Genomic DNA, 57671 nt, shown 5'->3' with positions numbered 1-57671 from the left:
ACAAGGCCGCCCAGGCCCATGCCGAGCACCTGGCCCGCCACCGCCGCGCCACCCACGCCCAGCAGCGCGAGGAGCAAGGCTTCCTGGGCAGCATGCCCTGGGACCGTGCCCGTGCCCACGGCTACGGCCTGGGCCAGGCCGGCGTGGTGGCCGAGGCCTTCGTCGTCGGCATCGCCGATGTGGACGCGGCCCTGATGCAATTGCTCTCCGGGCCCTACCACCGGCACATCCTGCTGTCGGCCCGCGCGGCCGATCTGGGCATCGGCCTGTCCGATCAGCCGGGCCTGGTGATGGAATTCGGCGCTGCCCGCGCCGCGCCCCAAGGCGCGCCGGACTGGCTGCTCTGGCCCAGCCCGGCGCAGGAGAACGTCCCGGCGCTTGCCTGCTGCGAGCGGCCGCGCCCGGCCGGGCTGGACCGGTTCGGGATGCCGGTCTCCGTCTACGCCCCCCCCGGTCGCGTCCTCAAGGTGCTGCGCTTCGAGCTCTTCGAGGAGCCCAGCGGCCGCGCCGTGGAGGCCCTGCTGCTGAATGCCGAAATCGACCCCTACCTGAAGCTGCACCGAAACCTGGCCTATCTGGTGCCGCGCCTGCCCCTGCTGGCCGGCGGTCGTTACCGCGTCGAGTTCGAGGGCGAGGCCGGGGCCCTGAAGCTCCAGCGCAGCTGGACTTTTGACACGGCGGCCGAGCCGACGCGGCCATGAGCGAGGCGCGCAACAGCCACTGCCCCAACTGCGGGCACCGCTTCGGCGTGCTCGATCGCTTCTGCGCCCAGTGCGGTCAGACAGCGGTCCTGCACCAGCCCCGCTTCTGGGAGTTCGTGCACGAGTGGGTGGGGCATTACGTGGCCCTGGAGGGGGCCCTGTGGCACTCCCTCAAGCAGCTGGTGCTGCGGCCGGGTCAGCTCACCCTGGACTATCTGGAGGGGCGCCGGGCGCGGCAGGTCTTGCCGCTGCGCCTGTTCCTGAGCTGCAGCCTGCTGTTCTTCGTCGTGCTGGGCGTGCTGGGCACGGCCAGCCCCTTCGATCAGGTACGCGCCAAGGACCCCGCCGCCGCGGCGTTCGATGCCGCTGCGCTGGCCTGGGCGCCCAAAGCGTTGCTGCTGGCCCTGCCCTTGTACGCGGGGCTGCTGGCCGGCGTGTTTCGTGACCGCCGCAGGGCCTACGGGGAACACTTCGTGTTTGCCCTGCATTTGCACGCGTTCTGGTTGCTTGCGGCCACGCTGGCGCTCGCGCTGAACAAGCTGCCGGGAATCTGGAACTGGATCGAAGTGCTGCCCTGGCTGGCAATCTTGGTGTACCAACCCATCGCCCTGCACCGCCTGCATAGCTGCTCGTGGTGGGTGGCCGCGAGCCGCAGCGTCTTGCTCAGTCTGCTGCATGGGCTGGTCGTCTTGATCGGGGTGGTGATTCCAGTCGCCATCCAGCAACTGCCAAGTCGGCACTGAGGTGGACATGAGCGAAGCCAATACCTCCTGTGCCAACTGCGGCCACCGCCTGCACCCCTGGGACAAGTTCTGCTCGCAGTGTGGGCAAGACACGCTCGACCACCCACCCTCGCTGTGGGAGTTCGTGCACGAGTTCCTGCTGCACTACGTGGCCTTCGAGGGCAAGCTGTGGAAGTCGCTCTGGGCGCTGCTGGCCAAGCCGGGCTTTCTGACGGCCGAGTACCTGGCGGGGCGCAAGCAGCGCTATGTGCTGCCGCTGCGGCTGATCCTGACCCTGGGTCTGGTGTTCTTCCTGGTGCTCAAGATCGAACCCTCAGACGACCTGCTGGTGCTGGACGGGGACAGGCCGGCCACGGCAGCCTCGGAACCGGCCGCCGACAACGACGCCGAAGCCACCGGGCGTGGTCCTGAGTCTCTCGACCCCGTTGCCAAGGCAAAGGCTGAATACGCACGGCAGCGGGCGAGCGATGCGAAGGCGAACGAGAGTCAGGGGGGCAATGGGAAGGGCGACGACGCCTCCCTCTCTGAACTCACCAAGGCGATGCCAGGCCCGGTCGCACGAGCGATGGAGCGTTCCCAGGCGCGCTTCAAGGCCGATCCCAAGGCGGAGTCCCGCCGCCTCGGCGCCCGCATGCTGGCCCTGGCGCCCTATGCGGTGCTGTGCAGCCTGCCCTTCTACGCCGGCCTGCTGGCGCTGCTGTACCGAAATCGGCGCCAGCCCTTTGGCGCGCACTTCGTGTTCGCGATGCATTTGCACGCCGCCTGGTATGGCGTGCTGCTGCTGGCCCAGTTGCCGCACTGGACGGCGGTGACCTTCGCGGTGCTGTGGGGCAACGCCTATCCGGTGCTGGCGCTCAAGCGCGTGTACGACGGGGCGTGGTGGAAGACCTTGTTGCGCGCGACCTTGCTCTGCTTCCTGCACCTGCTCTTGTTGATGCTGGGCTTCGTGCTGCTGGCGCTGGTGGGGGCGCTGACCTGATGGTGCCTGCGTCCGCCGCCTTGCTGGAAGCGCTTGGCGACCCGGCCCTGGCGCGCCGCTGGACGGCGGCGGTGCTGGAGCGCGGCACGGCCCTGCTGGCCCATGTGTGCGATTTCGAATGCGCTCAACAAGGGGCCGTCAGCGCCGCGCAGGGGCGCGTGCAAGGGTGGGCGCTGTACCGCGTCAGCCTGACCCATAGCCCGGGCGGCGCCTTGCGTGGCGATTGCGACTGCCCGCATGCCGCAGGTGGCCAAGCCTGCAAGCACCAGGCGGCGCTGGCCTTGGCTTGGCGCCGGCATCTGGGCGGCGAGGCGCTGGCGGGGGCCATGAGCGGACCGGAACCCGCCACCGAACCCTCGGTCAAGCCGGCCGCCGAGCCCGATTGGGCCCGTTTCGTGCGCCAGCAGCCCGCCGCCGAGCTGGCGGAGCGCCTGCTGCGTTGGGCTGCGCGCCTGCCCGAGCTGCGTAAGGAGCTGCAGCTCTGGCAGCAGGCCGCCACGCCGGTCGAAGACCTGGCTCAGGCCAAAAAGGTCGTCACCACCGTGCTGGCCGCGCCGCGCGAGCTGTGGGATTGGCGCCAGGTCAGCGCCTATGTGCGCAAGGCGGAAAGCGTGCTCGGCCTGCTGGCCGGCTGGACGGCGCGCGACGCCGCGCTCGGCCTCGGGGCGGCCGAGCACGCCTGGCTCAAGTTGTGGAAGCTGCTGGATGCGGCCGACGACTCGAATGGCGAGATTCAGCAGCTGATCGTGCAGGTGGGCGAGCTCTGGGTGGCTGCGCTGCAGGCCGCTGGGCCGCCACCGGCTGCGTACGCCGAGCGCTATCTGAAGCTGCTCGATGCCGATGACTGCGGTTACCTGCCCGTCAACGCCGCCCTGGTGGCGCTGGGCCCCACCGCGCGCGAACGCCTGCTGCGCCTGCTGCGCGAGCGCTGGGAGGTGGATCCAGACGCCACCGCTACGCCGGCGCGTCGCCACTACCTGCGGCACTTGCGCGCCGTGCAGGATTGGGAGGAAGCGCTGCGCGTGCTGCGCGCCCGGCTGCAGGCCTGGACCGACCATCGTGAGCTGATCGAGACCCTGCAGGCCGCCGGCCGCGCGCGCGAGGCCCTGCAGGCCGCCGAAGCTGCGCACCGCGCGCACCCGCAGGCGGCCGAACTGACCGAGCTGCTGATCGGCTTCTACCGCCGCGACGGCTGGGACGAGCAGGTGCTGCAGCTCTACCGCGAGCTGTTCGATCGCCAGCCCGACAGCGCGCGCTACCAGGCCCTGCTGCAGGCCGCCGAAGCTGCCGGCCAGCCCCGTGCGGCCGAGCGCGAGCGGGTCTGGCGCGAGCTGGAGCAGCGCCTGGCCGGCGCCACCGGCTGGCGCGAAAGCGAGGTGGCGAACCTGATGCTGACGCTCTGGACCGACGAAGGCGACTGGGCCAGCGCCCTGCGCTGGCTGCAGACGCCGCGAGCGGTGGGCGAGACGGCGCTGCTGCGCCTGGCGCAGTTGCTGCCGACCGAGCACCGCGACGCGGCGGCGCAGATCTTCAAGGAGTTGCTGACCCGCTCCATGCGCGCCACCAAATCCCCCTACGCCCAGCCGCTGCGCCTGGTGCGTCAGGCGCTGCAGGTGCTGGAACCCGAAGCCGCCCGGCTCTGGCTGGCCTGGCTGCGGGTGGAGTACCGCGCCAAGCGGCACTTCATCGAAGGCCTGCCGATGCTCTGAGCGCCGCGGCGACAATCCCGCGCCATGAATGCCCTGCTCAGCTCCTCTCTGCACTCCCTGCCCTTGCTTGCCCGTGGCAAGGTGCGCGACAACTACGCGGTCGGTGAAGACCGCATCCTGATGGTCGCCAGTGACCGCCTGTCGGCCTTCGACGTCGTGATGGGCGAGCCCATCCCCGGCAAGGGCGAGCTGCTGACGCAGATGGCGCTGTTCTGGTTCGACAAGCTCAAGGACGTGGTGCCGAACCACCTAACGGGCGAGGACCCGCTTTCGGTGGTGGCGGCCGACGAGGTCGAGCAGGTGCGCGGCCGCAGCATGCTGGTCAAGCGCCTCAAGCCCCTGCCCATCGAGGCCGTGGTGCGCGGCTACCTGGCCGGTTCGGGCTGGAAGGAGTACCAGGCCACGCAGAGCGTGTGCGGGGTGGCGCTGCCGGCCGGTCTGCAGAACGCCTCCAAGCTGCCCGAGCCCATCTTCACGCCGGCCACCAAGGCCGATGTGGGCGAGCACGACGAGAACATCGACTTCGAGCGCTGCGTCGGGCTGATCGGCCGCGAGCTGGCCGAGAAGGTGCGTGCCACCGCCATTGCGCTGTACCAGCAGGCGGCCGAGTACGCGCTGACGCGCGGCATCATCATTGCCGACACCAAGTTCGAGTTCGGCCTGGACGCCAACGGCACGCTGACCCTGATGGATGAGGTGCTGACGCCCGACTCTTCGCGCTACTGGCCGGTTGAGGGCTACGCCGTGGGCGCCAACCCGCCCAGCTACGACAAGCAGTTCGTGCGCGACTGGCTGGAGGCCCAGCCCTGGAACAAGACCGCGCCCGCGCCGGCGCTGCCGGCGGCCGTGATCGAGCAGACCGCCGCCACCTATCGCAAGGCGCTGGAACGCTTGACCGGCTGATGTCGGCCGGCGCCTTCCACTCGCGCCTGCTGCGCCAGGTCGAGCAGGAGATCGAGCAGGCCCAGCTGGCCGGACGCCAGCTGCAGGCGCAGACCCTGCGCGCGCGCCGCTGCGGTCTGCTGGTGCGCCACGGCCAGCTGGATCTGGCGCGGGGCGAGCTGACGGCGCTCTACCAGGCCCTGTTCGCCAGCCCGCAGCCCGAGCTGGCGGCGTGGCTGCACCTAGCCGAGGGCCTGCTGGGCTTCTACGGCGGCTACGACAGCCACAGCGCGCGCGAGCGCCTGCTGCACGCGGACGCGGTGGCCGCCGAGGCCGGCTGCCTGGAAGTGCAGGTGGAGGCGCAGGCCTTTCTGGCGCACCTGGCCTTTGTGGATCACCAGCCCGAGCAGCTGGTGACGCATGCCCTGGCCGCGCGGGCCCTGGCCCAGCCCGAGCAGGGCGCCGCGCTGGCGCGTTGGCACTTGGTGCTGGCGCTGGCCCACCATTTGACCGACAGCCAGGAGACCGCCCAGCCCTGGTACCAGCGCGCCCGTGCGCTGGCTGCCGGCTGTGGAGACGATGCGCTGGTCTCGGCCTTGCTCTACAACATGGCGGTGATCCGCGTGGCGCGCCTGCGCGAGGCCGAGCTGGCCGACGGCGCGGCGCGCGGCCCGGTGCCGATGGCGGCGGTCGACTCGATCACCCATTTCGATGGGGCCATGGGCGTGGCCGCGCTGGATCCGCTCACGCCGCTGCTGCGGGCCCAGGTGCTGGTGGCGGCCGGCCAGTTCGAGCAGGCCCTGCCGCTCTACCAGGACAGCCTGCCCGAGACCGTGGGCCTGGGCCTGAGCCGTCTGGGCTCCAGCCTGATGGCCGATCTGGCCTGGTGCCGCGCCCGTCTGGGTCAGGCTGACACCGCGCTGGCCCAGGCGCGTCAGGCCGAGCTGGAGATCGAGCCGGCCTGCCACCCGGACGACCTGGGCATCACCCACTCGCGCCTGGCCCAGGTGTACGACTACCTTGGCCAAGCCGAGGCCGCCGAGCGGCATCGCACCCTGGCAGCGCAGGCCTGGATGGCCTGGCGCGGCTTGCAGGCGCGCTGGCGCGCGGCGCTGGCTGCGGCGGGATTGCAACAGCCGAGCTGAGCGCCGGCGCCCCGCGCGGGCGTGTGAGGGCCTGGTTTCCCAGGACGGCCGGCTGCCAAGGAGCGGCCAGGGTTTGTCTGGGCAGGGATAGATGGGATTCGCCTTTCCGGTGCCTGGCCGCACGCTGACGGGCTTCACCGCGCGGTGTTTCCGTCGTAGGCCCCGGTATTGGGGGCGCACCAAGAGGGTGAGCTTGTTTCCGATTTTCCTCAGGAGACCTCCATGCCCCTTTCCCTGCCCGGCGCGCTGCGCCGCCTGCTGCCCACCCTGGCCCTGCTCGGCCTTGCCAGCCAGGTGGGCGCCAGCACCCTGAACCAGAACGTGTCCTGGACGATTGACCGCTCTGGCACCAGCACCAAGTACCGCGTGGTGGCCTATGGCGACTCGATCTACGCGGGCTACAACGGCTCGACGCTGAACGCGGCGAAGTATTCGGCTCCCACCGTGGATGCCGAGTACCTGTCGGCGCAGTGGAACGCCGACATCGAGAGCGTGCGCCGGGCCAAATCCGGCGCGGTGGCCAAGGACGTGTACGACAACAAGATCGTCGCCGAGCGCTCCTACATGCAGAGCAGCAACACCCGCGTCGTCACCTTCGAGATGTGCGGCAACGACGGCCTGCAGGCCCGCTCCGCGCTGAAGAGCCAGACCGGGACCTGCAACTACTCCGGCCTCGCCGCGGCCGAGGCCAACTGCAAGCTCTACGTGGCCAAGGCGATGGACTACATCAACGCCAACGCCTACCCGGGCACCAAGCTCAAGGTCATCGGCAATCTGTACTACCCCGGCTACGCGGCCGACAACGTGCAGAGCAGCTGCAAGGATTCCAGCACCGGCGCCACCATCAATCTGCAGCAGAAGTTCCTGCCGGCGCTGGCGCGCATGAACTACTGGATGTGCGAGTACGCGCGCCAGAAGGGCTTTGTCTGCGCCGACAACTTTGCCGAGTACATGGGCGCGGACTACGACCGCAATGGCGACGGCATCGTGGACACCGACGGCCTGCGCTATGTGGCGGGGGAGAGTGAGTCCAACTACGTCACCCGCATCACCTCCACGCTGCGCGCCACCATCCGCGACGCCAACACCCACTTCGTTTCAAGCAGCAGCAGCTACGACTACATCCAGTCCGACGACGTGCACCCGACCTACAGCGGTGGCACGGTGAGCGCCGGCCTGTTCGGTGGCACCACGGGTTCGGGCGCGCCGCGCTACACCAGCTTCAGCGGGGGCAAGAGCCCGCTGTGGAACCAGTACGGGCACGAGCGCATGGGCTGGCGCTTGTCCACCTCCAACCCGGTGGCGCCCTGAGGCCTAGGGCCTGAGGCAGGCGGCAGGGCAGACGGGCCATGGCGGCGGGCGCTCCGCAATCGGGCGGTTGGCAGCCGGCCGTGGCCTACCTGTTGCTGGCCCTGGGCCTGGTGCTGGTGGCGGTTTGGCTGCTGTGGCCGCAGCCCGAGCCCGAAGCGGCGCCTGCGGCTGAACCGGCCGCACCGGCCGCGTCCGTGCTCGCAGCGCGGCCCCCGGTGCCGGGTTCCGCGGCCTCCCCGGTTCTGAACCCGGTGCACACGCACCCGGGCGAGCCGGCCGCCAGTGAACCCCCCTCGGACGATCTGGCCGCCCATGTGCCGCCCGGCCAGGCCCCCAGCATGAAAGAAGTGATCGAGCGCCTGCACCAGGCCGGTGTGCACACCGGCCTGGGCGCCTTCAACCCCCCCGGCACGCGCCCACCCCTGGTGGGTCTGGCGGTGCCCGAAGATTTCGTGCTGCCGCCGGGCTATGTGCGCCACCACCAGGCCACCGATGACGGCCAGCGCATCGAGGCGGTGCTGATGTTCGACCCCGAGCACCCGCCGCCCGCTGCTGCCGGTCGTTCGCTGGCCACGGCGCAAGACCGCCTGGTGCCGCCCGAGTTGGCACCGCCCGGCCTGCCGCCGCGGCGCATCGTCATCCCACCGCCCATCGAGCCGGGGAGGGCGGTGCCCTGAACCCGATCTGGCGCGGCCGGCTGGGACTGCTGCTGCTCGGTGCCCTGCTGCTGGCCCTGTACGTGCGCGGAGCCTGGGTGCTGGGCTTCGTGGCCCTGCTGCCCTGGCTGCGCCTGCTGGACGGCTGCCGCAGCGCGCGCCAGGCCCTGCTGGCCGGCTGGGTGCTGAGCCTGGCCTTCACGGCAGCCGCTTTTTCTTGGTTCGGTGTGGCCATTGGCCGCTTCACCGACTGGGGCCCGCTGCTGGGCAGCGCCGTGTTGCTGCTGGGCGCGCCGCTGTTCCAGCCGCAGCTGCTGGCTTTCGTGCTGGTGCGGCAGCTTGCACGCGCACGCCACGGCCCGCTGCTGGGCGCGCTGGCGGGGGCATCGGCCTGGGTGGGGGCGGAGTGGCTGCTGCCCAAGCTCCTGGGTGACACGCTCGGCCATGGGCTCTACCCGGCCGAGCTGCTGCGCCAGGGCGCCGCGCTGGGGGGCGCGGCGGGCCTGAGCCTCTTGCTGCTGCTGGCCAACGAAGCCCTGGCCGCCGCCTGGGCGCAGCGTCGCCAGGGCTGGGGGGCCCTGCGCGGGCCGCTGCTGGGTGCCGCCGCGCCGCCCCTGCTGCTGCTTGCCATGGGCCTGAGCCAGCCGCCGGCACCCCAGCAGGGGCCGCAGCTGCGGGTCGGGCTGGTGCAGGCCAACATCACCGACATCGAGGCGCGCCGCCGCGCCCAGGGCAGCCACGCCGTGGTGCGCGAGCTGCTCGACACCCATTTCGCCATGAGCTACGACGCCGTCGAGCGCCAGGGCGCCGACGCCGTGCTCTGGTCCGAGACCATCTACCCCACCACCTTTGCGCAGCCCAAGAGCGCGGCCGGCGCCGAGTTCGACCAGGAGATCGCCGCCATCGTCAACGCGGCCGGCGTGCCCTTCGTGTTCGGCACCTATGACCGCGATGCCGCCGGCGAATACAACGCCGCCGCCTTCGTGGAGCCCGGGCGCGGTTTGCTGGGCTTCTACCGCAAGACCCGGCTGTTCCCCTTCACCGAGTACCTGCCCGCCGGCCTGAAGTGGCTGCAGCCAGCCTGGGCCGGCCACTGGCAGCCCGGCAGCGGCGCGCGCGTGCTGCCCCTGCGATTGCGCGACGGCCGCGAGCTGCCGGTGCAGGCGCTGATCTGCCGCGACGACGTGGACCCGATGCTCGCCATCGCCGCCGCCCGCCAGGGGGCGCAGGCGCTGCTGACGATGTCCAACGACAGCTGGTTCAGCACGCAGGAACTGGGCGCGCGCCTGCACCTACAGGTGGCGGCCTTTCGCAGCATCGAGACGCGGCTGCCGCAGTTCCGCGTCACCACCAATGGCTTCAGCACTGTCATCGATGCGCGCGGCACGGTGCGCGCCAGCAGTGCCATGAACGAGCGCGCACTGGTGATCGATGCCCTGCCGGTCCCCGTGCCCGAACCGACGCTGCTGGTGCGCTGGGGCGACTGGGTGGGCGCGGCCGGCCTGGCCTTCCTGGCACTGCTGGCGCTGAGCCCGCTCTGGCGCTGGCTGGCCCGCCAGCCACGCACTGCCGCGCCGCCAATGGCGTGGCGCGTCTGGCTGCTGCCCCGCCCGGCACGCCTGGCGGCGGCGGCCTTGCGCGTGCTCGCGCGGCTCAGCCTGCTGGTGCTGGCCCTGGCGCTGCTGCTGGACGAGGAGCTGCGCAGCCAGACCCTCAAGCAGCTGCGCCTGGTGGCCGCCCTGGTGCTGCTGCCGGAAGCGGCCGCCGCCTGCCTGCTGGCGGCCTTTGCCGCCACGGCACGCCTTGAACCCGAAGGGCTGGCGCTCACGCGTGGCACGCAGCGCCGCCTGCTGCCGCTGGCTGATCTGCGCGCCGCCCAGCCCTGGCGGCTGCCGCTGCCCTGCGCAGGGCTCACACTCAGCCCGCCAGGCGCGGCCGCGCTGGCGTTGGGCGTGAGCCAACTGCCCGGCCTGCTGCAGGCCCTGGCCGTGGCGCTGCCGCAGCCAATGTTCGTGCAGGCCCGGCAGGCCTTTGATGCCGGCCGTCTGGGGGCGCCGGCCTTGAAGTTCGTGCTGCTGCCGCTGCTGCTGGCGCTGCCGGCCTTCCATCTGCACCAGCACATCGCCTACGGCAGTGCGCTGGGCGAGTTCTACAGCTATGGCCTCAAGGCCTATGGGCTGGCCCTGGGCCTGTGGTGGGCGGCCTGGGCGGTGGGGGTGTTGCTGACGGCAGCGGCGCTGCGGGCCCTCATCGAGGCCGCTGCCCTGCTGGGCGCACTGTGGCGCCCGGCGCAGGCCCTGCCCATCCGCAGCGCCTGCGAGCGCCTGGGCCTGGGCCTGCTTTACCTCGGCCTGCCGGCCTGGCTGGGCTGGCGGGTGCTGGTGGCCTGAATCAGAACAGTGCCATCGACAGCTTGCGGCGGTACTGATCCACCACCGGGTCGCTCGGCGTGGCCACGGCGTGGCCGGTGAGTTGCAGCTTGCTGTCGGCGCCGGCTGCCTTGGCCTGGGCCTTGGGCTGCGGCTTGGTCAGCACCTCGAGCACGGCCACGATGGTCTTGCGCGCCAGGCTGTCGTTCCAGGCCTTGTCGCGCATCACGATCTCCAGCAGCTCGTCCATCGCCTGGGTGAAGCGGCCGGCGGCGAAATGCGTTTGCGCCAGCAGGAAGCGGGCGTCGAAATCGCGCTTGTTGGCGGCAATCGCCGCTTCCAACTGCGCAGCGGGCGGGGCGGCCTGGGCGGCCGTGCAGGCCTGCAACCAGGCGGCCAGGGCGGCAAAGCGGGCGTGCGGGGTGATGGTGTCGGCGGCCAGCGCGGCCACCGGCGCGAACACCTCCTGCGCCTGCTCCAGGCGGCCGGCCTCGATCAGGGCTTTGACGAGGTCAAAGCGCGCCGTCTCGTTTTTCGGGTCGGCTTCCAGCGCAGCCACCAGGCGGGCCAGCGCGTCGTCGGCCGCGCCCTGTTCGAGCAGCTGCTCGGCCTCGGCCACTTCCTGGGCGGCTTCCATTTCGCCTTCGGAAGGCACATGGCGGCTCAGGAACTCGCGGATCTGCGCTTCCGGCAGAGCGCCGACGAAGCCGTCCACCGGCTGGCCGCCGACGAACATCACGCAGAAGGGGATGGAGCGCACGCCAAACGCGGCCGAGAGCTGGGAGGCGATCTCGGGCACCTCGTCGGCGTTCAGCTTGGCCAGGATGAAGCGGCCGGCGTAGTCGGCCTCCAGCTTTTCCAGCAGGGGACCGAGGGTGCGGCAGGGGCCGCACCAGGGCGCCCAGATGTCCAGCAGCACCGGGGTGTGCGTGCTGGCGGCCAGGAGTTCGGCCTCGAAGTTCTGCAGGGTGATGTCGATCATGGCGCTGCCAGGGTAGTGGCCGGGTCGGACGGCCCAACTAGGTGAGGGGCGCTGCCTACAATTCAAGGCTTTTCACCGTCCCATGCAAGGAGCGCCATGAGCGCCAGCCCGCTGGTCGGCGTCGTGATGGGTTCCAGCAGCGACTGGGAAACCCTGAAGGCAGCCGCCGACATTCTGACCGAGTTCGGAGTGCCCTTTGAGGCCCAGGTCGTGTCCGCCCACCGCATGCCGGACGACATGTTCCGCTACGCCGAAGCGGCCCAAGGCCGTGGCCTGCGCGCCATCATTGCAGGCGCCGGCGGGGCCGCGCACCTGCCCGGCATGCTGGCCGCCAAGACGCCCGTGCCGGTGCTGGGCGTGCCGGTGGCCAGCCGCCATCTGCAGGGTGTGGACAGCCTGCACTCCATCGTCCAGATGCCCAAGGGCATTCCGGTGGCCACCTTTGCGATCGGCGCGGCCGGTGCGGCCAATGCGGCGCTGTTTGCCGTGGCCATGCTGGCCGGCCAGGATGCGGCGCTGCTGGACAAGCTGCAGGCCTTCCGGCAGCGTCAGACCGAAGCGGCGCGGGCCATGACGGCGGATTTGCAATGAAGCTTCAAGCACTGCACCCGGGTGAGTGGCTGGGCATGCTGGGTGGCGGCCAACTCGGCCGCATGGCCGTGCACGCCGCCCAGGCCCTGGGCTACCGCGTGGCGGTGATCGACCCCGACAAGCACAGCCCCGCCGGCGCCGCCGCCGACGAGCACCTGCAAGCCGGCTACGACGACGCCCACGCGCTCTCGCAACTGGCCTCGCGCTGCGCGGCCGCCAGCACCGAGTTCGAGAACGTGCCTGCCAGCAGCCTGGAGCGGCTGGCGCAGGACATTGACGTAGCGCCTGCCGGCGCCGCGGTGGCGGTGTGCCAGGACCGCGCGGCCGAGAAGGCCCAATTCGCCAAGGCCGGTGTGCCCTGCGCGCCGCATGCGGTGCTGCGCACGGCGGCCGATTGCGCGGCGGTGGACGCGGCCCTGCTGCCCGGCATCCTGAAGACCGCCCGCATGGGCTACGACGGCAAGGGCCAGCGCCGGGTGGCCGATGCCGCGGAGCTGACCAGCGCTTTCGCCGAACTGGGGAACGTGCCCTGCGTGCTGGAAGCCCTGCTGCCGCTGGCGGCGGAGCTCAGCGTCATCGTGGCGCGTGGGCGGGACGGCCAGATCGTCAGCCTGCCGGTGCAGCGCAACTGGCACGTCGGCGGCATCCTGGCCACCACCGCCGTGCCAGCCAGCGGCATTGCGCCCGCGTTGCAGGTGCAGGCTCAGCAGCAGGCCCAGGCCATTGCCGCCGCCTTCGAGTACGTCGGCGTGCTGTGCATCGAATTCTTCGTGCTGCAGGACGGCCGCCTGCTCGCCAATGAAATGGCGCCGCGCCCGCACAACAGCGGCCACTACAGCATCGACGCCTGCTCGCACTCGCAGTTCGAGCTGCAGGTGCGTGCCATGGCCCAGCTGCCGCTGCCGCAGCCGCGCCTGCACAGCCCGGCCTTCATGCTCAACCTGCTGGGGGATCTGTGGTTTGACGCCCAGGGTCAGCGGCGCGAGCCGGATTGGTCCGCCGTGCTGGCCCTGCCTGGCGCCCACCTGCACCTCTACGGCAAGACCGACCCGCGCCCGGGCCGCAAGATGGGCCACTTGACGGTGACGGGCGCCAGCGCCGATGAAGCCCGTGCCCAGGCGCTGCAGGCGGCGCAGGTGCTGGGGCTGCCACAGGACGGTCTGGTTTGATCCTGAGTGTTCAAGAGGCGGCCCGGCGCCTCGCCGACGGCGAGCTGGTGGCCCTGCCCACCGAGACCGTCTATGGCTTGGCCGCCCGCGCGGACGACGATGCGGCCGTGGCCAAGATCTTTGCGGCCAAGGGCCGGCCGGCCGACCATCCGCTGATCGTGCACGTGGCGGACGCCGCCCGGGCACGCGCCTTTGCGGCCGTATGGCCCAGGCTGGCCGAACGCCTGACGGCCGCCTGCTGGCCCGGACCGCTGACGGTGATCGTGCCGCGTCGGCCCGAGCTGGCGCAGGCGGCGGCGGGCGGGCAGGACAGCATCGGCCTGCGCTGCCCGGCCCACCCGCTCTTCCATGAGGTGTTGGAGGCCGCCGCCGCCCTGGGGGTGCCCGGTCTGGCGGCACCCAGCGCCAACCGCTTCGGGCGCGTCAGCCCCACCACGGCGGCCCATGTCGAGCAGGAATTCGAGGGCCGGATCGCCGTGGTGGATGGTGGCGCCTGCTCGGTCGGCATCGAATCCACCATCGTCGATTGCACCCGGCCCTACCCGGTGCTGCTGCGCCCCGGCATGCTGGATGCGGCGCAGCTCGAAGCCCTGCTGGGTGAGACGTTGCGGACGCCCGATGCCCAGGCGCCGCGCGCCTCCGGCACCCTGGAGGCGCACTACGCCCCGCGGGCGCGGGTGCGGCTGTTCGAGCCCGCCGCGCTGGCCATCGCCCTGCAGGGCCGCTTGCCCGAGGGCCTGACGGTATATTCCCGCACCCCCTGGACGGGCGGCCCCTGGGCGGCCCTTCCGGCCGAGCCCGAGGCGGCGGCCCAACAGCTGTTCGCCACCCTGCGGGCCTTGGACGACGCTGGCGCACGCGAGATTTGGGTCGAGTCCCCCCCCAGCGCGGATGCGCGCTGGGCCGGGGTGCTGGACCGGCTGCGCCGGGCCGCTGCGGCCGGGTGACTTCCCTTTGTTTCTGGAGCTTTGACGATGAATTGGGTTCAACTGCGCAGCGGCCTGGCGGCCGTGGCTCTGGCGGCGCTTGCGGCTTGCGGCGGCGGCAAAGGGCAGATCGAACCCTTCGTGCCCACGCGCCTGGTCAGCTTCGGCGACGAACACAGCCTGCTCACGGCCGATGGCAAGCGCTACGGCGTCAACGGCCTGAAGTCCGGCACCACCACCGGCGAGATCGACTGCACCGCCAACCCCATGTGGGTACAGGCCCTGACCAGCCACTTCGGCCTGGTGCTGGCGCAATGCAACCCCGAGAACAAGCCTGTGACCGCCTTTCTGCGTGGCAGCATCGGCGCCAAGGTGGCCGATGTGAAGGCGCAGATTGACCAGCAACTGGCCAGCGGCAGCGTCGGTCCGAAAGACCTGCTGGTCATCAACGTTGGCTTCTATGACGTGCTGGAGGCCTACCAGCAGTTCCCCACGCGCAGCGAGGGCGAACTGACCGGCCTGATGCAGCAGCGCGGCCGTGAGCTCGCGGCCCAGGTCAACCGTCTGGCCAATGCCAATGGCCGTGTGGTGGTGCTGACGGTGTTCGACGCCGGCCTTACGCCCGCCGGCCTGAACGAGAAGGCCACCAAGACCGATACCGACCGCGCCGCCCTGCTGACACGCCTGACCAACGCTTTCAACGTGGCGATGCGTTTGGCCTTGATCGAGGATGGGCGTCTGATCGGCCTGGTGCTGGCCGATGAGACCATCACTACCGCGGTGCGCTTCCCCAGCGCCTTTGGCTACACCGATGTGAAGCAGGCGGCTTGCACCGTGGATCTGCCCAACTGCACCACGGCCACCGTGCGCAGCGAGGTCGGCACCAATGTCTGGTTGTGGGCCGATGGCCTGCACCTGGGCGCGGCCGGTCAAAACCTGATTGGCAATGCGGCGCTGACGCGCGCGACGAACAACCCCTTCTGAGCGCCTTTCAGACGTTGGGGTGAAGCCCGGCAGCACGGGGGCGAACCGCAACCGGCCGGGCGCCCGCGGTGCTAACTTGCGCGGGTGATTCTGTTGCTGCCTGCCTCCCCTCGCCGCTGGCTGCCGCCCTATCTGGCCGGGCTGCTGGCCATGGGCTTGCTGCTCAGCTTTGCCGCGCTGCAGGACTACCGGCGTGCCGGTGGGCGTCATGCCTGGGAGCCCTTCCTGTGGGAGTTCAGCTCCATCGTCATGGTGGGCCTGCTGGCCCTGGTCCTGCACCAGCTGGTGGGGTGGCTGCGCGGCCGGCCCTGGACGCAGCAGCTGCCCGCCTTGCTGTTCGCGGCCCTGCTCTTCAACCTGCTGCATGTGGCCGGCATGTTCGGCCTGCGCTTGGCGGTCTATGCCGGGGCCGGGCTCGATTACCAGCCCGATCCCTTGCCCGAGCTGCTGCTTTACGAGGGTGCCAAGGACCTTGTTGCTTTCGGTTTTCTGTTGCTGGCCTCGCGCGGCTTCTGGGCGGCGCAGGCGGCGGCCGCCCAGGCCCAGGAACTGGAACGTACGCGTCGCGAGCTGGCCGAGGCGCGCCTGGCCCGCCTGGCCGAGCAGGTGCAGCCGCACTTCCTGTTTAATAGCCTGAACCTGATCTCCTCGCTGATGTACGAGGACGTCGAGCGGGCCGACCGCCTGCTCTGCGAGCTGGCCGGCCTGCTGCGCGCCAGCCTGGCGGCGCAGGAGCAGGGCGAGCACACGTTGGAGGCCGAACTGGCCCTGGTGCAACCCTTCCTGAACCTGATGCAGGCGCGCTTCGGCGCGGAACGCCTGCAGGTCCAAATCGAGACCGATGCCGAGGCGCGTGCCAGCCGTCTGCCGGCCCTGCTGTTGCTGGCGCCGGTGGAAAACGCCATCAAGCACGACGTGGCCCGGCACGCCGGCCTGGTGCGGGTGCGCCTGCAGGCGCAGCGGCGCGCAGACCAGCTCTGCCTGCAACTGGACAACGATGGCGTGCGCGAAGCCCCGCCAGTGGATGGCGGCCTGGGCCTGCGCAATTTGCGCGAGCGCCTGCAGGCCCGCTATGGGGCGGCGGCGCAGGTTGAGTTCGGCCCGGCCGAAGGCCTGATGCGCCTGCGCATCACCATCCCGCAGGGGGTTTGATGCGCGTGCTCGTGGTGGACGACGAACCGGCGGCGCGCGCCAAGCTGCGCCGCCTGCTGGCCGCGCATGCCGATGTCGAAGCCGTGTTTGAGGCTGCCGACGCGCCGACCGCGCTGGCCCTGCTGGCGCGCGAAGGCGCGGTGGACCTGGCCTTGCTGGACATCGAGATGCCCGGGGGCAGCGGCTTGCAGCTGGCTGCGGCATTGCCGCCCGGCACCCGCCATGTCTTCACCACCGCCTATGCAGAGCACGCGCTGCGTGCCTTTGAGCTGGGAGCGCTGGACTATCTGCTCAAGCCCTTCCATGCCGAGCGTCTGGCGCAGACCCTGGCACGCCTGCGCGAGCAGTTGGCCCAGGCCGTACCGAACGCCCGCTTGGCGGCGCCGGCGGGCTATTGGTGGGTCAGCACCCGCACCGGCCGCCAACGCATCGACTTGGCCGAGGTGCAGTGGCTGGCGGCGGCGGACAACTACGTCAGCTTCGAGCTGCCGCCGCAGAGCTTTCTGGAGCGCGGCACGCTGGGCGCGCTGCTGGAGCGGCCCGAATTGGCGGGCCTGTTCTTGCGCGTGCACCGTTGTCATGCCGTCAATCCGCAGCATGTGCGGGTGGTCACGCCGCTGGTGGGTGGCGAGGCCCAGCTGCGTCTGAGCAGTGGCGCGGAGCTGCGCGTGTCGCGCGGCTACCGCGAGGTGCTCGACCAGTTGCGCTGAGCGGTGTTCTCAGGCGGCCAGCCAGCGCGCGCCCTGGGCATCGAATTGCGCGCGGCGGTGGCCGCCGGCGCGCAGGCCCAGCCAATCCAGGCTCAGCACCTGCAGGCGCACCAGCGCGAAGTGGTTGCGGGCCGCGGGAAGGGGGGCCGGCACATGCTCGGCCAGCAGGGTGCCGGGCGGCAGGGGCGAGAGGTAATCCTGCGCCGCCGGTTTGAGCCGCAGGCGCGCCCAGCGGCTGGAGACTCCCAACCCCTCGGTTTCGACATGGGCCCGCACCCGCAGGCGCAGCTGCCAGCCCAGCCGCGCGCACCAAGCCACCAGCAGAGCCTCTGGGGCTGCGCGCAGCTGCGTCACCTTGGGCGAGCGGGCGTCGGTGAAGAACACCAGCTGCTGGCTGGCGTAGTCGACCTCGCGCAACACCACGGTACGCGCGTCCACGCCCTCCGACGCAAGGGTGGCCAGCGTGGCGGTGCGCCAGCCGTGCAACTTGTCCTCGACGCAGCGCTCCAGTTCGACCCAGAGCGCGGCGTGCAGGGCTGCCAGATCGTCGTCCGCAGCCCCGTTCATTTCAGGACTCCCGGCGCAGGGCGGGGAACAGGATGACGTCGCGAATCGACGGGGAGTCGGTCAGCAGCATCACGAAGCGGTCGATGCCGATGCCGCAACCACCGGTGGGTGGCATGCCGTATTCGAGTGCGCGGATGAAGTCGGCGTCGAAGTGCATCGCCTCATCGTCCCCGCTGTCCTTGGCATCGACCTGCGCGTGGAAGCGTGCGGCCTGGTCCTCGGCATCGTTCAGCTCGCTGAAGCCGTTGGCGACCTCGCGCCCGGTCATGTAGAGCTCGAAGCGTTCGGTGATGCCGGGGTTCTCGTCGTTGGCACGCGCCAGCGGGCTCACCTCCAGCGGGTGGTTCATGATGAAGGTCGGCTGCCAGAGCTTTTCCTCCACCGTCGCCTCGAACAGGCTGTACTGCAGCACGGCCAGGTTGGCGTTCTTGGGCACGTCTTCCCCGGCGGCCTTGATGCGGGTGGCCAGCACCTCGGGGTTGTCCACCTCAGTCTCGCTCAGGCCGGCATGCACGAGCAGGGCGTCACGGATGGTCAGGCGTGCGAAGGGCTGGCTCAGGTCCACGGGCTGGCCGGCGTAGGTCAGCTGCGCCGAACCCGTGGCGCTGCGCGCCACGTGCCGCAGCAACTCCTCGGTGAAGTCCATCTGGTCCTCATGCGTCCAGTAGGCCGCATAGAACTCCATCATCGTGAACTCGGGGTTGTGGCGGACGCTCAGACCCTCGTTGCGGAAATTGCGGTTGATCTCGAACACACGCTCGAAGCCGCCCACGATCAGGCGCTTCAGGTACAGCTCGGGCGCGATGCGCAGGAACATCTCCTGGTCCAGCGCGTTGTGGTGCGTGACGAAGGGCTTGGCATTGGCGCCACCGGGGATCGGGTGGAGCATCGGCGTTTCCACCTCCAGGAAGCCGTGCTCGACCATGAAGCCACGCAGGGCCGAGACGGCCTTCGAGCGCAGCGCGAAGCGGTCGCGGGCCTCTTCGTCCATGATCAGGTCGACATAGCGCTGGCGATACTTCGTTTCCTGATCGGCCAAGCCCTGGAACTTGTCTGGCAGCGGCCGCAGGCTCTTGGTCAGCATCAGCAGTTGCGTGACCTTGACCGAGAGCTCGCCCGTCTTGGTGCGGAACAGGGTGCCGCGCGCACCGGCGATGTCGCCCAGGTCCCAGTGCTTGAAGTCGGCGTAAGCCTCCTCGCCAATGGCGTCACGCTGGATGTAGAGCTGGATGCGGCCGGTGGCGTCCTGCAGCGTCACGAAGCTGGCCTTGCCCATCAGGCGCTTGAGCATGATGCGGCCGCCCACCGAAACCTCAATGCCCTGGGGCTCAAGCTCTTCGTTCGGCACATTGCCGTAGCGTTGGGCCAGGGGCAGGGCGCGGTGCTGGGGCTTGAAGTCGTTGGGGAACACCACCCCACCACGGGCGCGGCGCTCGGCCAGTTTGGCGCGGCGCTCGGCGATCAGTTGGTTCTCGTCGGCGTGGGGCGCGTGCGGTTCCATGGCGGGGAATTCAGGGGGTCAGGGGGAGGCGGATTCTATGGGGCGGCCTCCTAGAATGCCGGGTTTGCCCTGAGCGACGCCCTTCGCAAGCACGAAATCCTCCATGCAGCTGCTGCGCGCCTCGCTCACCCTGGTCCTGGGCAACGCCCTGGCCCATGCCCTGCCCTTGCTGCTGGGGCCTTGGATTGCGCGCCTCTACAGCCCAGCCGAGTACGCTCAGTTCAGCCTGGTGTGGGCGGTGTGCGCCAACCTCACGGTCGTGGCCTGCGCCCGTTACGAGTACGCCCTGCCGCTGGTGCAGGGGCACTCCGCGCTGCGCGCCTTGCTGGCACTGTGTCTGCGTGTGCTGGCCCTCGTCTGGGCTCTGAGCGGGGTGGCGGCGGCGTGGTTGGCCTTGCGCTGGCCTGCCATGGCGCTGTTGCCGGCCCTGCTGATCGTGGGCGGCGGGGTGCAGTTGCTGAGTCTGCTGGCCACGCGCGAGCAGCTGTTCGCGCGCCTGGCGGGCGCGCGTGTGCTGCAGTGGGGTGGGGCGCCGGTGCTGCAGGTCGGGTTGGGCACGATGGCCCTGGGCGTCTGGGGCTTGCTGCTGGCGCCGCTGCTGGCGGGCCTGGCCGCGCTGCTCTGGTTGCTGTGGCCGCTGCGCGCTTGGCTGCAGGGCAGCTGGCGCGTGGGTGCGGGTCGCTGGCGCACCCTGGCCTGGCGCCACAAGGACTTCCCGCTGCTGAACACACCGCACGCCTTTGCCTCCGCCGCGCAGGACACCCTGGCGCTGCTGCTGATCACCGCCTGGGCTGGCGACGTGGCCACCGGCCTGTGGGCGCTGGCGCTGCGCTACCTGAAGGCGCCGGCCACGCTGGTGGGCAGCGCGGTGTCCTCGGCGCTCTATCCCCAGCTCACCCAGGCGGTGGATCGCGCGGCCGGCCAGGTGCAACTGCGGCGCACCATCCGCAGCCTGCTGATGCTGGCGCTGCCCTTTGCGGCCCTGCTGATGCTCAGCGGCCCCGAGCTGTTTGCCTGGGCCTTCGGTGAGCCCTGGCGCGAGGCCGGCACGCTGGCGCGCGCCCTGGCGCCCTACCTTGCCTTGCACTTCGTGGCTTCGCCGCTGGCGGTCGTCACCATGGCCTGGCAGGCGCAGGGCTGGGCTTTGCGGCTGGCGCTTTGGGGGCAGGGCCTGTTCCTGCTGGGCATCGTGGTGGGTCTGCAACTGGGCGGGCTGGAAGGCGCGGGTTGGGGGGTGTCCCTCACGATGACCGGATACTTTGCCTACTACCTGATGGCGCTTTGGCGCTGGCCCCACAAGCAATGAGCCTCGCCCTGCGCGCCACCCTCAACCGCTGGCGCCGCCACCTGTGGCGGTGGCTGTTCTTCCGCATGCTGTTTGCCGAGCGCGACCCGGCCAGCGGCGCACTGCGCGCCGCCAGCCGCATCGCGCCCAGCACCTGCATTGAGGGCGAGGAAGGGCTGCAATTGGCCGACCATGTGTTCATCGGCCAGTTCAACTTCCTGGAGGCCAGCGCCGGGTTGCGCCTGGGTGAGGGCGTGCAGATCACCAACTTCTGCAGCCTGGTGACGCACAGCTCGCAGCGCGCGCAGCGCTTGTTGGGCCGGGCTTACGTGGGCTGGCCGGGCGACAAGCCGGGCTTCAAGCGCGCGCCGATCGAGATCGGCCCCTACTGCTTCATCGGTCCGCACAGCCTTATTGAGTCGGGCAGCCGTCTCGGCAAGGGTGTGCTGGTGTGTGCCTATGCCCAGGTGCGCGGCGAGGTGCCGGACTTCGCCATCGTGGCCGGCCAGCCGGCCCAGGTGGTGGGCGATGTGCGTACGGGTGATGCCCGTTGGCTGGACGCCCATCCCGAGTGCCGTGCGCATTACGAGGTCTGGGCGGGGGCGTTGCGATGAAGGGCCAGAAGGGACATTTGTGCCTGCTGGGCGACGCCGACCATGTGCACGTGCGTCGCTGGGCGCAGGAAATGCTGGCACGGGGCTGGCGGGTCTCGGTGCTGACGGCGCGCCCGATGGCGCAGACTGGGGTCGAGCAGATCGTGCTGCCCGCGGTGCACCGCAGTACCGACTGGCTGTGGCGCGTGGGCGCCGCCCGCGCCGCGGTGCGCACCTTGCGGCCGGACCTGCTGCATGCCCACTACATCACGTCCTACGGCTACTTGGGGGCGCGGGTGGCCGGCCGCATCCCTTTGGTGATGACGGCCTGGGGCAGTGACCTGCTCGTCACTCCGTTTGAGAGCCGACTCAAACATTGGTTGACGGGCTGGACCCTGCGGCGGGCGCAGCTCATCACCGGTGATTCAGCCGACCTGGTGGCGGCGGCGCGTGCTTACGGCCCCGCAGCCGCCCTGCACGAAGTGCACTGGGGTGTGGACCTCAACCGCTTCAAGCCGGTGAACTGGGCCGACAAGCCCGGCTTCGAGGCGGTGAGCCTGCGATCCTGGTCGGCCAACTACCGCGTCGATCAGATCCTGCGCGCCTTTGCCCAGGTGCGCCGCACCCATCCGCAGGCGCGACTGCACCTGCTCGGCGGTGGGCCGGACGAGGCCGCGCTCAAGGTACTTGCCACTGAACTCGGACTGCAGCAAGCGGTCCAGTTCCACGGCCGCCTGGACGACGCCGGCATGGCCGCCGTGCTGGCACGCTGCAAGCTGTCGATCAGCGTGCCGGCCAGCGACGCCACCTCCGTGTCCCTGCTCGAAGGCATGGCCTGTGGGTTGGCGGTGATCGCCAGCGACTTGCCGGCCAACCGCCAATGGCTGCCACCCGAAGCCCTGGTGCCGGTGGACGATGTGGAGGCCCTGGCGCGGCGATGGCTGGCCCTGGCCGACGACGATGCGCTCGCTCACTCTCAGGGTGCCGCCCATGCCCAGCGCATGCAGACCGAGGGCGCCCGCGCGGTGCAAATGGACCGCGTGGACGCGCTTTACCAAGAATTGCTGGCCTCTTCATGAACCGTTTGGTGTCCGTCATCGTTCCCTGCCGCAATGAGCGGGCCTACATCGAGGCTTTCTGCGCGTCCCTGTTCGCGCAGGCCCTGCCGCCCGGTTGGCAGATCGAGGCCGTCATTGCCGATGGTCAAAGTGACGACGGCACCGCCGAGTGGCTGGCGGCCCACGCGGACGAGCGCCTGCGCGTGATCGACAACCCCGGCCGCATCGTCTCCACTGGCCTGAACCAGGCGCTGCAAATCGCGCGCGGCGAGGTCATCGTGCGCATGGATGTGCACAGCGTCTACGCCCCCGACTACGTGGCCGAATGCATTGCCGCACTGGAGCGCACCGGGGCGGACAACGTCGGCGGCGCCTGGCGCGCGGTGGGGCAGGGCGGTATGCAGCGCGCCATCTGCGCGGTGTTCCAGTCGCGCTGGATCAGCGGCGGTGCGCGTTCGCGCCTGCTGGATTACGAGGGCGAGGTCGATACCGTCTACCTGGGCGCCTGGCCGCGGGCCAGCTTCGAGCGCTTCGGCGGCTTTGACGAGAACCTGGTGCGCAACCAGGACGACGAGCACAACCTGCGCATCAAGAAGGGGGGCGGCAGGGTCTGGCAGAGCGCGCGCATCCGCTCCAGCTACAGCCCGCGCGCCAGCCTGGGGGCGCTGTGGCGCCAGTACCTTCAGTACGGTTATTGGAAGCCCTTCGTGATGCGCAAGCATGGCCAGAGCGCCAGCGCGCGCCATTGGCTGCCGGCCGCTTACCTGCTGGCGCTGCTGGGTGGCCTGCTGCTGCTGCCTTGGTCCGGCTGGCCGCTGGCGCTGCTGGGGCTGGCCTATGGCGTCTTGCTGCTGGGCGGTTGCCTGAGCCTGGCCAACCAGGGCCTGGCCGTGCTGCTGCGCGCGCCGCTGGTGATTCCCACCTACCACCTGGCCTACGGCCTGGGTTCTTTGCTGGGCTGGGCCGACGTGCTGCGCGGCGCGCCTGCTGGGCGCAGCCGCTTTGCCCGCCTGACCCGATGAGCCTGCAGCAGATCGAACAGGCCTACGCGCGGCGCGACCTGCAGGACCCGCGCTACCACCCGCTGGCGCCGGCGCAGTTCCAGGCCGTGCAGGCGCGCGAGCGCGCTCTGGCGCAGCTGTTGCGCCAGCATGGCTGGCAGGACACCCAGGCCCTGCGGGCGGCCGAGCTGGGCTGTGGCAGCGGTACCAATCTGCTGACGCTGCTGCAACTGGGCTTTCGCCCGCAGCAGTTGACCGGGGTGGAGTTGCTGCCCGAGCGCTACGAACTCGCGCGCGAGCGACTGCCGCAGGCCCTGAGCCTGCACCTGGGGGACGCCCGTCAGGCCACCGTTCCCCCCGGCAGCCAAGACCTAGTGCTGGCCTTCACCGTCTTCAGTTCCGTGCTGGACGATGACCTGCAGGCCGAACTGGCAGCCTGCGCCTGGCGCTGGCTGCGCCCCGGGGGTGCCGTGCTGGTGTACGACTTCGCGTTCGACAATCCCCGCAACCCCGACGTGCGCGGCGTGCCGCTGCGCCGGGTGCGGGCGCTGTTTCCTCAAGGTGCGCTGGACATGCGGCGCGTCACCCTGGCGCCGCCCGTGGCGCGCCGCCTGCCCGCCTGGGCCTTGCCCTGGTTTGACGCGCTGCCCTGGCTGCGCACCCACCGCCTGATCCATATTCGCAAACCCCTATGAGCGCACTTCCTTTCCTGCCCTTTGCGTTGCCCGAGATCGGTGAGGAGGAAATTGCCGAGGTGGTGGACTCTTTGCGCAGCGGCTGGGTCACCACCGGCCCCAAGGCCAAGCGCTTCGAGCAGGCCTTCGGCGAATTCCTCGGCGACTCCAGCCTGCACTGCATCGCCGTCAACAGCGCCACCGCCGGCCTGCATCTGGCACTCGAGGCCATCGGAATCGGCCCGGGTGACGAGGTCATCACCACGACCCACACCTTCACCGCCACGGCCGAGGTGGTGCGCTACCTCGGTGCCGATGTCCGTCTGGTGGACATTGACCCTGCCACGCTGAACCTCGACCTGGACCAGGTCGAGGCGGCCATCGGCCCCAAGACCCGCGCCATCATCCCGGTGCACTACGCCGGCTTGGCCGTCGACATGCTGCGCCTGCTGGACATCGCCCGCCGGCATGGCCTCAAGGTGGTGGAAGACGCGGCCCACGCCCTGCCCGCCACCCTGGAGCGTGAGCTGATCGGCACCTTGGGCAGCCATGCCGCGGTGTTCAGCTTCTACGCCAACAAGACCATGACGACCGGCGAGGGCGGCATGCTGGTGACGCGCGACGCCGCCTTGGCCGAGCGCGCCAAGGTGATGCGCCTGCACGGCATGAACCGCGATGCCTTCGACCGCTTCACGGCCAAGAAGCCGAGCTGGTACTACGAAATCGTCGCGCCTGGCTACAAGTACAACCTGACCGACATTGCCGCCGCCCTGGGCCTGCACCAGCTCAAGCGCCTGCAGGCCTTCCAGGCACGGCGTGAGCAGATCGCGCAGGCCTACTTTGAAGGCCTGGCCGACCTGCCCCTGATCCTGCCGCCGCGTGCACCCGAGGGCGATGTGCATTCCTGGCACCTGTACGTGCTGCGCCTGAGCGAAGGCGCGCCGGTGAGCCGTGACACCTTCATCGAGCGCATGTATGCCCAGGGCATCGGCTGCAGCGTGCATTACGTGCCGCTGCACCTGCATCCCTACTGGCGCGAGCGCTACCAGCTCTCCCCGGCGCAGTTCCCGCAGTCGCAGCGCGCCTACGAGGCCATGGTCAGCATTCCGCTCTACACGGCGATGAAGGACGACGACGTGCAGCGCGTCATCCAGGCCGTGCGCCACAGCCTGCAGGCCTGACGCACTCTCCATGGGCAAGCGCCTGTTCGACCTGCTGCTCAGCGGCCTGGGCCTGCTGCTGCTGGCGCCGCTGCTGCTGGGCTTGGCGGCCTGGGTGCGGCTGGATTCACCCGGCCCCGCGCTGTTCCGGCAGGAGCGGGTGGGTCAGCATGGGCGGCGTTTTCGCATCCACAAGTTCCGCACCATGCGCACCGATGCCGGCGGCCTGCCCTTGACGGTGGGGGTGGACCCGCGCATCACCCGTGCCGGCCACTTCCTGCGCCGTCATAAGCTGGATGAACTGCCCCAGCTCATCGATGTGTTCAAGGGCGACATGAGCCTGGTGGGTCCGCGCCCGGAGGTGCCGCGATATGTGGCGCTCTACCCGGCCGAGCTGCGCGACCAGGCCCTGGCCGTGCGACCCGGCATCACCGACCCGGCTTCGCTGGCCCATCTGGATGAGGCGGCCGTGCTGGCCGCCGCCACCGACCCGGAGCGCGACTACATCGAGCGCGTGCTGCCCGCCAAGCTCGCGGCGGCGGTGGCCTACAGCCAGCAGGCCACGCTGGCCTCGGACCTGCGCCTGCTGGCCCGCACGGTCTGGACCCTGCTGACCCGGACGCGCCCCTCATGAACCTCGGTCTGCGCGCCTGGGGCGCTCTCGATCAACTGCTGAGCCGCCTGCGCGCCCGCCGCGCCAGCCTGGCCTTGCTCACCGACCTCGCGTTGATCGCCCTGGCCTGGCAGGCCACCTATTTGTTCCGGCTCGGCTTCGAGCGCTGGCTCAGCGCCCGGCCCGCTTATGACGCGGCGGTGCTGGCCGGCCTGCTGACGTTGTATGCCCTGGCCCTGCTGGGGCTGCAGGTGCCGCGTTCGATCTGGCGCTTCTCGGGCTTTGGTGAGGTCAAGCGCCTGTTCTTCGTCTGCCTCATCGCCGGTGTGGCGGGCGGGCTTGCGGTGCGTGCCCTGGGCCTGGTGCAGGTGCCGCGCGCCGTGCTGGCCTTGCACCCCATCGTGGCGCTGATGGCCCTGGTGCTGGCGCGCATCCTCTACCGCATGCTCTACGAGCACATGCGCGCGCGCCTGCACCGCGGCGCCGGTGAAGTGCGGCAGATCCTGGTGCTGGGCGCGGGCGAAGCGGCCACGCGCCTGATTGCCGGCTTGCGCGACAGCGACAGCCTGATCCATGGCCTGCTTGACGATGACCCTGCCAAGCGCGGCCATCGCGTCGCGGGCGTACCGGTACTGGGGCCGCTGGACCAGTTGGCGGATTGGGCCGAGCGCCTGCCGCTCACGCATCTGGTCATCGCCATGCCCTCGCTGCGTGGCGCCACGCGGCGCCGTGTCGTGGACCTGGCTGCCGCCACCGGCCTGCCCGTGCTCACCGTGCCGAGCGCCGAGGAGCTGCAGGCCGGCACGCCGCTGGAGCGGGTGCGCGACATCAAGCCCGAAGACCTGCTGGGCCGCGAGCCGGTGCAACTGGACGAAGCCGGCATCGGCGACATGATCCGCGGCGCCACGTTGTTCATCACCGGCGCGGGCGGCAGCATCGGCAGCGAACTCTGCCGTCAGGCCGCGCGCTATCGCCCGGCACGCCTGGTGTTGTACGAGGTGAGCGAGCCCAGCCTCTATGCCGTCGAGCAGGAGCTCGGGCTGAGCCACCCGGGCTTGGAGCTGGTGCGCCTGGTCGGTGATGTGCGCGATCTCGCCCACCTCCAGGCGGCGGTTCAAGCGCAGGCGCCGGACCTGCTGCTGCATGCCGCAGCCTACAAGCATGTGCCGCTGATGGAGGAGGGCCACAACGCAGCCTCCTGCGTACGCAACAACACCCTCGGCACCTACCACGCCGCGCTGGCCGCCGCGCGTGCGGGCGTGGCGCGCTTCGTGCTGATCAGCACCGACAAGGCCGTCAACCCCACCAATGTGATGGGCGCCAGCAAGCGTGCCGCCGAGCGCGTGGTCTCGGCCCTGGTGCCTCAGTTCCCCGGCACCCGCTTCATGGCCGTGCGCTTCGGCAATGTGCTGGGCTCCAGCGGCAGCGTGATCCCAAAGTTCAAGGAGCAACTGGCGCGGGGCGGGCCGCTCACGGTGACCCACCCGGACATCATTCGCTACTTCATGACCATCCCCGAGGCTGCCCGCCTGGTGCTGCAGGCCGCCGCCCTGGGGCAGAGCGGCCAGGTGCTGGTGCTGGACATGGGCGAGCCGGTGCGGATTGCCGACCTGGCCCGCGACATGATCCGGCTCTCTGGCCACAGCGTCGAGGAGATCGGCATCGTCTTCACGGGCCTGCGCCCGGGTGAAAAGCTGTTTGAGGAACTGCTGGCCGACGCCGACACCAGCCTGCCCACTGCCATCAGCCGGCTGCGCATCGCCCGTCTGCAGGCCGAGGGCAGCGCCGAAGTGCTGGCTTGGCTGGAACACCTCCAGGCCGAGCCACCACGGGATGCGGAGGCGGTTCGTGCGCGGCTGCGCGAGCTCGTGCCGGAGTTCCGTTCGGCCTGATTCCCTGGCCAGACTCCCCGGCCTGAAGCCCTATTTGGTGGGCGCGACCTTGCCGTCCGCTGCTTCCTGCAAGGTCTCGGGCTGATGCACCAGCAGGGAGTTGCCATCGCGCGCCAGCACCTTCAGCCCTTGCAGGAACTGCAGGGTTCGCGTCACGGTCTCGCGGCTGGTGTTCACCATGATGGCGATCTCCTGATGCGTCGGCGCCATGGTGATCACCGTCTGGCCGCTGCCATCCCTCTGGGTCAGCAGGGTCAGCTGGGCGCACACCCGCTGGAAGGAGCTCGGCAGGGCCAGCAGGGCGCGATGCCCGGCCGCGCGGCGCATGCGAGCGGCCAAGCGCTCGGCCACCGCCGCCGCGCCGCGCGGGGTCGAGAACATCAGCTCGCGGGCACGCTCGCGCTCCAGGAAGGCGATGCGCGATGGCGCCACGGCAATGATGTACTCCGGCGCGGGTTGGCCGTCGATGACGGACAATTCGCCGAAGAAGTCGCCGTCTTCGACGAAATCAATGCCGACTTCGCGGCCGTCGAGCGTGAAATTGACGGTCTGCAGCCGGCCTTCGATCAAAAAGCCCAGGCCGGCATCGGTTTCGCCGCGCTTGATCACCACCTCGCGGCGCTCCACGCGGCGCTCGTTCATCGTCACCGAGACTTCGGCCAGTTTGTCGGCCGGCAGACTGTCAAACAGGCGCAGGCCCTGAAGGATCGGGATCAGGATGGGCATCGGGGGCCGAACTGTGCAGGCAACAAAGCATCAAGGGATGTGATGCACAACACATGGTCCCTGTGTGTGTTGATGCAACATTCATCTTCCCGCCGCTCACCCCGGCGGACAGGAGTCTGGTCATGATAAGCAAGCCCCTCGCAAAAACCCTGAATTGGCGTTCCGCCCTCGCTCGCTCGGCCCTGGCTGGTGCCGGCTTGGCTCAGGCCGCCACCGAAACCGTCGGCCAGGTCAGCCTGCTGATTGGCGAGGCTTGGGTGGTTCATGGCGATGGCAGCCGGCAGGCGCTCAAGCGCGGGGCTTCCATCCAGGTCGGCGACCGCATTGAGACCTCGGCCAACGGTCATGTGCATGTGCGCTTCATCGACAACGGTGCGGTCAGCGTGCGGCCCGACAGCGTGCTGGAAGTGCAGGCCTACCGCTACGCCGCCCAGCAGCCGCTGCTGAACGAGGTGCGCTTGAAGGTCGAGCAGGGCACCAGCCGCTCCATTTCGGGCGCGGCGACCGAGGTCGACAAGAACCGCTTCCGGCTGAACACCCCGATCGCCGCCATCGGGGTGCGCGGCACCGACTTCATTGTTCAGACCGATCGCACCGGCATGCGCGCCACCGTGTCAGATGGCGCAATCGTTGTCGGAGCGCTCGGTGCGGGCTGCCAGGCCAATGCGCTCGGCCCCTGCGGAGGCAAGGATGCCCGGTTGTTGAGTGCCGAGATGGGGCGGCTGATGGTCGAGGTCAAGCCTGGCGATCAGATGGCTCATGTGGTGCCGGCCGCCGGCGCCGCATTGGCCAGTGCCGCTTACAACGCCGAAGAGCGCGTTGCCGCACGCACGGCGGCGGAGTCGGCTGCACGGGTGGCCGGCATCCTGGCTGCGCGGCCGCGTGATGTCGATACCGCGGCGGCCATCGGCTCGGACATGAACGTTGTCACGGCGCTCGCCCTGGCTTCGGTTGACTTGCCGGAGCTCAATCGCGCGGGCGACTTCAACTCCCAGCTGGTGTGGGGGCGCTACTCGATCGCTCGCGATCCCAATGACAAGCTCAGCGCGCCGTACTCCATCGCCTCGCTGGGTCGTCACATCACCGTGGGAGACGAGAGCATCGGCCTGTTCCGAGCCAACGACCCCACCAACCCCAGCGGGCAATTGCCGGCCAGCCTGACCACGAAGGTGGACTTCCGCCTGACCCGTGCCGCTGTCACCTATGAGGGCAATGGCGTGAGCGAGGCGGCAACGGTCAATGGCGCGCGCCTTAGCCTGGACTTCGCCAACCGCACCTTTGCCACCGCTCTGGCGCTGTCCTCTCCCGCAGGCGGCAAGACCGAGTTCCGCATGGCTGGCGACGTGCGCAGCGATGGCACCTTTGCGGTGCAGGACAGCACCCAGAAGATTGCCGGTGCGGTGTCGCTGGACGCCAAGGAGGCGGGCTATATGTTCGAGCGTGGTGTCGTGGGCGGCCTCTTCAAAGGGCGCACCCTGTGGGGCCGCTGAGCGGTCGCACTGCCTGAGTCCATGTCGCTCATGAAACTGTCCTGGCGCAACTACCCCTGGGTGCTGCGGGTTCTGGCCCTGCTGCTGATCCTTGGGGTTGTGGCGGCGCTGCGGCAATTTGCACCGCAGGTCACCGAGGGCACGCAGGATGCTGCGGGCGATCTGGCTTGGCGGGTTACGGCATCCAGCCAGACCGAGCGTCGTCTGGTCGTGGTGGATATCGATGAGGCCAGCTTGCGCGAAGTCGGCCCCTGGCCCTGGCCGCGCGCCACCATGGCGCAGTTGTCCGAAAAGCTCGGGCAGGCCGGCGCCCTGGTGCAGGCCTACGACATGGTCTTCCCCGAGCCGCGCGAGGGCGATGAACTCCTGCGTGAGGTTTGGTCCAAGTCGCCGGTGGTGATGGCTCAGCTGTTCTCGCTGGATCCCCGTGTGGACCCGCGCGAGGGTGAGTTGGGCGCCGGGCTGGCCCAGGCCGGTTGCCCGCCCTTTGCCCCGCGCTCCTATGGCCACTACGGCAATGCCGCCGAGCTGCGCCGTGCCGCCAGCTCCACCGGCCATATCACGCCGCGTTTCGAAAGCGACGGCGTGGTGCGCAAGTTGCCGGGCCTGGTTTGCCACCAAGGGCAGGCCTACCCCAGCTTGGCGCTTTCCGCCTTCTGGCAGGCGGCACAGGCGGGCGTCACTCCCGGTGTCAGCGGTCAGGATTGGCAGGCCGTCACTCGCAGCGAACTGGGGCTGGCGGGCTGGCTGGGACCCCATGCCCTGCTCAGCAGCCGCAGCCTGCCCGGCCTGACGGTGCCGCTCGATGCGCATGGCGACCTTCGTGTGCCCTACCGCGTCGATCGCAAGGCGCTGATGTCGGTCTCGGCGGCCGATGTGCTCAAGGGTCGAGCGGACCTCAGTGTGCTGAAGGGCACGATTGCGCTCGTTGGTGCCACGGCCTTTGGGCTGGGCGATACCGTGGCCACTCCGCAGGCGCCAGTGGCGGCGGGGTTCGAAGTGCATGCGCAGATGCTGGCTGCGCTGCTCGACCACCGCATTCCCTTCATGCCGGAGCTGGCGCCCAGCCTGGAGTGGCTGGGCATGGGCCTGATGGCCGTGGGCCTGCTCGTGCTTGCCGTGCGGCGTCGCGGCGTGCCGGCCAAGCGCCTGCCGTTGGCGGGTCTGGCGCTGGCTCTGGTGTGCTGGCTGGTGGCCTCGACGCTGCTGGTGACGGCAGACCTCTGGCTGCCCTGGGCCTCTGCCGCCCTGTTTGCGATCCTGTTCTCGGTGGCCCTGGCCACGGTCGAGCACGCCTTGACGCGTGCCCAGCGCGAGCGGCTCTCGGCCCACTTGGGGGCGTATCTGCCGGCACCCGTCGCGCAGCGCCTGATGGCCAGCGATCCCAGCGGTAGCCTGCAGTTCGAACGCCGCGAAATCAGCGTGATGTGCGCGGACATTCGCAATTTCTCCGCTTTTGCGGCCCATCGCTCGCCGGAAGAGTCGGCGGCCTTGTTGCATGCCTTCTGCTGCATTGCTGTGGATGTCGTCGAGCAACACGGAGGGGTCGTGGAGAATGTGATCGGCGACTCCGTGGTCGCCGTCTGGAATGCCTACCCTGAGTGCCCCGATCATCCCCAGCGTGCCCTGGCGGCCGCGCAGGAGTTGCTGCGCGCCACGCGCAGCTTGCTCGCCAGCGGCCAGCCGGTGTCGGAACACAGCGTCGTCCAGCCTCTCGCGCTGGGTGTGGGGCTGGAGTCCGGTACGGCCATCGTCGGGTCATTCGGTCCCGCCCGCCGGCGGGCGCATGCGGCGCTGGGCGAACCGGTCAGCGTTGCTTCACGCATCCAAGCCATGACGGCCGATCTCTCCATTCCCATCCTTCTGGGGCCGCAACTGGCCGGCAGTCTGGGTGCTTCCGCTGTCGAGCCGCTGGGCGATTACCTTCTTGAGGGCCTGAGCAAGCATTACAGCCTGTACGCCCCGCAGGCCTGGGCCGAATTGGTGCCCGAAGACCCACAGTGGCTGGAAACTGCCATTGCCGGAGAGCGGCACGCCGATGGCGATCCCTGGGCCGAGGCTTCGGATCACCACCCCCTGGGTTTGACCAGCGAACTCCGAGACGCGTGAAGTCGCGGACCGGAGCCCGGTTCCCGCTAGGGCGGGGCCGTCATCGCTTGCTGCTGCTAGCTTTTTGCGCTGGCGCATCGCTGGCGCACGCCAGCCAGGTCGATCTGCAGGGCTTGCAGGAGGGCGGAGCGGCGGGTACCTGGGATGCTGAGCGCATCTACAGCGCGTGCACGCGGCTGGCGCTGGCGCCTTGGCCCTCGCACCCTGTAGCGCGGCGTGCCTACCTTCAGCGCATGGATGCCGCGAAGGCTTCCTGTATGACACATCCGCAGTTCCTGGCCAATCTGGGGGCTCTGTGGCTGGAGGAGGGTGAGCCCAGCCAGGCGCTGATCTGGCTGGAACGCTCTTTGCTGCTCGACCCGGGTCACCTCGGCGCACAGGCGGACCATGCGCTGGCTCTTGCCGCTCTGGGGCAACCCGCCGCCCGCGATGCCCTGGCCGAAGCCTGGCGTGCACGTCGCGATGTACCCGAGGCCCTGCGTGCCCGCCTGCTGCCCGCGCCCATCAGCGCGTCGGCGCCGCTGCCCGCGGTTCGTTTGGGTGCCGCGGTCCAGGATGGCTGGGTGGCTTACCGCGAGTTGAGCACCCTGGCCGGCTATGAGAGCAACCTGAACCAATCTCCCAAGCTCTACGAGATCACCCTGACGCCCCCGACGGGGCCGGAACCCATCGATCTGGAGAGTCCGCTGCTGCCACGCCGTGGCGCAGCGGTCACGACGGATCTGTCTTGGCAACTGGCACGTAGCCCGGAGGCCGGGCGCATCGTTCGCCTGGGTGTCAACTTGGGTGGGCGCTTCGCGCCGGGCGAAGCGGCCACCAACTGGCGCCATATCCAGCTGGCGGGCAGCGTCTCCCAGCAATGGGCGCCGTGGCGCGCCCAACTCGACGCCGGCGCAGGCTGGGTGGGTGGGGCGCTGAACGAGCCGTACCGCCTGGTTCGCCTGGCCGCCAGTCTGGAGCGCACGGCGCTGGGCTGCGGCTTTCGGGCGTCTATCGATGCCGAAAGCCGTACGCAAAGCAACACCCGGGTGCTGGATGGCCGCGCCGCCGCGCTATCGATCAGTTCGACTTGCACGCTCTGGGGGCAGCGCCACTGGAACTGGGGTCTGGCCCTGCGTGGTGCCGTGGACGAACCCGTCAACCCCAACCGGGCGGGTGGGCGTCAAGATCTCGCCAGCTTGGGTGTGAGGCTGCAGGGCGCCTTGCCCGGACAGGCCCGGTTGGATACCAGCCTCCGCTACAGCCAGACCCGAGACCGCGAGGGCTACAGCCCCCTTCTGGCCGACAACGCGCGCCGCCACCTCAAGCAGAGCCAGTTCAATCTGGAGCTCTCCAAACCGACGCAACTCAGTGTCTTGTTCGACGCCGAAGCTGTTGTTCAGCTCAGCCTCACCCATCAATCCAGCAACCTGCCGCTATTTCGGTATCACGCAGGCTCGCTCTACACGGGGTTGCGTTGGGCCTGGTAAGTCAATCGAAATGCAATTTCTGTTGTGAGCATGCAACTTTAAGGGTTCGATCCAAGGAACAACCCTGAATTCCTCATGGCGGCGGCCCGGCTGGGCCAAGCCATAATCCGCGCGCTGCCAGGAGTAGGGCCTGGGTGGCGGCGTGCGCGCATCCGAGCCAGGTCCTACTAAAACATCCTCGTCTTCATGTGATCGCCATCACATGAAGGCCAGAGGATGCCGAGCACACTGCGGGCACATCGTGGGAGTCCTCCATGCAAAAGTGGAGAGCGAGCGCGAATGCCCCGGTACTTTCTTACTGGGAATTGCCTCTCTAAACCAAACTGGAGTTTGATCAATGGCAACTGGATTCAATAGTGCTGTCATCGCCCGCGCTGCCGCGGCGCTGTACGACGTTCAGCTGGGTAACGCCAGCATGTCGTGGGCGCTGGATCAGGTGGATCGCGTGCATGGCGGCAACGTCGGTGCGCTGATTCAGGGCGTCATCAATGCTGATCCCGCGCTGAAGGCGCTCACCCCGGCCCAAATGGCCACCGTGATCGTCAAGAACGTGGGCGTGACCTCTGGCGTCGCCGATGCCGAGGCCTATGTGGCGGCTCAGCTGACCGCCGCTGGCGCTGCCAACTACGGCACCGCCATCACCTCGCTGTTGAATGGTTTCGCCGCGCTGCCCGCCAGCAACCCCTACGGTGCTGCCGCTGCCGCGTTCAATGCGCAAATCATGGGCGCTGGCGCCTACGCGCAGACCATCGGTACGGTGGATGCCCTGGTGCACCCGCCTGCAGGTGCCTCGCAGACCTTGGTCATCACCAAGCTCAGCGCCCTGGGCGCCGACGTGATGAAGCTGACCGGTGGTCAGGACGTCCGCATCGACTTCACCAACTCCGCCAACCAGATCACCGGTCTGGACCTGGACGGTGACGGCACCATCGAGTTCGATGGCCAAGAGCGTTCCATCACGGGCAAGGCCTCCGGCTATGAAGTCGTCGATGCCTACTCGCGCAACCCGCTGAACCACCGTGATGCCGCCAACAACATGTTGGGCGACATCTACTTCGACGGCACGTCGAACGCTGGTGCTGAAGGTGATGGCGTCGGTTCCGACGGCAATGTGTTCCTGGGTGGTCTGGGTGCTGACAAGGCCTTCGGTGGCGTCGGCAACGACTTCCTGGCCGGTGGCGGCATCGCCCAAGGTCGCACCGGTGTGCGCGACGAGCTGCATGGCGGCCGCAACGCCGACTTCTTCTTCGCCGAGTTCTCGGGTCTGGATGCCACCGATGGCTCCACCCTGTGGATCGACGGCGGCAACACCGCCGACGACGTGTCGGCCGGCAACCAGCAAAGCGCGCAGGACGCCGACTGGCTGCTGTTCGAAGCTTCGGACGACGACGAGCCGGTTCACATCTGGCTGAACGACGACAACGTCGCTGACCAGCGCGATGCTGCCGATGGCCTGACCGACGGCATGGGCCGCGTGCTGTCGCGCTCGGGTGAAAGCCTGCAGATCGACGACGTCGAGAACGTGGACGCCTCGGGCAACCTGTATGGTTTCCTGAATGGCATGGACACCAAGATCGGTGGCCGTGCAGTGGACAGCCAGGCTGCCGTGGGCACCGGCACCGACAACTACGGCTTCGGCGCTTCCGCCCAGCTGTGGATCTCGGGCAGCAATGTCGACAACATCATCATTGGTGGCTACGACAACGACTACATCGAAGGTCGTGACGGCAGCGACTTGCTGATGGGCGGCAACCTCAACAACCTGCGCAACCCCAACCTCATCAACATCTGGAACAACGGCCGTGATGAGCTGGTCGGTGGCGCCGGTGGCGACAACATCGTCTTCGAAACCGACGGCGGCATCTACGAAGCTGGTACCGCGCAGGACGCCGATGACGGCGAAGACGACACCCTGTGGCTGACCAAGAATGCCTTCGGCACCAAGACCGCTTCGGACGTGACCGCTGACGGCACGGTTCGCATCGATCTGGCCGTGGGTCTCAGCGGTGGTCTGGCCAATGCGGCTGGTTATGGTGGCGCCGACAAGAACTACGTCGACGGCAGCTACACCTCCGACCAGACCAACTACAAGGCCGGCTTCAGCCGTGCCCAAGTGCAGGATTTCAACAGCGTGATCGCTACCGGTCTCGGCGCTGTGGACTACCTGGCTGCGGGTGCCAACGATCCGGAACTGCAGTTCAACAACCAGCAGAACCATCTGGCCTTCATCGGCAACCTGGACCTGCGTGGTAACGGCAGCGACAACGTTCTGTACGCCACCGCTGGCGCCGACGTGCTGGAAGGCCGTGCCGGTGACGACGCCCTGTCCGGCGGCGACGGCAACGACGACTTCTACTTCTTCCTGCAAGACGGCGAAGGCGACGGCGTGGACGTGATCCACCGCCAGACCGACGACGGCAACAACCTGTGGACCGGCGACTACGAGCGCGACTTCAACATCGGCGGCACCAGCACCACCGGCCCGTCGAAGCTGATCGTTGACCTGGGCACCACCAATCTGGCCTCGGCCGATGTGGCCCTGACCTCGTTCACCATCAAGATCGGTGGCACCTCGTTCGCGGTGACCAACACCACCGCCCTGCTGGCCGCCAACAGCGCCGCCGAAGTGGCTGCCCTGGTGAACAGCGCCTACCAAGCCATCGATGCCAAGGTCACCGCCGTGGCCGTCGGCAACACCATCGTCGTGACCGACACCGGTGGCCGTGACATCTCCGACACCGTGGCCGAAGGCTACGCCGTCGGCGGCGTGGTGTCGAACGGTGCCTTCTCGGCTCTGGCGACCTACCAGGCTCCGGGCACCCAGACGACCAAGGACCGCCTGATTTACAAGGCCTACGAAGACCGTCTGGACAACGAAGGTGTGGACGACGACTCCTTCATCGGCAGCACCATCACCCTGGGTTCCGACGCTTACGCCGAAGACCTGGTGATCTGGTTCGGTGACGAAGACGGCAACGGCAAGGCCACCACCCGCATCGCTGAAGACCAGTCCTACGCCCTGACCTTCACCAACCTGACCACGCAAGACAAGGTCACGGTGGAAGTGAACGGCGTCAAGTACTCGCTGCAAGTCGGCGTGGATCTGGACGGCAACATCATCGCGGGCGAAGACGGCGTGGGCGATACCCAAGCCGCCATCCAGGCTGCCTTCCTGACCCGCCTGACCGCCTTCATCAACAGCTTCATGGACGATGACACGTCCGCTGGCGCTGTCGATGCTTCGCTGGCTGGCAGCACCATCACCCTGACCCAGCGCGTCTACAACGGCGAGCAGACCGTGTTCATGACCCGCCCGGTCGTGACGCTGCAGAACCTGTCGGGTGGCGAGCCCGCCAAGGTTTCCGTTGCCAACACCTCGCAGCACGAGCTGGAACTGCTGGACTTCGACGGCCGCAATGGCGAGCTGAACGAGACCAACGTCCTGTTCGTGGGCCAGGAGTTCGTGAACCGTTCGGAACTGTCGACCGCGCTGAACGCCGGCGGCACCCAGACCGGTTACGAGGCTGTGCTGATCGACGTCGGTGCGGACAACCTGCAAGACGTGGTCTTCGGCACCACCACCGCCATCCCGAACAACACCGCTACCAATGCTGAACTGGCCAACGAAGGCATCGTCGGCAAGGGCTGGTCGGTGCACGGCGATGACTTCATGCTCGGCGGCGCTGGCATCGACACCATCAACGGTGGCACCGGCGACGACCGCATCGAAGGCTCGATCGGCGGTAATGGCACCACCACCTGGGACGTGCTGGACGGCGGCAAGAACTTCTACTCGGTCCAGGTGCTGGGCGAAGCGCAAGCTCGCGTCTACATCCTGAACAAGTGGGAAGCTGCCAACCCCAGCAAGGTCACCGCGCTGAACAGCATCGGCACCATCACCGCCATCACCCTGCTGCAGCAGAACGAAGGTGGTCTGAACGTGGATTCGGGCGTGTTTGACGACACCCTGCAGTTCTCGCAGAGCCGCTTCACCGCTGGCAAGACCAACTTCACCATCACCCTCGACAACTTCACCCTGACCGGTGGCGTGGTTGAGCTGCGCAACGACGGCGCGGGTACCGTGATGGTCGATCTGGACGGCGATGCCGCCACCACGACCGACCGTAGCTGGACGAAGTTCACCAACTTCGAAAACATCCGCACCGTGTCGGGCGTGGGCAATGCTGTGGCCGGCGACGGTCAGGGCACTGACACCCTGGACGTGCAAGCCCTGTCGTCGGCCACCACCGGCGCCAACGGCATCTCGTACAACCTGACCAATGACAACCTCGGCGGCGCCGGTGGTGACAAGGGTTCGGTGATGTACAGCGCCAACGCGCACGCCAGCCTGACCCGTCCGGCAGCCACGGACTTCGAGTCCCTGGTGATCAAGGTTGACGGCGTGGAGAACGTCATCGGTGGCACCGGCGACGACCTGCTGCTGATCGACGAAACGGAAGCCGCCAAGAACAACACCTTCACCGGTGCTCTGGGTGACGACCGCGTCGAGTACCAGAACGCGTTCGCTGGCGAAGCCACCCCTGGCGTTGCCGAGCCGACCGTCACCATCAAGGTTGACAACGTGGCTGCCTCGCTGGGCGGCACCGACACCGTCACCATGACCGGTGGCCGCGTGGGCACGACCGTGGCGACCGACACGCTGAATGGCGTGGAGTTCATCACCCTGGCTCAGCGCACCGCTGCTGGCGTTCGCGAGAACGACGTGCTGGACGTGACGGCCATGACCGCTGGCGCCATCGTGAACTACAACGACGGCACCGTGCGCGCTCTGGACAACTCGCTGCACGTGACGGTTGAAGGCATCGACGAGATCGAAAACATCTGGGCCGATGGCAACGACACCGTCATCGTGGCCGATGCCGGCGTGATGAGCGGCAACCAGCGCGAAGACACCGCCAACGCCACCGCGTCGACGGATCTGGCCCTGGCCACCTTCATCGACTTCGACACGCTGAACAGCAACAACAGCCGCAAGTCCTTCATCAGCCAGTCGGCTGCTGAAATCGACAACGTCGTCAACCAGAACCAGTTCAAGTTCAATCTGAGCAAGACCGGTTCCGGCGTTGACACCGACACCGTCGACTACAGCACCGCCAACGACAACATCGCTGTCGTGGTTGAGCTGGATGCCACCAAGCCGAACCAGTTCGTCATGGTGGACGGTGATGGCGCGACCTTCTACAGCGGCGGCGCCGGCGATCTGGAAAACGCAACCGACCGCGTGGACCAACTGGTCAGCGTGGAGCGCATCGTCGCCTCGCTGGGCGAGTCGGTGCTGGACCTGACCAGCTCGACCAAGGGCCTGGAAATCAAGTGGAGCGCGTTTGACGTCGCCAACCAAGTGGCTTCCCTGGACCGCGATGTGTACAGCGTGCGCATCTCCGACCTGACCTCGGCCAGCCCGCTGCAGCGCACCTTCGTCGAATACCGCGACGCTGGTCTGAGCGGCACGGTGACCCAGGGTCAAGCGACCTGGAACCGTATCGAAGGTAGCGACAACGCAGAAGTTGTGGTGATGAACAGCGCCCATGCCATGGACGCCGACACCTTCAACCTGCGCGGTGGTGCCAACCAGGTCAAGTACAACGAACTGACCAAGTCGATCACCCTGACCCTGTCGGTGTCCGACTTCGTGGCCGCCACCCCGACCACGACCGGCCTGATCACCGGCTCGGTGCAATTCCAAGACGGCACCGGTGCCGGCGTGGAAGGCCCGTACATCGCTGGTTCGCAGACCCACACGATCCGCAGCTACACCGCCAACAACGGTATCGCTGCCGGTTCGCTGCGCGTCGCCGCTTCGCAAGACGCGGAAGACACGCTGAAGATCAACGGTCTGGATTCGAAGGTGTTCCTGCTGTCTGAAGCCGGTACCGTCGACAACCAGATCACGGTCAAGCTGGGTAGCGGCACCGCGGCGAACTCGGTCGTCCTGACCGGCTTCGAACTGGTGTCGGATGCCGATTCGAACGACGTCTACGACTTCGGCTCGCTGATCAACGCGGCCTCGGGTCTGAACTTCGTCGACAGCGGCGTGAACGACCATGACACCGTCAAGGTCGGCAACGACGCCGTGGGCTTCGACGGTACCGACGCCCTGGGCGGCGGTGCAGTCAACGCTGCAGCCACGGAAATCAGCCTGCAGGCCATCCGCGACAACGGCGCCCTAGCCGCCACCGGTTTCGACTTCGACGTGCTGGACATCACCAAGGTGACGGACAACACCGTGACGACGATCTCGGGCGCGACCTCGGGTCTGACCGACTGGACCACTGACGAACTCGTGTTCGGCAAGATCCAGAACATCACCTCGGCGCTCGACTTCGAAGCCGTGGTGCTGACCGAAGCCACCATCACCGAAAACGGCACGACCTTCACCCTGAACACCACCACGAATGCGCTGGTGGCCGGTGCGAAGAGCGTGGCGCTGACGGACGGTGCCAACACCCTGAGCTTCGGCGGCACGGTGCTGGAGCAGGCTGCTGCCCCGAATCATCTGCGTGCCGCGACCGATCTGAACGCCACCAGTGGCGTGACGGTCAACGTGGTGGGCGATGAGGATGTCAACATCACCGGCGGCAATGGCAACGACACCATCACCACCAAGGGTGGCGATGACGTCCTGCGCGGCGGTTCGGGCAACGACACCCTGAACGGTGGCTTCACCGCCGCCGTGGGTGCCAAGTTGGTGGTCACGCTGACCGGCGGCGCTTCGGCGTTCACGGCCAACGGTGACAACATCACCATCGCCGGTGCCACCCTGACCGCTGCTGCCGCTCCGGCTGCGTTTGATCCCTCGGTGATCTCCAACCAGATCCTGACGGGTTCGGATTCGGACCAAGTGGGTGCTGCCTTCGCTTCGCTGTCGCTGTCGACCTGGGTCACGGCTCTGCAAGGCGCTGGTGCCACCGCTGCTGAAGCCGGTGCCCTGGCTTCGGTGACCTACGACGGTGTGGCGAACACCCTGACCTTCCAGTTCAACAACTCGGCTGCCGGTTCGACCCTGGTGGCTGCTGATGTGGACTCGGCGGACCTGACCGGTGGCACGATCACCGCTGTGGAAGCCTTCACGGCCTTCACCGCTGCGATCGAGTCGCAGGACCAGTACGTGTTCGAAGCCACGGCTGCGCTGAACGGTGTTGACACCATCAACAACTTCAACAACGCCAACGCTGCGACCGACGACACGCTCGACTTCCGCGCCTTCCTGGGTGCTGCTTCGAGCCTGGGCGCCGCCGCCAACTTCGTGACGACCGGTCTGGATCTGTCGGGCGCCGCGAACGTGGGTGTGGTGTGGAACAAGGCCTCGCTGAGCGCCAGCGACATTGCCACGGCTGCTGCCGCCGGCAAGATCGCTGTCGAGAACAACGGCAAGGCCGTGGTTCTGGTGAGCGCTGACGCTGACGGTGCTACCGACACGACGAACGACGCCTACAAGGTGTACTACATCGAGGACACCAACACCGGCGCCGGCCAGACCTGGGTTGTCACCCTGGTTGCGACGATCAACAGCAACACCGAGTTGAACGCCGCTGACCTGGTGGACGGCACGGACGGCTTCATCTAAGCCAGTCTGCGCAGGGGGAGCGGCTTCGGCCGCTCCTTCAGGCAAGGTAGTTCTGAAACCGCCGGGGCAACCCGGCGGTTTTTTCCTTTTTGTGAGACGGGGCCCTGGTTCCCGCTCCTGCAGAATGCGCCGCCCTCAAGCGGTGAGTTGACCCGCTGGCAGCCCAAACGGCCCTGCCGGCCTACAAGGTAGAAATAGCAATGGCAAACAAGCAAATCGTTTTCGCCGACCGTCTGGTGGGCCTCTCTCTCCAGAACGGGCTGGTCCGCATGGACCTGGCCGTGAACGCCGGCCAGGTCAAGAACAAGGAAGGCAAGACCGGCCAACGCATGGAAGTCACCACGCAATTGGTGCTGCCGCTGGATGCGTTCGCCAATGCCGTGGCCATGCAGCAGAACGCCCTCAAGCAGGTGGTCAGCCGCGCCCAGCAGGGTGCCGGCAAGGACAAGCCGGAAGCCAAGACCGAGGCTGAGGCTGAGAAGCCTGCCAAGGCCAAGAAGTAATCCGAAGTCAACCGACTGCTGCGCCCCGCCCAACCAGGCGGGGCGCTTTGCCTTCATGCTCAAGCACATCCGACTGCGCTACGACCCGATTGCCGACCGTCTGCTCCTGGATCTCCAGATGGCGACGCCCCAGGGCGGGCTGGAAAGCCATTTGCTGCACTTGACCCGGCGCATCGTTCACCGCTGGCGAGGCGAGCTTCAGGCCATGGTGGATATGTCAGCCGAACTGCCGCAGCGCATGGACCCGGCGGCACGCGCGGCCATCTCACAGGCCCACCACCAGGCGATGTCTGCGCAGGTGAATGCCAGGACGGAGCCGGCTCCCCCCGCAGAGGCAGAAGTGCAAGGGGAGCCCCCGCGCCTCGTCACCCGCATCGGCTGTGGCCGGCACAAGCTGGATGGCCGATGGGTGCTGCAATTCGAATGTGAATCCGGTGCGCCGCTTACCTTGGTGCTGGGCACCAAGACGCTTCACGGCTTGGTGGACGCACTGTCGCGCCGCGTCCAATCGGCCCATTGGGGCCTGCCAGCCGTCGCCACCGAACGGCAAGCCGTCAGCGCACCGCCTCCGACCGGCGGCGCATTGCACTGAATTTCTGAACAGGGGAGGGTGCGGCCCCTTCAGCTGCAGATGCAAACTGAGCTGGACATTTCATATAGGACACCTATATGATCCTGCTCCTATATGAAAAGCCGAATCCGTCTGCAGCTACAAACCAGTGCGTCGCAACACGCGCGCCTGGTGGCCTTGCAGCAGGCGTTCGCGCAGGCCTGTAACGAGCTGGCGCCGATCGTGCAGCAGACGGCCTGTTGGAACCGGGTTGCCCTGCACCACATGGTCTACAAGGCCATGCGCGCGAAGTTCCCCGAACTGGGTTCGCAGATGGTCTGCAATGCCATCTACTCGGTTTCGCGCTCCTGCCGCCTTGTGTACCAACACCCCGGCAGCCCCTTCAATCTCCAGCGCCTGGGCGGCAAGCCCCTGCCGAGGGTGCACTTTCTGCCGCAATCCCCGGTCTATTTCGATCGCCACACCCTCAGCCTGAAGGGCGGGCAAGTTTCCATGTTCACGCTGGATGGGCGCATGCGCTTCAGCCTGGCGCTCAGTGACGCCGATGAACGGCGTTTTCGCACCGAAAAGTTGTGCGAGATCGTTCTCAACCAGCAGGGCGGGCAGTTCTGGCTGACCTTCCAACTCGACGACGGGCAGGCGCCGGAGCTGGGTTCGGCCGAAGAGGAACTGGACGCCACCCCGGCCGCCCGCGGCAGTGAACTGCCTGAATACATGCTGGTAATCGACGACGCGCCGCACGCCGCCATGCCGACTTCGGTGCCGGCTGTCTCTCTCACCATGACCTCACCATGAGCCTTCCGCAAAAGTCTTCAGCCCCGCCCTCCGAGGCCCCCGTGAAAGACGCCCTGCGCGAGCAACGGCCGTACTTCGCTCAGGCGGCGCGCCTGAGCGCCGTCATTGGCGTGTTCGCCCTGGCGCCGTCCTGGTTCATGTTCGAGGTCTATGGCCGCGTGATGGACAGCCGCAGCTATGCCACGTTGGGCTGGCTGCTGCTTGCTGTTGCCGGCGTGTACGTCATCATGGAACTGCTCGAGGTTGCCCGTTCCCGAGCGCTGTTTGCAGCCGCCGAGCGCTTTGACGCGCAGTTGCGCGAACGGGCCTTCAATGCGACCTTCGACGCCAATCTGCGTCGCATGCCCGGTGGCACGCCGCAGGTTCTGGCCGACCTGCGTGCGATCAAGGACTTCATCCCCTCCCTGGTGGTGACAGCGCTCATGGACCTGCCGGCCGCTGTGCTCTGCCTGGTGCTGCTGTTCGCGATGAGTCCCTGGCTGGGGGTTCTGGCGGTGGTGGGCATGCTGTTGCAGGCCCTGCTGGGTTGGGTGACGGAGCGCCGCACCATGCCGTTGCTGTCGGAGGCGACGACCGCCTCCATCGAAGCGCAGAACTATGCCGCCGGAGCGATGCGGGGTGCGCAGGTCATTGAGTCCATGGGCATGCTGCGCGCCGTCCATGGCCGATTCATGGAGCGCCAGAAGCGCTTCATCACGCGCCAGGCAGCGGCTTCGGACACCGCGGGCCTGACCTCCATGGCCGCCAAGCTGGTGCAGACCATTCAGGGCTCTCTGCTGCTGGGCGCAGCCTGCTACCTGACGCTGCACAACGGCATCTGGGGCGGGGCCAGCATGATGATCATTGCGTCCATCCTGGGCGGGCGGGCGCTGGGCCCGTCGGTGCAACTGGTGTCGAACTGGCGCGCGGTGGTGAACGTTCGTGACGCCTACAAGCGCTTGAACAGCCTGCTTGTGAAGCTGCCGCCGACCGAGCCGGGCATGCCCCTGCCGGCGCCCAAGGGCGTACTGACGGTGGAGCAGGTCGTGGCCGCCCCACCGGGTAGCGCCGTCCCCGTGCTCAAGGGCGTGAGTCTGGTGGCCGTGCCGGGTGAGGTGACGATGATCATCGGCCCTTCGGCTTCCGGCAAGACGACGCTGGCGCGCTTGATCATGGGCCTCTGGCCGGCGTCGGCCGGCAAGGTGCGCCTGGATGGCGCGGACGTCCACGCCTGGCACAAGTCCCAACTCGGACCGTACCTGGGCTACCTGCCGCAGGGGGTGGAGCTGTTCGATGGCACGGTCGCGGAAAACATCGCCCGCTTCGGCAAGGTGGACATGGAAGAAGTGCGGGCGGTTTCGGATCGCGTCGGCATCACCGCGATGATCGAGGCGCTTCCAGAGGGTTTCGACACGCGCATCGGCGAGGAAGGTGCCGTGCTCTCCGGGGGGCAGCGCCAGCGTCTTGGCCTGGCCCGAGCGCTTTATGGCAATCCCAAACTCGTGGTCCTGGATGAACCCAATGCCAGCTTGGACGAAGCTGGCGAGAAGTCCTTGCTGGCCTTGCTGATGAACCTGAAGCAGCAAGGCACCACCGTACTGGCCATTACGCACCGCACCACGCTGCTGCCCGCGGCAGACAAATTGCTGGTGCTGAATGAAGGTCAGGCGGCGATGTTCGGGCCTCGGGACGAAGTGCTCGCAGCGCTGAAGAAGGCCAACGAGCAGGCGCGCGGCCAGGCCGCGCAACAAGCGCAACAACGCATGCAGGCCGCCCAGCCGGCCGCGATCACGGGGAGCCCCGCATGAATACCGCTGTCGTGAGCGCCGGCGCACCGGCGCCGCAGTCCACGGTCCAAAGTCCGAAGCTCGGCTTCTTTGAGCGCAGCGAGCTTGGGCGCGCGCTATGGCGCTTCCGTCGCGAATTGCTCTGGGTCTGCATCTTTAGCTTTTTCGCCAATCTGCTGTCGCTGACGTCCACCGTGTACATGCTGCAGGTGTATGACCGCGTCATGCTGAGTGGCAATGAGCTGACGCTGGCAGCCCTGAGCCTGCTCGCCTTGCTGTTCTATTTCGTCATGGGCTTCGCCGAGTGGCTGCGCTCGCGCTTGCTGGTGCGGGCCGGCGCCCTGTTCGATGACCGCCTCAACACGCGCGTCTTCAATGCCAGCTTCGAGGCCCGGCTGCGTGGCATGGCCAAGAACCCTCTGCAGGCCCTGGGGGATCTGACCAATCTGCGCCAGTTCATTACCGGCAGCGGTGTGTTCGCGGTCATGGATCTGCCCTGGATGCTGGTCTATGTGGGGGTGCTGTTCCTGATGCATCGGTGGCTGGGTTGGGCGGCACTGGCCTTTTGCGTGCTGCAGCTGGCGATGGCCCTGGTGAGTCATCGCCTGGTCTCATCGCGCCACAAGAAGGCCCAGGAACTCAGCCTGGAGACGAACGGATTTCTGCAAGCCAAGCTGCGCAATGCCGAGACGGTCGAAGCGCTGGGCATGCTGGGCAATCTGCGCCGCCAGTGGCTGTCGCTGTACGAGCGACAACTCCAGGGCCAGGCAGATGCCCAAGAGCTGCAGCGGCGCATTCAGGCGGTGACCAAGTTCGTGCAGTACTTTCAGCAATCGCTCATCCTGGCCATTGGCGCCGTGCTGGCCCTTCAAGGCAGCATCAGTGCCGGCGCCATGATTGCCTCCAATGCACTGATGACCAATGCGCTGCGCCCGATCAGCATGGTGGTGGGGCTGTGGAAGCAGTACGTTGAGACGGCAGCCGCCTATCGCCGCCTGGAGCAGGTGCTGGCCGATAACCCGGTACGCGAATCGGCGCCGGGAGACCGCAGCCTGCACGGCCAGATCAGCCTGCGCGACCTGAGCGCCAATGCACCCGGTCGCAAGACGCCGATCCTCAAGAACCTGACCATCGATTTCAATCCGGGAGAGGTGGTGGCCATCGTCGGTCCCTCAGGCGCCGGCAAGTCCACTTTGGCCCGCTGCTTGCTCGGCATCTGGCCGGACACGACCGGCGAAGTGCTGCTGGATCAGCGTCCGATTGCCCAGTGGTCACGCGAAGACCTGGGGCCTCAGGTGGGTTACCTGCCCCAGGACATCGAAATGTTCGAGGGCACGATTGCCGAGAACATCGCGCGCTTCGAGAAGGTCGACCCGCAACAGATCATCGAAGCGGCGCAGCGCACCGGCATTCACGACATGATTCTGCGCCTGCCCAAGGGCTACGACACCCCGATGGGCGAGGCCGGCGGTCTGCTCTCGGGAGGTCAGCGTCAGCGCATCGGCCTGGCCCGAGCGGTGATCGGTGATCCGGCCATCGTGGTGCTGGATGAGCCCAATGCCAATCTGGACGACGTGGGCGAGGCCGCGCTGATTCGGGCCGTCAAGGACCTGAAGGCGCGCGGAAAGACCGTCTTCATGATCGTGCATCAGCAACACATCCTGGCCGCGGCTGACCGCGTGCTCATTCTCGAAAACGGCCAAATCAGCCGTTTCCTCCCGGTGGTCCATCAGCCCGCCCCGCAGAACAACCCGCAAGCCTGAGCATCATGAGCATCAACACCACCGCTGTGGCGGCCAACGCCGCGGACGTTGAAGACGTCGAACTGAAAACCGATACCCGGCCGGTCATCCGACTGGGCTTCTGGACCCTGATCGTGGGCTTCGGCCTGTTCCTCGCCTGGGCCGCCTGGGCTCCGCTGGGCGAAGGTGTGGCCGCACAGGCGCAGGTTTCGGTGGAGACGCGCCGCAAGACCATCCAGCACCAGTCTGGCGGCGTGATCCGCGAGCTCAAGGTCAAAGAAGGGCAGGAGGTCAAGGCTGGAGACGTCCTGCTGGAACTCGACGATGGCGCGACCCGTGCCGGCTTCGAGGCGATCCGCCAGAACTACTACGCCCAGCGCGCCCACGAGGGCCGACTGATGGCCGAGCTTTCAGGTGCGGCCGCCATCCAGTTCCACCCCGACTTGCTGAACGCCGCCAAGGATCCGGTGGCTGCGCAGCACATGGCCGTGCAACAGAAGCTGTTCAGCGCCCGCCGTGCGGCGCAGGCGGCCGAGGTGGCTGCCGCGGAACAGGCGATTGCTGGTTTGCAGGGCCAGTTGGCCGGTGTGCAGCAGATGCTGGTGACCCGCAAGCAGCAGGCCGAGATTCAGGCGCGCCAATTGGGGAACATCCGCGCATTGGCCGAGGAGGGCTTTGCGCCGCGCAACCAGGCCCTTCAACTGGAGCAGACGCAGGCCGAGCTGCGCGCCTCGATGACCGAGATGGAATCACAAGTCCAGCGCTTGTACAGCGCGATTGCCGAAACGCGCTTGCGCATTGCCCAACGACAGCAGGAGTACCTGAAGGAATCTTCGAGCCTGCTGGCCGATGTGCGCCGCGAGGTGCAGGCCAATCAGGAGCGCATGGCAGCGGCGTCCAACGAGTTGGGCCGCACGCAGATCAAGGCGCCGGTGGCGGGTCAGATCGTTGCCTTGGCGGTGGCGGGCCCGGGTGGTGTGGTGACGCCCGGCCAGCGCCTGATGGACGTGCTGCCGCGCGGCGAGGCCCTGCTGCTGGATGCGCGCATCTCGCCCCAGGTGATCGACCGCGTCAAGGCTGGCGATCTGGTCGAGGTGCGTTTCAGCGCCTTTGCGAACTCGCCGCAACTGGTCGTACACGGCAAGCTGGCCTCACTTTCGGGTGATGCACTGACCGAGCAGACGGGCAATGGACTCATGACCTACTACCTGGCCCGCATCGAGCTGACGCCCGAAGGCATGAAAGCCTTGGGCGATCGCCAGGTGCAGCCCGGCATGCAGGCCGAAGTGCTGATCAAGACCGGTGAGCGTTCGCTGCTGACCTACCTGCTGCATCCGCTGTTGAAGCGCGTGGCGGCCTCGATGACCGAGGAATGAGCATGAAGCGCCTTCTTCGCAGTGCCATGGCGGTGGCGGCCTGGCTGGCCCTGTCGCCGGCGGCCCAGGCCATGAGTTTTGGCGAGGCCTTCACCGCCGCACGCCAGAACGATGCCCAGTACCGCGCGGCCGGCCACGAGTTGGAAGCCAACCGGTTGGCCGTGCCGGTGGCGCGCGCGGCCCTGATGCCGAACGTGAGCATCAATGCCTCGCAGCAGGAGGTCGATGGCTGGCGCAAGTCCCGCAACGCGAACAACCAGGACATGCGGCTGCGACTGGAGTACACGTCGCCACAGGCTTCAGTCGGGATGCGCATGCCCATCATCAACCGCGAGCTGGGGCTGCGGGTGGAACAGGCGGGTGCGCAGGCGGAATACGCCGAGTACCAGTACCAACTGCGTGGCAACGACCTGGTGGATCGGTTGGCCAACGCCTACCTGACGGTGCTGCTGGTCGAGCAGACCAAGCTCCATGTGGACAAGCTCGTGGAGGCCCTCGCTCAGCAGGTGGCTCAGGCCCAGCAGCGCCTGGCGCGTGGTGAGGGCACGCGGGTTGAAGTGGCGCGCGGCCAGGCCGAGTTGGACCTGGCGAAGGTGCGCGTGCTGGAGACTGACGACCAGTTGCAACTGGCGCGCCGCCAGTTGCAGCGCCTCACGGGCCAACCGCTGACCCAGGCGCTGCAGATGCCCGCGGCCGTGGAGCCGCCGCCGCTGGAGCCGCAAGGCCTGTTTGCCTGGCTGGAGCTGGCCAACCGCCAGAACCCTGCCTTGAAGGCGCGCGAGCAAAGCCTGGAAGTGGCCAAGCTCGGTGTGAAGCGCAACCGCGCCGCCCATCTGCCGCGCTTGGACCTGGTGGCCAGCTACTCGCAGAACGAGAACGAGTCGGTCAGCAATCTGGGGCAGAGCACCACGCAACGCGCCATCGGTGTGCAGCTGAACATTCCGATCTACTCGGGTGGTGGCGTCGAGGCCAGCGTGCGCCAGGCCGTGGCCGACCGCTCGCGTGCCGAGGAAGAGATCCGGCAGGAGCGCGAGAACGTCGAGATCGAAGTGCAGCGCCAGTACCAGCTGACGCAGAACGGTGTGGGGCGCATCAAGGCGCAGGAACGCGCCGTGGCCTCGGCCGAACTGGCGGTGACGGGCATGCGTCGCGCGCTGGAGGGCGGTGCGGGTACCACCGGAGACCTGGCCGATGCGCTCTCGCGCAGCTACGCGGCGCAGCGTGAACTGGCCCAGGCACGCATCGACTACCTGCTGGCCCGGACCCGCTTGATGCTCAGTGCCGGCTTCGGCATGAGCGAAGTGGCCCAAGAACTTGACCGCCTGCTGGCCCTGGCGCCGGCGGCTTCCACGACGGCTGAGAAATGACGATGCGTCCAATCCTGAACCTACTTTTGGGTGGCCTGCTGCTGGGCCTGAGCGCCTGTGGCGGCGGTGGCGGTTCCGCGGGTGGGGGCGGTCGCCCCTCGGTCACCAACATCAGCGCCAATCCGGTGCAGTTCGGACGCACGATGGTGGTTTCGGTCAGCGGCTTCGAACTGGCCGATGGCGCCATCCAGCTCGACGTGAGCGACGGTGGCTGCGAAGAGCTGACCACCGTGACGGGCGGCACCGAGACCCAGCAGCAGTTCACCTGCAAGGTGGCCAATCTGGGCGCACTGCGCCCGAAAGTGCGCGACGCTGAAGGCAAGTTGCTGGCCGAACTGAGCCTGAACGTGCCGATGCCCCAGGTGACGATGCGCATGACGCAGGGCACGCGCACCGGCACCTTTGTGGTGGAGCTGGACCCGGGCGCGGCGCGCAGCACGGTGCGCAACTTTCTCGACTACGTCAATGCCGGCTTCTACACCAGCACACTGATGCATCGCGTCGAGCAGGGCGTGGTGGCTCAGGGCGGGCTGTACACCAACAACGCCCAGCGCACCGCCAAGACCGCGCTGTTCCCACCCATCAAACTGCAGGCCGACAACGGGCTCAAGCACCTGAAGTACAGCCTGGCGATGTTCCATGGCGCCGAGCCTGATTCGGCCACCTCCGAGTTCTTCCTGAACTTGAAAGACAACCCGCAGTTCGACTTCGGCGTGCATCCGCAGGGTTACACCGTGTTCGGCAAGGTGGTCTCGGGCTTCGAGATCGTGGACGAGTTCAGCAAGCTGCCGGGCCGCACGGTGCCGCTCGAAGAGCCCTTCGCCTTCCTGCCCGACCCGGTGGTGGTGATCACCTCCATCGTGCAAACGCGCTGAGCCGCATGGTGTTGGGCCTGCGCCGCGCGCTGCAACTGGCCTGGCCGCTGGCGCGCCGCGACATCGCGGCGCGCTATCGCGGCAGCATGGCCGGCCTGCTGTGGACCCTGATCGGGCCGTTGGCCATGGTGGCCATCTACGCCGCCGTGTTCCAGGGCGTCTTCAAGGCGCGCTGGCCGGGCAGCGGCGGGGCCGACTCCGATGGCCTGTCCTACGCGCTGCGTCTGTTTGCCGGGTTGATCGTGTTCAGTGCCTTCTCGGAAGTGGCGGGCCGCGCCACGCGGCTGATGCAGGACAACGCCAGCCTGGTCAAGCGCGTGGTGTTCCCGCTGGAGTTGCTGGCCTTGGCCTTGGTGCTGCAGGTGGCGGTGCATATGGCCGTGCAGCTGGGTGTGCTGACCCTGCTGGCGGTGCTGACCGGTGCCGGCCTGCAAGCCTCGCTGCTGTGGCTGCTGGCCCTGCTGCCTTGGGTGCTGGCCCTGCTGCTGGCCGTAGCCTTGGCCTTGGCGGCACTGGGCTGCTACCTGCGTGACCTGCAGCACCTGGTGCCCCTGGCCATGAGCGGATTGATGTTCTTGTCGCCGGTGTTCTATCCGATGGACCAGGCGCCTGAGGTGTTGCGCGGCCTGCTGTGGCTGAACCCGCTGACGGCGCCGATCGAGGCCATGCGCGCCGCCTGGTTCGGGCTGCCGGTGAACCTCGAGCTGCTGGGCCTGCAGGCGCTGGCTACGGCACTGGCGCTGCCGCTGGCTGCACTGCTGTTCCGTCGCCTTCGCCCCGGCTTCGCCGACCTCGTCTAGCCATGGCCGATACCGGTATCGCCATCGCCCTGTCCGGCGTGGGCAAGAGCTACACCCTGGAGCAGCGCCCCTGGCACCGCCTTTGGCAGCAGCTGTTGGGCCGGCCCATCCACGGGCTGCAGCACCATGCGTTGCAGGGCGTGAATCTGGAGCTGCGCCGTGGTGAGTCGCTCGGCATCATCGGCCGCAATGGCGCGGGTAAATCGACGCTGCTGCAGCTGGTCTGCGGCGTGCTGGACCCGAGCACCGGCACGCGCAAGGTGGAAGGCCGAATTGCCGCGCTGCTGGAGTTGGGCGCGGGCTTCAACCCCGAGCTCAGCGGGCGCGAGAACGTGCGACTGAACGGCCCCTTGCTGGGTCTCTCTAGCACCGAGATGGAGCGCCGCTTGCCCGAGATCATCGAGTTCGCCGGCATCGGCGAATTCGTCGACCAGCCCGTGCGCAGCTACTCCAGCGGCATGTTCGTGCGCCTGGCTTTTGCCATGGCCACCAGCGTGGAGCCCGACATCCTGGTCATCGACGAGGCCTTGTCTGTCGGCGATGGCGTGTTCGCGCGCCGCTCCTTCGACCGCATCATGGCCTTGAAGGAGCGCGGCGCCACGGTGCTGTTCTGCTCGCATTCCACCTACCACATCGAGGCCCTGTGCAACCGTGTTCTGTGGCTGGAGCAAGGCCGGGTGCGCATGCTTGGGGCCGCGGCGGAAGTGGTGGCGGCCTACAACGACTACATCGGCGGCGAGACCCATGGTGGCGAGGGCAACCCCCTGCGCACCGGCGGCGTGACACCGATGCAGGGGGCCGATGAAGTGGTGGGTGCGAGTGCGGGTGTGCACCCGCCGCCCTTCCGTCCGGGCGAGGGGCGCATCCTTTCGCTGCAGGCGCGCGCCGGTCAGCAGGTCGGCCGCCACCTGAAGCTGCACAGCGGCCGCGAGGACTTGGTGCTGGACGTGGCCTTCCAGGTCGACCCGGCGCTGCCGGCCCCCAGCGTGTTGATGGCGCTGGCCACCCGCGCCGGCACCCTGGTGGCGAGCGCGGGCACACACAACGACGGGTTGGTGCTGGAGCGCGATGCGCGCGGCAATGGCCGCGTCAGCCTGACCCTGCCCAAGCTGCCCCTGCTCAAGGGCGAGTACGTCATCGACATCTACCTCGCGTGTGAGCGTGGACTGCACTACTACGCCACCGCGCCCTCTGCCTTCGAGCTGCAGATGACGCAGGACGGCCTGGAGCAGGGCGTGGTGAACCTGGGCCATCGGTGGGCTACCTAGGTATGCAAGGTGCCTTTCCCGCGGCACTGGGCGTGTCGGCCCCGTCCGCCTTTGCAGCAACTGAGAGCGGTGCGGACGTCTGGCCTTCCAATGGCTTGGCTGGTGGGCCTGATGGGGGACAGCTTGCGGACGGACTGGGCGGTCATGCCGTGGAGCGTCTGGCCCGTGAGCGCATTGGCGTTCAACCCGGAGAGCCTTTTACGCTTCTGCGTGCGCCGCTGGCGGCCTGGAGCCCGCTTTGGTTGGCCGATCACCCGGACTTGGCCCAGGCCTGGGGTCAAGACCGCACGTGCTGGCTATTGGCGGAGTTGCGACTGAAGACCGAGCCAGCCAGCAGCCGTAGCGTGCCCAGCTTGGCCGCACTGGAGGCTTGGGCGGTGCGGAATGGGGTTCGATTGATGCGCCGACTGGATGTGCTTCAGCCCCTGCTGGCACACCGTGCCGCCTTGCTTCCAGGCCTGCCAGAACCAGCGCGTCAGGAATTGCGGGACCGCGAGGCCGCGCTTCGTACCGGTGCACACGCGGCGCTATTGATCGAACTGGGCCAGGGCGTGGCGCCCCCGCTGCGGCCGGTTCAAGTCGGCTCAGGGCGCGCCACAGAAATGCGCGCTCTGTTCGAAGAGATTTTCGGGCACCCCATGAGCGAGGCCCATTGGCGCTGGAAGTACGCCACCGGTCTTGGCCACGCCGTGGGTCTGCTCGATGCCGAGGGCAGTCTGGTCGCGCACTACGGTGGGCTGACTCGACCGGCGCGGGTCTTTGGCGAGCGCGTGATGGCTTGCCAAGTCTGCGATGTCATGGTGTCGCCGCGCGCGCGCCGGTCCTTGGCGCGTCGAGGTCCCATGTTCAATTTGGCCGCCAGCTTCCTGGAGGAGCAGATTGGCTGGGGCTTGCGCCATGAGATTGGGTTTGGCTTTCCGAGCGCGCGTCACCATGGCGCAGCCGATCGACTGGGCCTCTACGAGGCGGTTGATCGGGTGGTGGAGCTGAGCTGGCCCGCGCGAGGTCACTCCGTGAACGCCCACGTGCGACCAGTGGCGCTGCAGAACGGGCGCCTTATGGTGAAGGCAGTGGCGCGCATCGAGAGCCTCTGGCGGGAGATGGCCAAAGACATGGGTGAAAGCGCGCTGGGTGAACGCGATGCCGCCTGGGTTCAGTGGCGCTATTTGGATCGACCCGAGGTGGAGTACGAGCTGCACTGGGTCCTTTCGCCGTGGATCTTTCGCCCCTTGGGCCTGTTGGTATTGCGCCGCCGTGAAGACGCGCTCGAACTGATGGACCTGATCGCACCCAAGCCTGCATTTGGTCGCTTGGTCCAGGCTGCCCGGCAAATGGCCCATGTCGCCGGTCTTCCTGTGGTGCGCATGTGGATCACGGCCTCGCACCGGGAGTTGTTTGCAGTGGCAGATCCTCAAACGCCGGCCAATGAGAGGGAGCTCAACATTGACGTCCCGGCATGCGCCCACACACTTGGCCCGGAGCCGGCGCGATTTCGTGGGCGATGGTTTCTGATGGCGGGCGACGCCGACTTCACCTGAACCCATGTTTGGAACCTTCGCCGAACCCGAACTCGTGCCCTACCAGTCCATGGGGCCACTGCCCTGGCGCTCCTTGCTGGTCTTGGCGCCACATCCGGACGACGAGGTATTCGGCTGCGGCGGCCTGCTGGCTACTGCTGCCGATCAAGGTGTGTCCTGCCGAGTCCTGGTGCTGACCGATGGTGCCGCCGCAGGGGATGCGGAGGTGCGCGTGGCGGAGAGCCGTCGCGCTGCCACCGTGCTGGGGTACGCACGCGATCCGGATGCCCTGCAGTTCCTGCGGCACCCGGACCGTGAACTGCAGCCCGATGAGGGGCTCCTGAGGGAGCTGAGGAAACACGCCGAACAACTTGCTGCCGATGTCGTTCTGGCCCCCTCGCCGTTCGAGATTCACCCCGACCACCGGGCCGCTTGCGTGGCCGCGGTGCTGGTCGCGCGTGAGCTGCAGTGCCCGGTGCTGTTTTACGAAGTGGGTCAGGCCTTGATGCCCAATCGGCTGGTCGACATTACCGCGCAGCTTGCGCGCAAGCAGGCGGCGATGGCTTGTTTCGAGTCGCAGCTGTGCGAACAGGCCTATGCCGAGCAGATCTTGGCCCTGAACCGCTTCCGCGCTTACACCCTGGGTTCGCAAGTCAGCCATGCCGAGGCCTTCTGGTTGCTGCAGCCGGAGCAACTGCGTGGCGCAGTGGCGGGTGTGGCGGAGCAATTGCGACAAAACCTGGTGGCGCGGCTGCACTCCACGCCTTCCAACGCCGGGGCGCTCACATCGGGGCCATGCCCCGAGCAGCAGGCAACCGACCAGGCCATGCCCGAACGCATCAGCGTGCTGGTGCGCAGCATGGATCGGGACAGCTTGCGCGCATGCCTGGCCGGACTCGTGGCCCAACGCGCCGATCTGCTTCACGAAGTTGTGGTGGTCAACGCCACCGGACGGGCACACCGGCCGCTGAAAGACTTTGAACTGCCAGACACGCTGCCCTTGCGCTTGATCGAACCTGGTCGGGCGCTGGATCGCGCTGCGGCCGCGAACCATGCACTCGAACAGTCGCAAGGCGAGCTTTTGCTCATGCTGGATGACGACGATCTGGTCGATCCGACCCATCTGGAGCGCCTGCATGCTGCCTTGACGGCGGCGCCCGCAGCGATCGCGGCCTACAGCGGTGTGCGCCTGGTGGACCAGGACGGGCTGCCGCAGGGTGAGCTGGACGAGCCCTTCGACCGCCTGCGGCTCTGGTGCGCCAACTACCTACCCATCCATGCCGTGCTGTTCCGGCGAGCGGCCCTGGCGCCCGGCCAGCGGTTCGACGAACGCTTGCCGGTTTATGAAGACTGGGCGTTCTGGCTGCAACTGGCGCAGCGCGGTGAGTTTGTGCATGTGCCGGGTTGTTCTGCAACGTATCGCTTGGCTGGAGCTTCCGGGCTGGGGCGAGACGCTGCGCCTGACTTCGTCTCGCACGCGCGCGCGCGAACCTACGAGAGTCTGCGCGCCACCCTCTCTTCTGAGACTCTGGAGCGCCTGCTGGCATGGGCAGAGTCCTTGCGCGTGCAGCACGGCGACGCTTTGAGGCATCTCGACGCCGAGCGCCGCAAGGGCCAGCGGCAATTGCAGCAACTTGCCGAGCAAACCCTGGTGCTGCAGGCGTGTGATCGGGAACTGGAGACCACTCGCCGGCAGGCGGAACTGGACCACCAGCAAGCCCAGCAGCAGGTTGCCGAAATGCAGCGCTACCAGCACCAAGTGCTGCGTGATCTTGAACAACAGCGGCAAGGCTACCAAGCACTGGAACAGGCCTTCCAAGGCCTTCAGGCTTCGCTGTCATGGCGCATCACGGCGCCTTTGCGGGCAGTGCGAAGCTGGGTCTCCCCACAAGGCGTCAGGCGCATGGCCCGTGCGTTACCGCTGGCACCTGCGCGCAAGCAGCAGGTCAAGCTGTGGCTGAGTTCGATGCCTTGGGGGCGAACGCTGCTGCGCCGGCTGGCACCGGGTGCGCCCAGTGCGCCACAAGGAGTGCCGCCGCTGGACAAAGAAGCCGTGCGTCGCGATGCAGAGGCAGCTTTGGACCGGTTTCTGGCGAGTTCGGGGCGTTTGCGGTTTGATGCGGCAGGCCCATCACCGCAGGTCAGCGTCATCGTCGTGCTCTATAACCAGGCTGGCCTGACGCTGTGGTGTTTGGAGGCACTGGCCGCTTCGCGCGGGGTCCGCTTCGAGCTGCTGGTGGTGGACAACGCTTCGTCGGACCGCGTGCCGGCCCTGCTGCAGCGCATCGACGGCGCCACGCTATTGCCGCAGACCGAGAACCTGGGCTTCCTGCGCGCTGTGAACTTGGCCGCCCAGCACGCACGGGGCGAGCACTTGCTGCTGCTGAACAACGACGCCGTGGTGGAGCCCGACACCTTGGCTCATGCCCTTGAGCGCCTGCAGGCCGAACCCGATGTGGGGGCGGTCGGCGGGCCCATCATGCTTTGGGATGGCCGGTTGCAGGAGGCGGGTTCGATCGTCTGGAATGACGGCAGCTGCTTGGGCTACGGACGCGGCGATGATCCGGACTCTGGTCCGTATCGATTCGTGCGCGATGTGGACTACTGCTCAGGGGCGTTCCTCATGGTGCGCCATGCCCTCTGGCGCCAGTGCGGTGGATTTGACGAGCGGTATGCACCTGCTTACTACGAAGAGAGCGACTTGTGCATGCGCCTGATCGAGGGGGGCTACCGGATCGTGTACGACCCGCGCGTTCGCGTGCGTCACTTTGAGTTCGCGAGCGATGCCGGCAGTGGACGCGCGCTGGAGTTGCAGGCTCGCAATCGTGTGCGCTTTGCGGATGCCCACCAGAGCGCGCTGTGCCAGCAGCAAGATCCTGATGGGCTCAATGTCTTGCGGGCGCGGCAACGCCTCAAGCCAGGCGCCTGCCGGGTGCTGGTTGTCGATGACCGAACTCCCTTGCCATGGCTGGGGCAAGGCTATCCGCGCGCTTGCAGCCTGGTGCAGGCTTTGGCCGGCGCGGGCCACGCCGTCACCCATTACCCGCTGCAGTTCCCTCATGAAGACTGGGCGGATGTTTATCGCGCATTGCCCGAACGGGTTGAGGTGATGTTGGACTTGGGTCTGGCAGGCCTTGAGGACTTTTTGTCGCGTCGTGAAGGGCACTACCAACTTCTGATCGTCAGCCGCCCGCACAACATGCAGGCACTGAGCGCCTTGCGCGCGCGCAGGCCCGAGCTGTTCGCAGGGCTGCGATGGGTCTACGACGCTGAGGCTCTGTTCAGCCTGCGTGAAATCGTCAAGGCGTCGGTGCAGGGACGGCCCCTCAGCAATGCGCAGCAGCGTCGCTTGGTTTCTGACGAGCTGGACTTGGTGCGTGAAGCGAACACCGTGCTGGCCGTGTCCGACGCCGAAGCCACTCACTACCGGGCGGCCGGGTTTGCCGATGTGCGCGTGCTAGGGCATTCATTGATGCTCAAGCCAACGCCTGCACGCTTTGAGGAGCGGCATGGCTTTCTCTTCGTCGGTGCCATCCAATCCGATGATTCGCCCAATGGTGACAGCTTGCTGTGGTTTGCGCGGGAAGTCTGGCCTCTGATCGAAGCCGAGTTGGGCGATACGGCGCACCTGGACGTTGTCGGGCCCTGCGACTCCGCGGCGGTTCGGGCCTTGGCGAATGCTCGAATTCGGGTGCACGGCAGAGTCGACCACTTGGATTCTTGGTTGAACCAGGCACGTGTCTTCCTGGCGCCCACGCGATTTGCTGCCGGGATACCGCACAAGGCCCATGAGGCCGCTGCTGCCGGCCTTCCTGTTGCCGCCTCCAGCCTTATTGCCCAGCAACTCAGCTGGCAAGAGTGGATGCCGCACGGAAGTACCCCTCTTGCGCTGGCCCAGGCCTGCGTGAAGCTGCACACGGATGCTGCGTATTGGTCGCAGATGCGCGCGCAAGCCCTTGAGGCGGTTGCCGAGGACTGCGACCCGTCGGCGTTTGAGCGCCAGGTGTTGGCGCTTCTGCCTGACTAGCCCATCCAGGGGACCGAAATATGAATCAGGCGCAGAAGTCATCGGTGTCTGTGCTGATCCGCAGCATGGACCGCGACAGCCTGCCCCAGGCCCTGTGCTCGCTGGCCGACCAGGGCGTGGACGAGCTGGAGGTGCTGGTGCTCAACGCCAGCGGCCGCCCGCACCGGCCGCTACCGGCCGGGCTGCCGGCGGGGCTGAGCGGGCGGGTGCGCCTGATCGAGCCGTCCGCTGCGCTGGACCGCGCGGCCGCGGCCAATCGGCTGCTGGAGGAGGCGCGCTCCGACGCGCTGCTGTTCCTGGACGACGACGATGAGCTGCTGCCCGGCCAC

The 57671-nt window shown here is 67.9% G+C and carries 44 protein-coding genes (2 of these 44 only partly in view); 40 read left to right on the top strand and 4 right to left on the bottom strand.

All coding sequences use genetic code 11. The features are described 5' to 3' along the window. The 9 genes from I7X39_RS14210 to lnt form a co-directional block, all read left to right on the top strand. Positions 1 to 701, top strand: the 3' portion of a protein-coding gene (locus tag I7X39_RS14210; RefSeq protein WP_198111824.1) for a CAP domain-containing protein. Its footprint begins 193 nt before the window's first position; the window shows 701 of its 894 coding nt (coding positions 194-894); the start codon falls outside the window, past its left edge; its stop codon occupies positions 699 to 701. Beyond that, positions 698 to 1444, top strand: coding sequence for a DUF3667 domain-containing protein (locus tag I7X39_RS14205; RefSeq protein ID WP_198111823.1), 747 nt, complete (start codon positions 698 to 700; stop codon positions 1442 to 1444). The genes I7X39_RS14210 and I7X39_RS14205 overlap by 4 nt, the downstream gene beginning before the upstream one ends. Before the next feature lie 7 nt (positions 1445 to 1451). Next, a complete protein-coding gene (locus tag I7X39_RS14200; RefSeq protein WP_198111822.1) occupies positions 1452 to 2423 on the top strand; it encodes a DUF3667 domain-containing protein in 972 nt (323 codons plus the stop codon). Continuing rightward, entirely contained in the window at positions 2423 to 4132 is a 1710-nt protein-coding gene (locus tag I7X39_RS14195; RefSeq protein ID WP_198111821.1) for an SWIM zinc finger family protein, read from the top strand. The genes I7X39_RS14200 and I7X39_RS14195 overlap by 1 nt, the downstream gene beginning before the upstream one ends. Positions 4133 to 4156: 24 nt before the next feature. After that, entirely contained in the window at positions 4157 to 5035 is an 879-nt protein-coding gene (locus I7X39_RS14190) for a phosphoribosylaminoimidazolesuccinocarboxamide synthase (protein WP_198111820.1), read from the top strand. Beyond that, on the top strand, positions 5035 to 6159 hold the full coding sequence (locus tag I7X39_RS14185; RefSeq protein WP_198111819.1) for a hypothetical protein: 1125 nt from the start codon (positions 5035 to 5037) through the stop codon (positions 6157 to 6159). Before I7X39_RS14190 ends, I7X39_RS14185 begins: the two co-directional genes overlap by 1 nt. 222 nt (positions 6160 to 6381) lie before the next feature. Further along, a complete protein-coding gene (locus I7X39_RS14180; RefSeq protein WP_198111818.1) occupies positions 6382 to 7470 on the top strand; it encodes an SGNH/GDSL hydrolase family protein in 1089 nt (362 codons plus the stop codon). 80 nt (positions 7471 to 7550) lie between these two features. Beyond that, positions 7551 to 8147 (top strand): hypothetical protein, encoded by a 597-nt coding sequence (locus I7X39_RS14175; RefSeq protein WP_310739926.1) that lies wholly within the window; start codon positions 7551 to 7553, stop codon positions 8145 to 8147. Further along, the gene (gene lnt, locus I7X39_RS14170) at positions 8144 to 10516 is read left to right on the top strand and encodes an apolipoprotein N-acyltransferase (protein ID WP_310739928.1); all 2373 of its coding nucleotides are present in this window, start codon (positions 8144 to 8146) and stop codon (positions 10514 to 10516) included. Before I7X39_RS14175 ends, lnt begins: the two co-directional genes overlap by 4 nt. A gap of 1 nt (position 10517) precedes the next feature. On the opposite strand, the gene I7X39_RS14165 is transcribed toward lnt, so the two are convergent. Beyond that, positions 10518 to 11477, bottom strand: coding sequence for a tetratricopeptide repeat protein (locus I7X39_RS14165; protein ID WP_198111816.1), 960 nt, complete (start codon positions 11475 to 11477; stop codon positions 10518 to 10520). A 96-nt stretch (positions 11478 to 11573) separates the two neighbouring features. On the opposite strand from I7X39_RS14165, the gene purE reads away from it, so the two are divergent. The 6 genes from purE (at position 11574) to I7X39_RS14135 (ending at position 17009) form a co-directional block, all read left to right on the top strand. Continuing rightward, entirely contained in the window at positions 11574 to 12068 is a 495-nt protein-coding gene (gene purE, locus I7X39_RS14160; RefSeq protein WP_232351957.1) for a 5-(carboxyamino)imidazole ribonucleotide mutase, read from the top strand. Beyond that, positions 12065 to 13237, top strand: coding sequence for a 5-(carboxyamino)imidazole ribonucleotide synthase (locus tag I7X39_RS14155; protein WP_198111815.1), 1173 nt, complete (start codon positions 12065 to 12067; stop codon positions 13235 to 13237). Before purE ends, I7X39_RS14155 begins: the two co-directional genes overlap by 4 nt. Then, positions 13234 to 14184: an L-threonylcarbamoyladenylate synthase gene (locus I7X39_RS14150; protein WP_198111814.1), complete on the top strand. Its 951-nt coding sequence runs from the start codon at positions 13234 to 13236 to the stop codon at positions 14182 to 14184. The genes I7X39_RS14155 and I7X39_RS14150 overlap by 4 nt, the downstream gene beginning before the upstream one ends. Before the next feature lie 27 nt (positions 14185 to 14211). Beyond that, the gene (locus I7X39_RS14145) at positions 14212 to 15147 is read left to right on the top strand and encodes an SGNH/GDSL hydrolase family protein (RefSeq protein WP_198111813.1); all 936 of its coding nucleotides are present in this window, start codon (positions 14212 to 14214) and stop codon (positions 15145 to 15147) included. A gap of 93 nt (positions 15148 to 15240) precedes the next feature. Then, positions 15241 to 16299 carry a sensor histidine kinase gene (locus tag I7X39_RS14140; RefSeq protein ID WP_198111812.1) on the top strand — a complete coding sequence of 353 codons (1059 nt, stop codon included), beginning with the start codon at positions 15241 to 15243 and terminating at the stop codon, positions 16297 to 16299. Further along, positions 16299 to 17009, top strand: coding sequence for a LytR/AlgR family response regulator transcription factor (locus tag I7X39_RS14135; protein ID WP_198111811.1), 711 nt, complete (start codon positions 16299 to 16301; stop codon positions 17007 to 17009). The genes I7X39_RS14140 and I7X39_RS14135 overlap by 1 nt, the downstream gene beginning before the upstream one ends. A 9-nt stretch (positions 17010 to 17018) precedes the next feature. Here I7X39_RS14135 and I7X39_RS14130 read toward each other — a convergent pair whose 3' ends face one another. Together I7X39_RS14130 and lysS are read right to left on the bottom strand one after the other, a co-directional pair. Then, positions 17019 to 17576, bottom strand: coding sequence for a PNPOx family protein (locus tag I7X39_RS14130; protein WP_198111810.1), 558 nt, complete (start codon positions 17574 to 17576; stop codon positions 17019 to 17021). Position 17577: 1 nt separating this feature from the next. After that, on the bottom strand, positions 17578 to 19077 hold the full coding sequence (gene lysS / locus I7X39_RS14125) for a lysine--tRNA ligase (protein ID WP_198111809.1): 1500 nt from the start codon (positions 19075 to 19077) through the stop codon (positions 17578 to 17580). A gap of 103 nt (positions 19078 to 19180) precedes the next feature. Here lysS and I7X39_RS14120 point away from each other — a divergent pair, with 103 nt between their 5' ends. Genes I7X39_RS14120 through I7X39_RS14085 form a run of 8 tightly spaced genes read left to right on the top strand, consistent with a single transcriptional unit; the run spans position 19181 to position 27353 of the window. Next, positions 19181 to 20383, top strand: a complete 1203-nt coding sequence (locus I7X39_RS14120) for a lipopolysaccharide biosynthesis protein (protein ID WP_198111808.1) — start codon at positions 19181 to 19183, stop codon at positions 20381 to 20383. An 8-nt stretch (positions 20384 to 20391) separates the two neighbouring features. After that, entirely contained in the window at positions 20392 to 20976 is a 585-nt protein-coding gene (locus I7X39_RS14115) for an acyltransferase (RefSeq protein ID WP_198111877.1), read from the top strand. Further along, a complete protein-coding gene (locus I7X39_RS14110) occupies positions 20973 to 22034 on the top strand; it encodes a glycosyltransferase (RefSeq protein WP_198111807.1) in 1062 nt (353 codons plus the stop codon). The genes I7X39_RS14115 and I7X39_RS14110 overlap by 4 nt, the downstream gene beginning before the upstream one ends. Then, positions 22031 to 23035, top strand: a complete 1005-nt coding sequence (locus I7X39_RS14105) for a glycosyltransferase family 2 protein (protein WP_198111806.1) — start codon at positions 22031 to 22033, stop codon at positions 23033 to 23035. The genes I7X39_RS14110 and I7X39_RS14105 overlap by 4 nt, the downstream gene beginning before the upstream one ends. After that, entirely contained in the window at positions 23032 to 23709 is a 678-nt protein-coding gene (locus I7X39_RS14100; RefSeq protein ID WP_198111805.1) for a class I SAM-dependent methyltransferase, read from the top strand. Before I7X39_RS14105 ends, I7X39_RS14100 begins: the two co-directional genes overlap by 4 nt. Beyond that, positions 23706 to 24869, top strand: coding sequence for a DegT/DnrJ/EryC1/StrS family aminotransferase (locus I7X39_RS14095; protein ID WP_198111804.1), 1164 nt, complete (start codon positions 23706 to 23708; stop codon positions 24867 to 24869). The genes I7X39_RS14100 and I7X39_RS14095 overlap by 4 nt, the downstream gene beginning before the upstream one ends. A 10-nt stretch (positions 24870 to 24879) precedes the next feature. Continuing rightward, positions 24880 to 25482 carry a sugar transferase gene (locus tag I7X39_RS14090; protein ID WP_198111803.1) on the top strand — a complete coding sequence of 201 codons (603 nt, stop codon included), beginning with the start codon at positions 24880 to 24882 and terminating at the stop codon, positions 25480 to 25482. Next, the gene (locus tag I7X39_RS14085; protein WP_198111802.1) at positions 25479 to 27353 is read left to right on the top strand and encodes a polysaccharide biosynthesis protein; all 1875 of its coding nucleotides are present in this window, start codon (positions 25479 to 25481) and stop codon (positions 27351 to 27353) included. Before I7X39_RS14090 ends, I7X39_RS14085 begins: the two co-directional genes overlap by 4 nt. Before the next feature lie 30 nt (positions 27354 to 27383). Here the strand turns inward: I7X39_RS14085 and I7X39_RS14080 are convergent, their stop codons facing one another. Continuing rightward, positions 27384 to 28079, bottom strand: a complete 696-nt coding sequence (locus I7X39_RS14080; RefSeq protein ID WP_198111801.1) for a Crp/Fnr family transcriptional regulator — start codon at positions 28077 to 28079, stop codon at positions 27384 to 27386. A gap of 122 nt (positions 28080 to 28201) precedes the next feature. Between I7X39_RS14080 and I7X39_RS14075 the strand changes: the two genes are divergently transcribed. From I7X39_RS14075 to I7X39_RS13995, 17 genes are all read left to right on the top strand, one after another. Next, complete coding sequence (locus I7X39_RS14075) at positions 28202 to 29569, top strand: FecR family protein (RefSeq protein ID WP_198111800.1); 1368 nt, start codon at positions 28202 to 28204, stop codon at positions 29567 to 29569. Between the two features lie 21 nt (positions 29570 to 29590). Next, the gene (locus I7X39_RS14070; protein WP_198111799.1) at positions 29591 to 31678 is read left to right on the top strand and encodes a CHASE2 domain-containing protein; all 2088 of its coding nucleotides are present in this window, start codon (positions 29591 to 29593) and stop codon (positions 31676 to 31678) included. A gap of 257 nt (positions 31679 to 31935) precedes the next feature. Beyond that, complete coding sequence (locus tag I7X39_RS14065) at positions 31936 to 33147, top strand: hypothetical protein (protein ID WP_198111798.1); 1212 nt, start codon at positions 31936 to 31938, stop codon at positions 33145 to 33147. Positions 33148 to 33484: 337 nt separating this feature from the next. Continuing rightward, on the top strand, positions 33485 to 40735 hold the full coding sequence (locus tag I7X39_RS14060) for a beta strand repeat-containing protein (protein ID WP_198111797.1): 7251 nt from the start codon (positions 33485 to 33487) through the stop codon (positions 40733 to 40735). 200 nt (positions 40736 to 40935) lie between these two features. Then, positions 40936 to 41238, top strand: coding sequence for a hypothetical protein (locus tag I7X39_RS14055; protein ID WP_198111796.1), 303 nt, complete (start codon positions 40936 to 40938; stop codon positions 41236 to 41238). A 55-nt stretch (positions 41239 to 41293) separates the two neighbouring features. Continuing rightward, positions 41294 to 41830: a hypothetical protein gene (locus tag I7X39_RS14050; RefSeq protein ID WP_198111795.1), complete on the top strand. Its 537-nt coding sequence runs from the start codon at positions 41294 to 41296 to the stop codon at positions 41828 to 41830. A 150-nt stretch (positions 41831 to 41980) separates the two neighbouring features. Next, entirely contained in the window at positions 41981 to 42604 is a 624-nt protein-coding gene (locus tag I7X39_RS14045; RefSeq protein WP_310739925.1) for a hypothetical protein, read from the top strand. A 41-nt stretch (positions 42605 to 42645) separates the two neighbouring features. Further along, complete coding sequence (locus I7X39_RS14040; protein ID WP_310739924.1) at positions 42646 to 44391, top strand: type I secretion system permease/ATPase; 1746 nt, start codon at positions 42646 to 42648, stop codon at positions 44389 to 44391. Next, on the top strand, positions 44388 to 46133 hold the full coding sequence (locus tag I7X39_RS14035; protein WP_198111792.1) for a type I secretion system permease/ATPase: 1746 nt from the start codon (positions 44388 to 44390) through the stop codon (positions 46131 to 46133). The genes I7X39_RS14040 and I7X39_RS14035 overlap by 4 nt, the downstream gene beginning before the upstream one ends. 5 nt (positions 46134 to 46138) lie before the next feature. Then, positions 46139 to 47488, top strand: coding sequence for an HlyD family type I secretion periplasmic adaptor subunit (locus I7X39_RS14030; RefSeq protein ID WP_198111791.1), 1350 nt, complete (start codon positions 46139 to 46141; stop codon positions 47486 to 47488). A gap of 2 nt (positions 47489 to 47490) precedes the next feature. Continuing rightward, positions 47491 to 48855: a TolC family outer membrane protein gene (locus I7X39_RS14025; protein WP_198111790.1), complete on the top strand. Its 1365-nt coding sequence runs from the start codon at positions 47491 to 47493 to the stop codon at positions 48853 to 48855. Positions 48856 to 48857: 2 nt separating this feature from the next. Beyond that, complete coding sequence (locus I7X39_RS14020) at positions 48858 to 49730, top strand: peptidylprolyl isomerase (protein ID WP_198111789.1); 873 nt, start codon at positions 48858 to 48860, stop codon at positions 49728 to 49730. Between the two features lie 5 nt (positions 49731 to 49735). Further along, positions 49736 to 50530, top strand: a complete 795-nt coding sequence (locus I7X39_RS14015) for an ABC transporter permease (RefSeq protein WP_198111788.1) — start codon at positions 49736 to 49738, stop codon at positions 50528 to 50530. A 2-nt stretch (positions 50531 to 50532) separates the two neighbouring features. Beyond that, entirely contained in the window at positions 50533 to 51798 is a 1266-nt protein-coding gene (locus I7X39_RS14010; protein ID WP_198111787.1) for an ABC transporter ATP-binding protein, read from the top strand. A 398-nt stretch (positions 51799 to 52196) separates the two neighbouring features. Then, positions 52197 to 53336 (top strand): GNAT family N-acetyltransferase, encoded by a 1140-nt coding sequence (locus I7X39_RS14005; protein WP_198111786.1) that lies wholly within the window; start codon positions 52197 to 52199, stop codon positions 53334 to 53336. Between the two features lie 4 nt (positions 53337 to 53340). Then, a complete protein-coding gene (locus tag I7X39_RS14000; protein ID WP_198111785.1) occupies positions 53341 to 57342 on the top strand; it encodes a glycosyltransferase in 4002 nt (1333 codons plus the stop codon). 44 nt (positions 57343 to 57386) lie between these two features. Beyond that, a protein-coding gene (locus I7X39_RS13995; RefSeq protein WP_198111784.1) for a glycosyltransferase crosses the window boundary here: on the top strand, positions 57387 to 57671 show its start. The gene runs 771 nt beyond the window's last position; only the first 285 of its 1056 coding nucleotides appear in the window; its start codon is at positions 57387 to 57389; its stop codon lies off the right edge, out of view.

Source organism: Inhella proteolytica (assembly GCF_016093275.1).
Lineage (GTDB): Bacteria > Pseudomonadota > Gammaproteobacteria > Burkholderiales > Burkholderiaceae_C > Inhella > Inhella proteolytica.
This window is presented reverse-complemented; position numbering and strand designations above follow the sequence as displayed.

Coding starts and splice junctions, on each gene's coding strand:
- I7X39_RS14050 (WP_198111795.1), top strand. CDS start 41,294: ATGCTCAAGCACATCCGACTGCGCTACGACCCGATTGCCGACCGTCTG.
- I7X39_RS14005 (WP_198111786.1), top strand. CDS start 52,197: ATGCGCCGACTGGATGTGCTTCAGCCCCTGCTGGCACACCGTGCCGCC.
- I7X39_RS14105 (WP_198111806.1), top strand. CDS start 22,031: ATGAACCGTTTGGTGTCCGTCATCGTTCCCTGCCGCAATGAGCGGGCC.
- I7X39_RS14155 (WP_198111815.1), top strand. CDS start 12,065: ATGAAGCTTCAAGCACTGCACCCGGGTGAGTGGCTGGGCATGCTGGGT.
- I7X39_RS14055 (WP_198111796.1), top strand. CDS start 40,936: ATGGCAAACAAGCAAATCGTTTTCGCCGACCGTCTGGTGGGCCTCTCT.
- I7X39_RS14065 (WP_198111798.1), top strand. CDS start 31,936: ATGACACATCCGCAGTTCCTGGCCAATCTGGGGGCTCTGTGGCTGGAG.
- I7X39_RS14015 (WP_198111788.1), top strand. CDS start 49,736: ATGGTGTTGGGCCTGCGCCGCGCGCTGCAACTGGCCTGGCCGCTGGCG.
- I7X39_RS14180 (WP_198111818.1), top strand. CDS start 6,382: ATGCCCCTTTCCCTGCCCGGCGCGCTGCGCCGCCTGCTGCCCACCCTG.
- I7X39_RS14010 (WP_198111787.1), top strand. CDS start 50,533: ATGGCCGATACCGGTATCGCCATCGCCCTGTCCGGCGTGGGCAAGAGC.
- I7X39_RS14070 (WP_198111799.1), top strand. CDS start 29,591: ATGTCGCTCATGAAACTGTCCTGGCGCAACTACCCCTGGGTGCTGCGG.
- I7X39_RS14205 (WP_198111823.1), top strand. CDS start 698: ATGAGCGAGGCGCGCAACAGCCACTGCCCCAACTGCGGGCACCGCTTC.
- I7X39_RS14030 (WP_198111791.1), top strand. CDS start 46,139: ATGAGCATCAACACCACCGCTGTGGCGGCCAACGCCGCGGACGTTGAA.
- I7X39_RS14095 (WP_198111804.1), top strand. CDS start 23,706: ATGAGCGCACTTCCTTTCCTGCCCTTTGCGTTGCCCGAGATCGGTGAG.
- I7X39_RS14025 (WP_198111790.1), top strand. CDS start 47,491: ATGAAGCGCCTTCTTCGCAGTGCCATGGCGGTGGCGGCCTGGCTGGCC.
- I7X39_RS14085 (WP_198111802.1), top strand. CDS start 25,479: ATGAACCTCGGTCTGCGCGCCTGGGGCGCTCTCGATCAACTGCTGAGC.
- I7X39_RS14100 (WP_198111805.1), top strand. CDS start 23,032: ATGAGCCTGCAGCAGATCGAACAGGCCTACGCGCGGCGCGACCTGCAG.
- I7X39_RS14145 (WP_198111813.1), top strand. CDS start 14,212: ATGAATTGGGTTCAACTGCGCAGCGGCCTGGCGGCCGTGGCTCTGGCG.
- I7X39_RS14165 (WP_198111816.1), bottom strand. CDS start 11,477: ATGATCGACATCACCCTGCAGAACTTCGAGGCCGAACTCCTGGCCGCC.
- purE (WP_232351957.1), top strand. CDS start 11,574: ATGAGCGCCAGCCCGCTGGTCGGCGTCGTGATGGGTTCCAGCAGCGAC.
- I7X39_RS14200 (WP_198111822.1), top strand. CDS start 1,452: ATGAGCGAAGCCAATACCTCCTGTGCCAACTGCGGCCACCGCCTGCAC.
- I7X39_RS14090 (WP_198111803.1), top strand. CDS start 24,880: ATGGGCAAGCGCCTGTTCGACCTGCTGCTCAGCGGCCTGGGCCTGCTG.
- I7X39_RS14135 (WP_198111811.1), top strand. CDS start 16,299: ATGCGCGTGCTCGTGGTGGACGACGAACCGGCGGCGCGCGCCAAGCTG.
- I7X39_RS14185 (WP_198111819.1), top strand. CDS start 5,035: ATGTCGGCCGGCGCCTTCCACTCGCGCCTGCTGCGCCAGGTCGAGCAG.
- I7X39_RS14000 (WP_198111785.1), top strand. CDS start 53,341: ATGTTTGGAACCTTCGCCGAACCCGAACTCGTGCCCTACCAGTCCATG.
- lysS (WP_198111809.1), bottom strand. CDS start 19,077: ATGGAACCGCACGCGCCCCACGCCGACGAGAACCAACTGATCGCCGAG.
- I7X39_RS14120 (WP_198111808.1), top strand. CDS start 19,181: ATGCAGCTGCTGCGCGCCTCGCTCACCCTGGTCCTGGGCAACGCCCTG.
- I7X39_RS14035 (WP_198111792.1), top strand. CDS start 44,388: ATGAATACCGCTGTCGTGAGCGCCGGCGCACCGGCGCCGCAGTCCACG.
- I7X39_RS14080 (WP_198111801.1), bottom strand. CDS start 28,079: ATGCCCATCCTGATCCCGATCCTTCAGGGCCTGCGCCTGTTTGACAGT.
- I7X39_RS14075 (WP_198111800.1), top strand. CDS start 28,202: ATGATAAGCAAGCCCCTCGCAAAAACCCTGAATTGGCGTTCCGCCCTC.
- I7X39_RS14060 (WP_198111797.1), top strand. CDS start 33,485: ATGGCAACTGGATTCAATAGTGCTGTCATCGCCCGCGCTGCCGCGGCG.
- I7X39_RS14195 (WP_198111821.1), top strand. CDS start 2,423: ATGGTGCCTGCGTCCGCCGCCTTGCTGGAAGCGCTTGGCGACCCGGCC.
- I7X39_RS14110 (WP_198111807.1), top strand. CDS start 20,973: ATGAAGGGCCAGAAGGGACATTTGTGCCTGCTGGGCGACGCCGACCAT.
- I7X39_RS14190 (WP_198111820.1), top strand. CDS start 4,157: ATGAATGCCCTGCTCAGCTCCTCTCTGCACTCCCTGCCCTTGCTTGCC.
- I7X39_RS14130 (WP_198111810.1), bottom strand. CDS start 17,576: ATGAACGGGGCTGCGGACGACGATCTGGCAGCCCTGCACGCCGCGCTC.
- I7X39_RS14020 (WP_198111789.1), top strand. CDS start 48,858: ATGCGTCCAATCCTGAACCTACTTTTGGGTGGCCTGCTGCTGGGCCTG.